Raw genomic sequence first — 57,671 nt, 5'->3', positions numbered from 1 at the left:
AACCTCCAATTTTGCCGTCTAATATAGGAAAAATTTTTGTTAGTGCTTTTGCGGCACCTGTTGTCGTAGGAACAATTGACTGGCTTGCACCTCTAGCTCTTCGTAAATCCTTGTGTGGCTGGTCGTGCAAACTTTGATCAGTAGTAAATGAGTGGATGGTTGTAATATATGCTTGTTCAATACCACACAGTGCATCAATTATTTTAATCATTGGCGCAGCATTGTTTGTTGTACAACTTGCATTTGAAATAATTGTTTCGCTACCGTCTAAAATATGTTCATTTACTCCTAAAACGACTGTTTTGATGTTGTCTACTTCAGAAGGAGCAGAAAGAATCACTTTTTTAGCACCAGCAATTATATGCTGGTTTAAAACTTCGTAGGATTTATGTTTTCCAGTTGACTCTATGACAAAGTCAATATTTAATTCTTTCCAATTTAGGTCAGAGATATTTTTTTCGTGAAAAAATAAAAAGTCTTGTTCATCAATAGAAAAGCCATTTTCGTTAGCAATTACCGTATGTGGTAAAACGCCATGTATACTGTCGTATTTGATAAGATGAGCCATTGTTTGGATATCGGCAATATCATTAATGGCAACTACTTCTATTTCTGGATGATTTAAAAGTAGACGGAATAAATTTCGGCCTATACGACCAAAACCATTGATGGCAATTCTTGTTTTCAATTGTAGTGTTTATTCGTTTATTTGTTTATTCGTTTATTTTTAATCCTTTACAAGTAACCGAATAAACAAATAACCCAATTGGCTTAATTATAAAATATGTTTTTGAGCTTTATAAGAAGAACGAACCAAAGGACCGCTTTCTACATGACGGAATCCTAATTCTAATCCAAATTGTTCGTATCGGGCAAATTGTTCCGGTGTGATGAATTCCTTAACGGGTAAATGTTTTTTACTTGGTTGTAAATATTGCCCAATAGTGACTACATCAACGTTTGCGGCACGTAAATCACGCATAGTTTGGAATACTTCTTCTTCTTCTTCACCAAGGCCTAACATTATTCCAGATTTGGTTCTGTTGATTCCTTTTTCTTTTAAGTATCGTAAAACTTCTAAACTACGATCGTATTTCGCTTGAATACGTACCTCTCGTGTTAGTCTGCGCACAGTTTCCATATTGTGAGAAACTACTTCTGGATTTGCTTCCACAATTCGATCAATATTTCTTTCGATTCCCTGAAAGTCCGGAATTAAAGTTTCAAGAGTTGTATTTGGGTTCATTCTGCGGATAGCTCTTACTGTTTCCATCCAGATGATAGAACCACCGTCTTTCAAATCGTCACGGTCAACACTGGTAATTACTGCATGTTTAATATTCATGATTTTAATAGAACGGGCTACTTTTTCTGGTTCATCCCAGTCTACTGTTTCCGGACGACCTGTTTTTACACCGCAAAAGCCACAAGAACGTGTACAAGTATTCCCTAAAATCATAAAGGTAGCGGTTCCTTCACCCCAGCATTCTCCCATGTTAGGGCAGCTTCCGGATGTACAAATGGTGTTTAAACTGTATTTGTCAACTAGTCCACGAAGTTCAGTATATTTTTTTCCTATTGGAAGTTTTACTTTTAGCCATTTTGGTTTAGTACCATTTGGTTCGGCGGTACCTTGGGTTCCAACTGCTGTGGAAGTATTTAAAGTAGTTTCCATAAATCAAATTTAAGGCTTCAAAGATACGTAATCTAGTTGTAAAATGTGCTGTTTATATGTTCAAGCTTATAGAGAGTTTTGTTATAAAATGCTTAAATATCTACAATATTTTATAGTTGTTATTGCAAAACAATAAAGCATTCGATTTTTGTCGAATGCTTTTGAGATTTTTGTCGAATATTACTTATTCTACCTGAACAACAATAGGTAAGTTGTAGGCTGTTCTAACAGGTTTTGCATTGTAGATTCCTGGAGACCATTTCATTTTAATCGAATTCAATACTCGAATGGCTTCTTTTTCTAAGGCAGCACCAGGTTTATGAGTCACTTTAATACTAGTCATGCTTCCATCTTTTTCAACTACAAATGAAACTAAAATACGAACCGTTTTGCTTTCATCCATAGTTGGGCTGTTAAAATGTGTTCCTACATAACGGTAGAATTTTTCGATTCCACCTGGAAATTGTGGTTTTTTGTCTAATACGGCATCGATCATGACTTCAGTGTTGGTTCCTTCGGCTGTACCCGTACTACTTTCAGTTCCAGTCCCTCCAATTACACCTCCTTTTATTTCAGAACTTGTTCCGCTAACAGTTAGTCCATCTGCTGGTTTATCTGTAGGTTCAGTTTTGTCTAAAGTATATTTTTATGTAGGTGTTGCCTCAATTGGTTTTACTACTGTTGGATTAATCAGTTGCTTTGTTTTTTCAATTGCATCCGTCACTTTTTGACTCTGAGCTGGAGGTGCCGCAGGTGGTGTTGCTTCTTTTTTTTGTTCTGGAGTATAAATATCCTTTAATTGAATTATTGTTTCGTCCCAATTTATTGTCGGTGGAGGTGAGACAACTTTACCATTAATGAGATGTAAGAGGTTGGGCAATACGATTAACGAAGTGCATAATACAATTCTCAGCGTAAGGGCTCGAAAAGAAGTTTTGGTTATTTCTTGGCGTAATTGAAACGCACCGTACTCTTTGTTTCGGTTTTCGAAAACTAGGTTAATCCAGTTGTTTTCATAGAGGCTTAGTTTAGACATAACTTATGGATTTAATGGTTAAGAAATTCAGTTAAATCGTATGCGAATGTGGTATTATTTTTACAACTATTAAATTATGAAATTAGTATGTAAAATCCTAAGGTATTTTGAAATAATTTTTATTCAGTTTAGTTAAGAATTAAAAATTTATCTTTTTAAGAAGGAAAATGTTTTATTTGTTGGTGTTTTTGCTTAAAAAAAGATTAAGCTATTTTATTTCATAATCAAGAATTTGATAACCAATATCTCCGTTTTCAGAAATGGCTTCGATGATTACTGTATTTTCTCCTTTACTATCTGTATTGTAAAAAGAGGCAGTTGCTTTCCCTGAATCATCGGTTTTTAGGATGGGTTGCCAATGTACTAATGTTCTCAAATCAGGAGTTTTCCAATCATCTGGTTGAATAGTATCATATTTAGGAGCATAAAATTCTTTAGCTGCAGCAAAAACAGGAATACTTGTTTTGGTTATTCCTTTTGGTTTGTAGGCACCAAATAGCACTATTCCTGCGTGGGTATAGATAGCAATTACATTTCCTCAAATAAGACCAGGTGGAGGAAAGGGCTAATTTCTGGGTGAACCTCGCAGTACAATTGTGCAAAACCATTAGCATATTCAATAATTTCAAAGCTTTTTACTTCACTTGGGGGGATATTTGGAATGTGTACATAATCATGATACATAACAGGAATTCCATCAATAAGTACCACTGTAGGCATATTGTTGACAATAGCTTCTAAAAATTGTTCTGAATTTCTTTGTATAGTCACTTTGTCGAGATAGTTAAATAGAAGTATACTGTATAATCCATACGACCATTTTTGTTCTTTTGATTGTATTTCCTTACCACTAATGATGGTTTCGGGTTTGCCATATCTTTCGGTGACTTTTTTTCGGTTGGGATTACTTTCATTAATAATGTTTACCTGATTTAAAAGAATACTACCAAACTGCATATCTAATTTTTCATTCCATTCCTTTTGCATTTTATTTCTTTGAATGAATGGAGCCACAATACTATCTACTTGTTCAATTGAAAGTTTATTTTCAAATGAAATCGTAGTCGGTTTTTTATAATCAATAACTACAGGATTATTGGTATTTTTGTTAGAACTTTTAGAGGTTTGAATAAGTACTTCCATTTCGCTACCATATTCATCATCTAAATTGAAGCTGAATTTTCCTAAACTATCTGTTACTTGTTTGTAAAAGCCTTTGCTTTTTCCAGAAGTCATCATGGTTAAGTCTAATCCTTGTTTTCCTTTTTTTCGGAAAAAAGACTATTTACTTTACCTGAAATAGTTAGTGATTTTTCGGGAGCAAAAGCAATGTTTTGGTAGTTTTTTGAATAGTTGTATTTGCTCCATCCCTGAGTGAGCATAAGTGCCTCCAAGTCAAAATGCTTATTGCTTTTGTTTTCAAAATAATAACCTGGATTTTCTATATTTCCTTTTAATTCAGAGTCAATTAAAAAATAGGAGAGAATGTTTTGACGTAAACTTTGCATCTTTCCTAATTCGTCTTTTCGAATCACTAGTACCGATGTGTTGGCTTTAATTGGTTCGTTGTTTTCATTTTTGGTTTGAATGCTAAGTGTAGTTTGATTTCGTTTATCATATTTCTCTTTGTCAGTGCTGAGGTCAATTTTTAATCGACTTTGTGGTTTTTCATTGAAATAGAGTCTTTCTGCGATAGGTTTTTTGCTTGAATCTAATAGGGTAAAAGCGACTATTCCTTCGGGTATGAAGTCAGTTGTTATGTAAGAACTATAATTTCCTTCTTTTAAAGTTATTCCTTTTTGATGTAATTCAATTCCTCTGAAAGAAATTTTTAAAAAGACACTATCGTTGATGATATGGTTAGACCCAATATTCAGGAGTATTTTGTTTCCTTGTTTGTTTAGAGATAAAATAGTTCCTGTAGTAGCTACTTTAGGCAATGGGTATTTTACCGAATTTGATTTGATTTTGGCAAAATACTTTTTGTTAGGATCAACTTTTGCCAAATAAAATATTCCCATTCCAAGAGGGTTGCTTTTGAATGAAGTAATAAGGTTGTCTTTTTCATCAATGATTTCGCCTTCAATTACTTTGCCTTTGCCATTTGCTTCCAGCGCTTTAAAGCCAATTTTTGAAGAGAGCCCCTCTACGAGTTCACCGCTTTCTGGAAAAAACTGTAAATCAAGATAATCTTTGTTTAATACAATATTTTTGCTGTAAGTTTTTTGGTTTTCGGTTTGAATTTTTATGTTAGCAAATTGACTTCCTTTGCTAATTTTGTACTCTAGAATGTATTTGTCTTTGTTTTTTTTTGATGAGCAAACTATCTTTTTTATCGTCAATAGTAAGAAATACAGCCAGTTTATTCTTTTGTAACGAATCAATTACTTGTGGATTGAATTGTATTTCCAAATGGTCATTCCCATTTTCTTCTTGAATTAATTTGATGTTTTGAATGGCATCTATTCCATTTAAATCATTGGGGAATACCTGAATATATTCTTCAAAAATGAAGTCAGTATCGAAATTTTCATTCCATCTAGTATAGGCTCTGATAAGGTAATTGCCTTTTGTGATTTTTTTATCCAAATCAAAATTCCCTTGTCCAATTCCGTTTTCTATTTTGATTGACTTTTTTTGAATTAGCTTTTTATCCGCATTAATTAATTCTACATATAACACATTACTTAATACAGAAGGGATGTTTTCAGAGGCATTAATAATAATACATTTGAACCAAACAGTGTCTCCATTAGTGTAAACTTTTCGGTCAAGTTGCAGGTATATTTTTTCGGCAAATGCGCTGTTATCTACTTTTATACTGTTTTCTTGTGCTTTGATTTTTGGAATAGCTAAAAACAGCATGCACAAAAACATATAAATTATTTTGTTATGGATTGTGATAGCGTTTTGCTTCATTACTATATGATTTTAAGGTATTTTTCGATTGAATTTTACTTCATTATTTTAACAACAAAAGAGTTTTTGTCAAAAAATGGCTAATATCAAATATAGTAAATAAAAATATTACGTAGGATTTTTTTGTTTTTTTGAAAAATAAAAGATAGTTAAGAAATAATGAGAAAAACAATTTCTTCTTTTTAAGTATCCAAGTTTACTTGAGCAAAAAAAATCCGATTAGTAGAAACATCGGATTTTATTATTTTGAAATTTATTTTGAGGATTATATGTGAATCACTTCACCGTAAGCAGCTGCTACAGCTTCCATAACGGCCTCACTCATTGTTGGGTGTGGGTGGATAGCTTTAAGGATTTCGTGACCTGTAGTTTCTAGTTTACGAGCCACAACTGCCTCAGCAATCATATCAGTTACACCAGCTCCAATCATGTGGCAACCTAACCACTCACCGTATTTAGCGTCGAAGATTACTTTCACAAATCCGTCAGCATTTCCAGATGCTTTGGCTTTTCCAGAAGCTACGAATGGGAATTTTCCAATTTTCAAATCGTATCCTTTTTCTCTTGCCGCTTTTTCTGTTAAACCTACAGAAGCAATTTCCGGAGTAGCATAAGTACAACCAGGAACATTTCCGTAATCGATAGGTTGAACGTGCATACCAGCAATTTTCTCCACACAGTTAATTCCTTCAGCCGAAGCTACGTGAGCTAAAGCCTGTCCTGGAGTTACATCACCAATAGCATAGTAACCTGGAATATTGGTAGCGTTGTACGCATCAACTAAGATTTTATCTCTGTCAGTAGCGATACCTACTTCTTCTAAACCGATATTTTCAATGTTAGTTTTGATACCAACAGCAGAAAGTAAAATATCCGCTTCTAAAACTTCTTCTCCTTTTGCTGTTTTAACGAATGCTTTAACTCCTTTTCCTGTTGTATCGATTCGCTCTACAGAAGAATTAGTCATCACAGTAATTCCTGATTTTTTCAATGCTTTTTCAAATTCTTTTGAGATGTCTTCATCTTCAACAGGAACTACATTTGGCATAAATTCAACTATTGTAACTTCAGTTCCCATAGAGTTGTAGAAGTGAGCAAATTCTACTCCGATTGCTCCTGAACCTACGATAATCATCTTTTTTGGTTGTTCAGGCAAAGTCATTGCTTGACGGTATCCGATAACTTTTACACCATCTTGTGGTAAGTTTGGTAACTCACGAGAGCGAGCTCCTGTTGCAATAATGATATGATCGGCACTATATTCAGTAACATTACCATCCTTAGCAGTAACGTCTAATTTTTTACCTGGTTTTAATTTTCCAAAACCTTCGATAACGTCAATTTTGTTTTTTTTCATTAGGAAAGTAATTCCTTTGCTCATTCCGTCAGCAACATTTCGGCTACGTTTGATAACCGCAGGGAAATCTTTGTCAAATTCAGAAACTGTCAATCCGTAATCGGAAGCGTGTTTTAGATAATCAAAAACCTGAGCAGATTTCAATAATGCTTTCGTTGGGATACATCCCCAGTTCAAACAAACTCCACCTAAGTTTTCTTTTTCAACTACGGCTACTTTAAAGCCTAATTGTGATGCTCTAATAGCAGTTACATATCCGCCAGGACCACTTCCTAAAACAATTACGTCGTATTTCATTTCTATCTATTTATTTGTTTTTTATTGGTGAAATGCATGAGCAAGCTCAAGTCATTTCTTTGTATTTATTTGTTTTTTAATGGTGAAATGCGATGAGCAAGCTCAAGTCATTTTTATGTTTTTTTTTATTCAGTTGTAAAAATGAAGTTTGCCAAAGCAGCTTTCACTTAAAATCAATTGAGATTGCGAATTTAAGGAATATTTCTGTTTTTGAAAGTCCCTATTGGATAAAGTTTTAACAGAATACTGTTTATTACCCTCTATTATTTGAAATCTAACAAAATGAAGTTTGTTTTTTAAATAAATTTATGGATTTAGAAAATTTATGGTTTTACTGGGTTTGGTTTACAAATAAAAAACGCTTCATCACTGATTTTGATTAAGAAAAAATGGAACTTATTATCCAATCATTTTTTGTTTTCTAACTAATAACCAAATCACAATTGGAGCCCCAAAAATAGAAGTTACCGCGTTGATTGGTAAGCTTATTTCTCCACCAGGAACCTGTGATATTGTATCGCAAACAAGCATAATCATTGCGCCAAAAAGCAAGGTACTCCAAAACAAAATGGTATGATTGCTGGTTTGAAAAACCAATTTTGCGATATGCGGTACTGCTAATCCGATAAAAGCAATTGGTCCTGCAAATGCTGTAATACTTCCAGCTAAAATACTGGTTGCCAAAATAATTATTAATCTCGATTTTTGATAATTTAGCCCCAGACTTCGAGCGTAATTTTCACCCAGAAGTAAAGCATTTAAAGCTTTAATACTAGCCAAACTTAATAGTAATCCTAAACTAACACAAATGGCGAGTATAATAATAGAATTCCACGAAAGATTTCCTAAATTTCCTAGTGACCAAAAGGTGAATTTTTGTAATTGTTCGGCAGTACTAAAAAAACTTAAAGTTCCCACAATGGCGGAGCTTAAACTACCAAACATTAGTCCCACAATTAAGATGGTCATGGTATCACGTAAACGAATGGAAACTACTATGACAGCCAATAAAACGGTTGTGCTTCCTAAAGTAGAAGCCAATACGATTCCATAAGGAGATAATACTATTTTTTGTAAAAAACCCGGGAGTAAACTAGCACCTAAAATTACAAAAGCCACACCTAAACTCGCCCCCGAACTTAAGCCTAGCACATAGGGACCTGCTAAGGGATTTCTAAAAAGTGTTTGCATTAATAAACCGCTGGTACTAAGTCCAAAACCCACTAAAACTACTGTAATTGCTTTTGGTAATCGGTAATTAATGATGATGTATTCCCAGCTAGATTTACTGGCTATTCCACCTGTCAAACTATGGTATATTTCCTTGAATGGAATATTGATAGAACCCAAACTAATATTGGTGAAAAATAAAAATAGCAGTCCTATTACAAGAAAGAAAAAAGTAAGACTATGTTGCTTTTGTTTTTTCAATTCGACTAATTTAGTTTTTGTACAAAAGTAAAATTATAATCCGGAAGTAATTCAGGATGAAAAATTTTGATATAATCTTTTAAAACTAAGTCAGGGCGGCTAGGGGCAAGTTCGTAATAAATAGTTCCGCCAGTGGCTCCTAATTTACTTTCAAAAGTATATACGTTTTTTTGAGTAAAAGCATTGAATTGGTTGTAATGAGGATTGCTATTACCTAATTCTTTTAAGTTTTTAAAAGAACCAGTTGCAATCCAAACTTGAGCCGTTTTTGCTTTTTCTAAAATTTTTTCGAAAGGCAATCCAAGGCTTCCGCTTCCTTCAGTATTGGCCCATAAATAATTGGATTTAGCATCTTTCATAAACTGTGCAACCCAGCTGTTTCCTTTGGCAACAAACCATTGATTTTGATATATGGAACCATATAAAACAGTAGCTTCGGCTTTTTGATTCGCTACTAATTTCAGTGCGTCGTTGTAGTTTTTTACAATGGCATCAAAAAGTTTTTTTCCTTCTTTTTCTTTCCCAAACAATGCTGCGTATAATTTTATCCATTCGGCTTTTCCTAGTGGTGATTGTTCCATCCAGTCAGCTTGAATCAGGACTTTTAATCCGCTTTTTTCTAAGTTGGCAATCATAGGGTTATTGTTGTCAATCCCAAAAGCTACAATTACTTCTGGTGCTAAATCAATCAGTTTTTCAATATCTAAACGTTCATTTTGACCTATATTTTTAACAATCCCCTCATCAATTAATTGTCTTGTTTTTTGGGATGAAATATAATCGGTATGAGGGAATCCTAATAATTTTCTTTCTTCATTCAACATTTCGATAAAAGGAATATTGGTGGTAGAAGTCACTACAATAGATTGTAATGGGATAGTAATTGAGGTGTATTTAGAAAGACTATCAGGTATTGTGGCATTTTTTTCTTTCAAAATATAGGTGAAATCTTTATTAGCATCTGGCCAAGGATTACTAATTTTTACGATAGAATAGCTCTTGTATTTATAAATAGAAAGATTAGTTGAATATTCAATTTCATTTTTTTGTGATGTATCAGAAGTTGTAGTTGAATGTTCGTTCTTTTTGCAAGAAACAAAGTTGACTAATACGATCAGAAATATGATTTTTTTGAAAAATAAATTCATTAATTAAATTTTAAATTTGGGCAAAGGTATAGGAAATTGTAAAAAAAAGAGTCCGTTTTTTAGGATGAATTCAATAGTTTATGTTATTAAATCTTCGGTTTTATTTTTGAAAATGAATTTTTCATCGAATTTTTGGATATATAAAAATATGTTTTTTCCTTAAAACATAAATTTGATTAATTACTAAATTAAGTTTTATCTTTGCTGCCGTATTGAGGTGGCTTTTTCAAATTAAGAAATAGCCTTAAAAGGGAATCAGGTGAAAGCGTTTAGAAACAGAAGTTAGATTTCAGGATGTAAAATCAGAAATCTTAAATCTTTATTCTAAAATCTTAAATCCCGAGCTGTACCCGCAACTGTATGCTATCAAGCTTGTTGTTTCTACAAAACCATTGTCCGCCACGGCGGATGAGAAGGTCAACAACAAGACGCAAGCCAGGAGACCTGCCTTTTTACATCGAGTATCAAACTTTCGGGAAAAAAGGTTTGGGTATGGGTAATTCTATGCTTTTCTCCCATTTATTAGTCATGTAACAGTGATTACTGTTATTAAATGTTTTTAAAATGAACAAAAAAATCGTTCGTATTAGTGCGTTATTCGTGTTAGTAAGTGCATGTGCTTTGGCACAAAAAAAGGAGTAATCCAATCGGCTGCAAATGAATTAGAAGAGGTCGTTATTTCAGATTCTAAGTTTGCTTTACCAAAAGAAAAATCAGGTAAGGTAATTGTGAAAATTACTGCTGATGATTTGAAAAAAAGACCAGGACAGTCAGTGGCTACTGTTTTGAGTACAGTGGCTGGTGTTGAAGTTAATGGTAACCAGAGTAGTGCAGGTAAGAATCAAAGCTATTACATAAGAGGAGGGCGTAATCGTCAAACTTTAATTTTGATTGATGGAATTCCTGTTACTGATGCTTCTGGAATTAATTTTGATTACGATTTACGTTTGATTCCTGTAGAGCAGGTTGAAAGTATTGAAATTATGAAAGGAGCTGCGAGTACATTGTATGGTACTGGAGCAGCTACTGGTGTGATTAATATTACTTTGAAAAAAGCGGCTAAAAAACCGATTGCTGGAAATGTGTATATGAATGTAGGTACTCAAACAACAGCTCAAGATAAAGATTATTCGGCTCAGGAATACAATCAAGGATTTTTGTTTAATGGAAAAACAGAAAAGTTCAATTATTTCGCTTCTTTAAATAGTAGCGAGATTACGGGTATTTCAGAGGCAAAAGCTCCTAATGGTGAGAGCTTTGAAGACGATAGTTTTTCAAGAGTTAATAGTTTGGTGAAATTTGGTTTTACCCCTACGAAAAAATTAAGTTTTGATTTTTTTGCTAATTATGATCGCCTTAAAAATGATTTTGATGATAATGCATTTGCAGATAACCCAAATAACTATGGAAAATCGGAGCAATACAGAGTTGGGTTTTCACCAAAATATAAATATGATAATGGAGAATTAGTAGTAAATACTGCTGCTAGTTTAATGGATAGAGGTTTGTTTCAGTATGGAGGTTTAACAAAGTATAAATCAAGAAATGTAAGTGTAGATGCATTTAACAAATATCAAATTTCAACTGATTTCTTTGTTGTAACTGGAACCCAATTTCAGTTTTTTGATATGTCAATTAATAGTTTATACACGAATATTCCAAATGAGCTGGCAACATATAATTTGATTGATCCTTATGTGACGGCGGTTTATAATTCCAATTTTGGTTTGAATATTAATGCTGGTGCAAGGTTGAATATTCATAGTAAATACGGTAATCATTTTGTGTATAATATTAATCCATCTTATCATTTTGAAAATTTACCGTTAAAAATAATTTCGTCATTCAGCACGGCATACATTGCACCAAGTTTGTATCAATTGTATGCTACTTATGGAGGGAATATGAATTTAGAGGCAGAAGAAAACAGTACTGTTGAAACAGGATTTGAACTAGCTTTTTTAAATAAGAAAATAGTTTTGAATTCAGTAGCTTTTTATAGACAAGAGAAATCTGCTATTGAGTATGGAACAGCTTATTTTAATGCGAATGGAAAATACAATTCTAAAGGTATTGAAACTAGTTTTACTTGGGTATTTAACAATAAGATAAATTTAAACGCTAATTATACATTTACCCAGACGGAAGATAAAATGGTAATTAATAGTTTTCCTGATATAACAGCTAATCTATACAATCCAAAACATAAGGTAAATGCAGCAATTGATTATCAGTTTGTACCGGGTGCTTTTGTTGGAGTTAGCTATCAGTACTTGGACAAAAGGCAAGGATTTATGGGATATCCACCAGTTGTTTCTGTTTTGGATTCCTATCAATTGTTGAATGCAACAGCTAAGTATGAATTAATCAAAAATAGAATGAATGTTTTTGCTTCGGTAACAAATATTACCAATGAAGATTTTGTTGAGGTAGTAGGTTACAATACGAGAGGAAGAAACTTTAAAGTAGGGTTGAATATCAATTTTTAACAATTGATTTATCAAAAAAATGCCGCTCTCAAAGCGGCATTTTTTTTACTTTAATTCCGATAAGTATTCTGAAATAGATGATGCAATTTTATCTTGAGAATTACTATCTGTTAAATATTTATAGTCATTTTCATTAGTTAGAAATCCTAATTCGACAATTACTGCTGGTGCATTACTGTTTTTAAGGATATAAAATGGTGCTGTTTTAACGGAACTTGATTTGAAAAAGTCATGTTTTAAAAGTTTTTGTCTTAGTTCGTTTGCTTTTTCAACTGATTTATCTGAGAATTTATTTTCCTGTGACGTATAAAGTTCTAATCCTGATTTCGTATTGTCTTTGTTTGCGTTTATATGAATGGATAAAACAAAATCAGGTTTAAGCGAATTAATATATTCCGTTCTTTCTTGGAGTGTTAGTGTCTTGTCTTCATTTCTCGTAAAATGAATGCGAACATCGTTGTTTGTAGATTTGATTTTCTTAGCAAGTGCTTCTACCAGTTGTTTTTCGCTAATTCCGTTTTTTATAGCTCCGGCGTCAGTACCACCATGGCTTACATCAATTACTACTTGTATTGGAGAAATTGTTGTTTTTTGGGGTTTGTCAAAGCCCAATAAAATTACTGCTGTAGTAATTAAAAATAATTGTGTGATTTTTTTCACGAGGTTGGTTTTTAATGGTTACTAGTAACTAACAACTTCAAAAACAGCAAATTATTGTATCTGTGTGAAATATTTTTTACTTTTTATAAGTCTGATTTCTCATCAAAATACATCAAATTCATTCCTCTTAATGTTTTAGAGTCGTTAAGATGAATAAAGTTGGTGGTAGTTTTTTCTGGTAATGTGTATTTAGCGGTTCCAGTGATCTTCCCAATTGCTGTACTTAATAAGGGCTCGTTAGGTTCACCTAATATTCCTAAAGTTTTTATTCTTTCTGTTACTAGGTGATCAGGCACTAATCCATCTAAATAATCACTAAAACCAACTGAATTTTGAGACTGCGCAACAATAGGTTGCATAGCGTAGCGGTGATTTTTATTTAATCCGGTTTTTGTCAAACTAGGAGAGTCGTAAAGTGTAACTGAGGCTACATTTTTTCCATAAGTATAATCTCCTATTTGTACAACGTTAATATAGGGGTCTAATCCGTTAATGATTAACTCGCTTGCCGATGCGGTGCTTCTGGTTGTTAACACATAAACTTTGGTGAGATTTAAACTATTTAAAGCGTTTCCATCAATTGTACTAACGAAAAGGTATTTTTTATTGAGAAAAGATTTTTTAGTATTATAGGCTAATTCATTGAAAATTTTTCCTGTAAATTGTCCTGTAATCATACTGGCTAATCGTATCGAACTATTTACAGAACCACCACTGTTGTATCGCAAATCTAAAACCAGTTCTGTAATTCCCTCTGAGTTGAAAAAACCAAAGGCATCATTTAGTTGGGAATCGTAACTTGGATAAAAACCATTGTACATTAAATAACCAATTTTGTGTGCTCCGCTAGTAATTACTTTTTTAATTAATATTGGATTTTCGGCTAAGGTTGTTTTGGTTAGGCTGAGATTTTTTCCATTTGGAGTAATTACAGGGTTGTTGTTAGAGTCGTATGTTAAATCAGCAAAATTTAAAGTGTAACTTTCGGCATTGCTAAAAAACAAATTGGCATAATTGTTTAGATTAAGACTTGTTCCGTTAATACCATAAATGACTTCACCACGCTTAATGTCTTTAACAGCTGCATCCGAATTAGGGATGATGTAGCGAATGTAGGCAATTACCTGATTGCTGTTTTGTGAAATACGACTAAAGCCAAATTCTACACCATTGCTTTTTGAAGTTCCTTGTAATTGTTGTTCCAAAGTAGTGTAATCGCTTACTATCCAGCTAAATTGGTCTACAACATCATATTGATTAGCAGCATCAGAATCGGGTGCTCTGTATAGTAATTTTTCAAATAAATTTTCAGGAGAAAATGGTTTTAAAAAATTTTCATATTCGGAATTATTAGTAAATCGGTTGTCTGCTAAATCTGGAACTTTTTCCTGCCACAGATACATTTCATTTAATCCTCTCCAAATAAATTTTTGGACATCTAAATCAGTGTTTTCTGGTAATGAGTCATCATTATCCTGACAGCTTTGTAAGGAACATAATGAAATAAAAAGAAATAATAGGCGTTTATATTTAAGTTTCATTTGGAATAACTTTTAGGCTATTTACGTAAAAATACTATCTTTAGTTTTGTTTTTAGGGCTTTCATTTCGAAATACTCTATAAAACTAGTTAAATGTATTGGGAGAATAAAATAAAAAGTCGTTTTTTGGCATGGAAATGGTTATACCTATTTAATAATTTAGAAACTATTAAAATAAAAATATAGATATGAAAAAAGTAATACTAACGATGTTAGTTGCATTTGCTTCAACTTCGTTTTACGGACAAGCCGTTTTTGATCAGTTTAATGGTAAAGATGAAGTTGTTTCGGTAGTAGTGAATAAAAAAATGTTTGAATTAATGAGTAAAGTTAAAGTTGATGCTTCTGATAAAGAGACGCAACAATATTTAAAGTTGATTCAAAATTTGAATGATTTAAGGGTTTTTTCAACTACGAACAAAGCAGCAGCTCAGAAAATGAAGGAAGTTGCAGATGGCTACATTAAGACTTCGGCAATGGAGGAGTTAAAAAAGGTAAATGAAAATGGTAAACAGATAACAATTGATGTTAAAAGAACAGGAAATTCAAATGTGATGAATGAGTTTGTAATGTTTATTCAGGATGATACAAATGGTATGAGTCGAACAGTTTTAATGTCTTTGACAGGTGTTTTTAATCTGGAAGATATTTCAATTTTGACTGATAAGATGCAAATTCCAGGCGGAACCGAATTGAAAAAGCTTACTCAAAAGTAAGCGATAGTATTTGTAAAAACAACAAACGCTGTTTCATTTTGAAACAGCGTTTGTTGTTTTATGTCCTCTTGAAGTGTTTATTTGCAATAGGTTTTTAGATTTTGAGAAGCGCTTTTACTGCCTAATTTCAAGGCTTTTGAAAAATCAGCACAGGCCTTTTTTTTCTCTCCAAGGTGAATATAGGTGAGTCCTCTAAGGTTGTATGTAAGATAATCTTCTTTGTTGTATTGAAGTGCATAATCGCAATCTTTTAACGAAGATTTGTAATCTTTGAGTTTGTAATAAATATTAGCTCTGGTTGTATAGGCATAAATATTGTCATTATGCATTTCTAGCGTTTTGTTCACATCTACTAATGCTCCCTGTAAATCGTTTATTTTGATTTTTTCCATACTTCTATTCAAATAGGCAGGAACAAAATCAGGTTGAATTTTTATAGCTTTATCGTAATCTTGAATGGCACCTTTGGTATTGCCTGCTTTTGATTTTTTCATTGCTTGGTCAAAATAATTTTCAGCAGCAGTTTGTGTCCAACCTACAAATGAGATTAGAAGTAATGAGTAGAGTAGGAGGCTTTTCATAATAAATTATATTTTTTATTTACAAATGATAACGTAATGTAATAAACAAAGTTGTGTTGGTTGTTAAATATTTTGGAAATAAAAAATATAACGGTATGTGTAATCTATCCAGTTATGGGGAAGTGCGCTAATTTAAATAAAAATCGAAGGAAAGAGTGTTCAAAATGAGTTGGTGGAAGTACCTTTATTGAAAAATTGAACAGCTGATTTTTTTAGTGACCACGGTGGGATTTGAACCCACACGCCCTTGCGAGCACCACCCCCTCAAGATGGCGAGTCTACCGTTTCTCCACGTGGCCTAAAAGTAAAAAAGGTTAAGTAAAATATACTTAACCTTTTGTGACCCGACTGGGGCTCGAACCCAGGACCCCATCATTAAAAGTGATGTGCTCTACCAACTGAGCTATCGAGTCAATGCATCATAAAACGTTTTTCAAGTGAATCACTTAATTTGTGACCCGACTGGGGCTCGAACCCAGGACCCCATCATTAAAAGTGATGTGCTCTACCAACTGAGCTATCGAGTCTTGCATCGTTCCCTGATTGCGGGTGCAAATATAAGGACTTTATTTTAAGTTTTCCAAGTATTTTTATTATAAATTTGTCTTTTTTTAATAATAAATTTTAATGCCTTAATTTATAGGGTTTTATTCTATGAAGAAAATTGTACTGTTAGGTTATATGGGTTGTGGTAAGTCTACAATTGCCAAAGAATTATCAAAAAAGATTGAAATGCCTTTTATTGATTTGGATGATTTTATCGAAAAAAAGGTGAATTCGCCTATTAAAACAATATTTGCCGAAAAAGGCGAAATCTATTTCAGGAAATTAGAACATGAATGTTTTGTGGAATTGTTGAATTTCTCAGAACCTATAATTATTGGTTTAGGAGGAGGAACACCATGTTATGCAAATAATCATGAATTACTCAAAAGAGAAGATATCGTTTCTATTTATTTGAAAGCTTCGATAGAAACTTTAGTAAATAGATTGTCTTCAAATAAGAGCAATAGACCCCTTATCGCCAACAAAAACGATGAGGAGATGAAAGAGTTTATTGCTACTCATTTATTTGAAAGAAGTTTTTATTATAATCAGGCGCAATATGCTGTGGCGGTTGATAAACAAACTATAGAACAAACGGTTCAAGAAATTTTATCCATTTTAGCTTAACCATGCATTACTATTACCGTCTAAATCAAATTCGACTTGTACATGTTCTAATAAGGAAGTAGAAAGGGAAATTCCTTTGAAATCGGCTTTTACTGGGTATTTTTTATGATTGCGATCGACTAAAACGGCTGTTTTGAATTTTTTTAAAGGCACATCCAAAAAGTGTTTTACCGCATAGATTAGGGTGGTGCCTGAATTCAATACATCATCAATAAGAATTAAACCTTTATTTGCGTATTCTTCTGCTGAAATAGAGGTTTGTATAGCCAATTGCGGATTTAGTTTATCAACATGAACTTCACATAAAATTATTTTAAGGTCAGAGATTGATTTTAGTTCGGAAGCAATTTTTTCAGCAAATACATATCCTTTGGATGCGATACCTGCCAAAACTACTTCTTCCTCATCTATAAATGTTTCGTAGATTTGGTAAGCAATACGTTTTGTTTTGTGTTTGATTTCTTGGTCGGTTAGAATGATATTTTTGCTCATAATTTGTTTTTTTGCTAATATAACTAAATTTAAATTCCAATAAGAAAATCCCCGATTTCAAAATTTTGGGGATAAAATATTAAAGTTGAAATTTGGAATTTTTTAAAAATTGGAATTTAAATCATCTTCTTCGTCTTCGTGAATTTCGTTTCCATAATCATCAATATCTCTACGATCTTTTTTAGTAGGACGACCTGTACCACTTTTTCGATAATGTTCTTTAGAAAGTTTTAATAATTCCAGATGTTGATATACTTCTGGTGAAGTATCATTTCTTCTGTAGATGTCTACTAATTTTGCACCAACACGATTTTCTGGGATATCTAAAACAGTTATGGTTTGAGTGATTTGGTCTTTTCTAAAAGTGATTTTGTCAGTAGGAAAAACTTCTTTCGAAGGTTTGGCTACGACACCATTTACAGTGATGTGATTTTTTTTACAGGCCTCCGTAACCATATTTCTGGTTTTGTAATATCGGACACACCATAAATATTTATCTATTCGCATAAAATTTCTAAAATCAGAGTTAAATAGTTTACAAAAATAAATCAATATTGTATCTTGCGCACTTAAAATTCAGCTATAATGAACAAATTTAAGTATTATTTTATTGTAATAATTACAAGCCTCTCTTTATTTTCGTGTTCTAAAGATGACAACTCTTTTACGCCTGAACCGCTTAAGGATTATGCCGATCAATATAAAACGGATTCTACTGCTATTAAAGAATATTTAGATACTTATTATTTGGATGATGCGGACAATGCTAATTTAGCGGATAATGATGTAGTATTTAAAAAAATAACGGATGCTGTAAATCAAAAATCAATCATGTCCTACTTAAATAGTCCAACTTTTCCAAAATTATTGAAAAAAGAAGTTGAATTGCATGATATTACTTATACTTTATATTATTTAGTTTTAAGAGAAGGTACAGGTGATTCACCTTGTAATGTTGATGGTGTACTTGCGGCTTATAAGGGGGATTACTTATATCGTACCACTGCTACTGCCACTACTTCGTCTGAATTGCTAACTAAAGAATTTGAAAAAGTTACTTATCCGCAGTCATTTTTAAATTTATATCAACTGGTTACAGGATGGAGTGAAGTATTTCCTGAATTTAAAATAGGCACATCAACTCCTAAATCAGATGGTACTGTAGAGCATTCAGGTTTTGGATCAGGAGTAATGTTCTTGCCTTCAGGATTGGGTTATTATGGTTCAGGTCAAGGAACAATTCCTAGTTATTCACCACTTATATTTAGTTTTAAATTATATGGTGTGAGTAGATCGGATTTAGATAATGATGGAGTTCCTTCCTATTTAGAGGATATTAATGGGGATGGATATGTTTATTCTTTAGCGTCTGGAGTAGTTAATCCAGATGATTCAGATAAAGATGGAATTCCTGATTTTTTAGATACAGATGATGACGGTGATGGTTACACTACTCGATACGAAATTACTAAACCTACAAATGAAGTAGGTATCGTTAATGGATTTAATTTTGGGTTAAGTAAATATTATCCTTATGACCCTGTAGACGACAATCCTTTTACCACTTACAATGAAAAGGAACCTAGAGGTATACCTGCTTTTGTTGGAAAAGACACCAATGGAAAAGACATGTTTGATTATACTTCTTCTGTTAGGTTAAGAGTTCATTTAGATAAAAATTACTCTAAGAAACAATAAAAAAAAGAGGCTGTTTTGAATAAAAACAGCCTCTTTTTTTATATTTAGTTGTAGGTTTACTCTTTAATCAACCAATTTTTGAAATCATTGAAAACTTGAGGAGAAACCCCATGTCCTATTGGGTATTCATTGTACATAGAATCAATTCCTAACCCACTTAAGAAAGGTTTTGTTCTTCGAGCCCATTCTACAGGAATTACTTGATCAACGGTTCCGTGAGCGGCAAAAACTTTCAAATTAGAGAAATCATTGTTTTTATAATTTTCTTCAAAAATAGGTTCGCTAATGTAGCCGCTTAAAGCAATTACTTTTTGCACTTTATCTGGGTGTGAAAGAGCGATAGCATTACTCAAAATAGCCCCTTGACTGAATCCTAACAAGGTGATTTTCTTTTCGTCAATAGGGTATTTTGCAATTAATTCTTCGATAAATTTAGCGATTAAATCTCTTGATTTTTTGGCCTGTTCATGGTCGGAGAATTTATTTTCATTGGCATCAAAATTGATGGCGTACCAAGCGTAGCTTCCGTATTGTAAATCATAAGGAGCACGGGCTGAGATTACGTAATATTCTTCAGGTAATTCGGAAGCAAAGGAGAATAAGTCGGCTTCATTGCTGCCGTAACCGTGTAACAGTAGTAATAATGGATTCTTGTCTAATTTTATTTTAGGTTCTCTGATGAGGTATTCTAAGGATAAATTCATGTTTTGAATTAAACGTTTTTAAATATTTTTTGAAATTGTTCTCCTAAAATTGGAATCGCTTTCGTTTGTCCTTGCAAAGCTCCTAAAAAACCGTATATCCAAAGGATAAAATAAAATAAATAAAAAGCGGAAGAAATGGTCCAGCTGTCGAAATATCCAATGAAATACCCAATTAGGAAAAACGATAAAAAGATTCCTAAAGCCTGACGTATATGGAAAGAAGCAAAAGGATTTTTCTTTTCAGCGTTCATAAACAGCGCAATTACAGCTCCTATGATGGTGAAATAACTAACTATTGCTATGTTTTTACCTTCTTTATCTAAAGTCATGATTCTATAATTAGTTAAGTATTAATTTTCCTTGGTTAACAATTCCGTATGCTTTTCCTTTAAGTTCCATGCCTAAAAATGCTGAGTTTTTAGATTTAGATAAAATAGAAGCTTTAGTGAAAACGCTTGTTCCTTCTGGATTGAATAAAGTGATATTTGCTTTTATACCTTCTTTGATTGATGAGTTTTCAATTCCAAAAAGACTTTTTGCAGCGGTTAGCTTTTCAATTATTTTTTCTAAAGGTAAAACCTGTGTCAAAGCACCAAAAGCAGTTTCTAAACCGATAGTTCCGTTTTTAGCCAAATCAAATTCCATTTTCTTGTGCTCGATGTCTATTGGATTATGGTCAGAAGTGATAACATCAATAGTGTTGTCTAAAACACCAGCCAATAAAGCTAGGCGATCTTCTTCAGTTCTTATGGGTGGAGCTACTTTATAGCGGGTATCAAAATTGTCTAATTTTTCATCTGTCATCGTTAAATGATGTACACTCACGCTACAACTTACATTTAATCCTTTGGCTTTCGCTTCTTTAATTAAAGCTACTGATTTTGCTGTGGAAACGGTTGGGATATGCATTTTTCCACTGGTATATTCCAGTAAAAATAAATTGCGGGCTATTTGTAATTCTTCGGCTAAATTGGGAATTCCTTTTAATCCTAAACGAGTCGAAACGATTCCTTCATTCACAACACCGTTTCCTTTAATTTTTTCTTCCTGTGCAAATGCAATGACTACGCCGTCAAAATCCTGAGTGTATTGCAAGGCTATTTTTAGCAAATTGGCATTTTCTAAACTACGATTGTAATCACCAAAAGCAATAGCTCCGGCTTGTTTCATATCATACAATTCAGCCATATCTTTTCCTTCAGCATTTTTAGTCAAAGCGCCAATTGGGAAAAGTTCAGTAGCTTGTCCGATAGCTTTGCTTTTTACAAAATTGATATGCGATTGATTGTCGATTATAGGGAAAGAATTAGGTTGCAAAGCAATGCCTGTAAATCCACTTTTTGCTGCAACTTCCAGACCGTTTACAATAGTTTCCCGATCTTCAAAACCCGGTTCACCTAAACAAACACTGCTGTCAAACCAGCCTTGTGAAACATGAAGATTGTCTAGTTTTACTTCTTCTGCTGTATCGGGATTGGCTAAGTTAGCACCCATTTTTTCAATGAATCCATCTGCTATTAAAATATCTACCGTTTGATTGTGAAAAGGACTTTGTGGGTCGATAATTTTGGCGTTTCGGATAATGAATTTCATAAGTAGAATATATTTTTATTTCAGGAATTTTATAATTGCCATTTCGCATAGCAGAAAGAGCAGTGCAAAGATAACAAACCATTTCCAAAGTTGATTATCCATTCTATCGCTTTGTATACTATGAAAAATACTTTCTATTGTATCTGAAGTGGAGTAATTAGATAGTAAATTGTCATCTAATTGGTTCAGGTTACTTTCGCTTCGGCTGTAATTAAAACTAATGTTTTCTATCCATTGTTTTTGGTTTATTATTTCAAAATTTCCGGCTTCCTTAGGCAAATCATTAAAAGTCAATTTGACCTTAGAATTCATAATTTGCTGAATTGGGATGAATTGTTCGTTTGCATTTTTTATTTCTAAAATACCATCTTTTGAAAGTGATGTGCTTACAATAAAAGGATTGCTTTTTCCAATTGTCAGTGCATTGATACCATTATTTTGATTTGATTGTGCCATTTTGTAAAAAGTAGGAACAATTAATGGCGATTGTTGAAAGTTAGAGTTTTCAGTATTTATAGGAGCCGAAAATACATAAACGGTCGAAACGGGATTTAATAATCCAGCTAGAAAAGCAGTTTGATTTTCATATAATAATGCCGCCGAGCTAGAACTTACAATACTAAAGGAAGCTTTTGTCATTGGGTATTGAAAATTAGAAATTGTATTTTCGAAAACCCCAGTGAACAAAGGATGATTAAAATTAATCTTGCTAATTAGTTTGTTCGCTATTTCAAGTGATTTGAATTGGATGTTTCCAAAATTTACCAAGAAAGTATTCAGTGATGCAACATTGCTTTTAGCCGAAGGAATAAGTACAAGATTGCCGCCTTTTTGAACAAAATCTTTTAAGGTTAATTGTAATGCTTGAGGGATTTCGTCTAATTCGTTTAAAACAATTACATCTTGTTTTTCAAGGTTGTTATAATCCAAACTGGCTAATTCCGAATTGCTATAATTAAATTCGTCATTCGTATAAATACGTTGTAAAAAGTTGCTTTTTTGGCTTTCGCCAATGCTGATAACAGAAGTCTTTTGAGTTTTTGAAATACTAAAATAAAAAGTATTGTCGTAAGCCAAACTGTTATCCGAGATGGAAACATAACCATGAAAAGCTTGTTTAGGGATACTAAAATGCAATGATTTTTTAGCTGTTTCTAGATTGCTTACGGTTTTTGCAATCAGTTTGTTTTGATTGTAAATCGCTATTGGAACCGATTTGATGTCTGTACCAAAACGGGATAAATTGACGTTGATGTTGTAGAAATCTTCGGTGGTTTCATCAATATAAACACTATCAATTGACACATTATTGAGTTGCTCTGCCTTTGGAATAATAAAATAACTTAGATCTTCCTTTGGAAAGTTTTGAAGTTGTTTAGCATTCAATCCTACAGCATCCGTAATGATTATGATATCTTTTTTGCTAGCAGATAGATGCGCATTGATTCGGGCTAAAATGGCATTTAGGTCAAAAGGAATTGCAGAGTATTTTAAATTTTGCAGCGTGCTTCTAATGGATTTAATATCGGTATTCCAATAACTTTCGGTATTGGTTAATAACGAGAAATTTTTGTTTTCGGGCGTTTCTTCCAGTAATTCTTGAACAGCTCTTTTTAGTAATTCACCTTTTTTTCCTTTGGCTTGCATGCTGAAAGAATTATCCAGAATAATGTACATTTCATTGGAACGATTATTTGCTTCTTTAGCATCAAAAAAAGGTTGGGCAAAAGCCATAATAACACAAAACAGTACTAACAAACGAGTGACAAGCAACAACCATTTTTTAAGTTTAGAACTTTTTCGGGTTTGAATAGAAATGGATTTTAAGAACCGAACATTAGTAAAATATTCCTTTTTAAACTTTCTGAATTGAAATAAATGAATCAAAATAGGTACAATCAATAAAAAGAGAAAGTATAAGTTTTCAGGATGTTTAAAATGCATTCTTGTTTTGCGTTATTATTGAGTATTCAAAAATAGTGAAAACTAAGTACTTTGGTTTTGGCATGCAAGTTTTTTTAACGACAGATTAACAGAGAATATTTTTTAATAGAATGAACGATAATTGATTTATATGTATTTTAGCTTTTATCTAAAAATAAAACAAAATGAATAAAAGTCTTCTCATTGTATTGGTATCCTTCTTTTATATCAATATTCAGGCACAGCAAAAGAAATTTAATTTGGTTATTGGGACCTATACAAAAGGCTGTGACAGTAAAGGAATTTATATGTATGATTTTAATGCCGAAACAGGGGATTTTCAACTTAGAAGTTCTACCGAAAGTATTGTCAATCCTAGTTTTATAACGCTTTCGCAAAAGAATGATTTTGTCTATTCAGTCAATGAAGATGGGGCAAATAGTACGGCCTCTGCATTTAAATATGATGCTAAAAATGGTAAATTAGTTTTTATCAACAAGCAAAATACTCAAAGTTCGGATCCTTGTTATATTATAAATGATGATGCCTTTGTAATTACAGCCAATTATACTGGGGGAAGTGTGGCGGTTTTTGGAAAAAATAAAAATGGAAGTTTGACTGAACTGAAACAATTGGTACAGCATTCTGGAAAAGGGATTAATCCAAGTCGTCAGGAAAAATCACATTTACATTCGGTTCAATTTACTCCAGACCATAAATTTGTTTTTGCTACCGATTTAGGAACCGACAAAATGTATGTGTACCAATATAATTCAAAAGCGGCAAAACCTTTACAATTAAAGGATAGTATCACTGTGAAAGAGGGTAGTGGTCCCAGACATTTTGCCTTTAGTAAAGATGCAAAAAAACTGTATTTGTTGCAGGAATTAGATGGAACGCTTTCGGTATTTAATTATGCCAAAGGGAAACTGAAATTAGTTCAGGAAACTACTGTTGTAGCCGATGGATTTAAAGAAACCTTTACAGCTGCGGATATTCATATTTCACCTGATGAGAAATTTTTGTATGCCACTAATCGAAAAGAAGCCAATACCATTACTTGTTTTAAAATTTTGAAAAATGGTCAATTAGAGTTGGCTTCAAGAATTAGTACCATGGGTGATGGACCTCGAAATTTTGCTATTGATCCAACGGGGAATTTTTTATTAGTGGGACATCAATATACTAATAATGTGGTCATATTTAAAAGAGACAAAACAACGGGAGCGCTTACAGATACTGGAAAGCGAATTGAGATGTGTTCGCCGGTTTGTTTAGTGTTTACAGCGCAATAAGTATAAATAAAAGCCTAAAAATGAAATTCTCATCTTTAGGCTTTTTAATTATTTCTTTTTCTTCTTTTTTAGCTTGTTGTTTCAGCATGTTTCTATTAACAGATCCATGTGTTTTTTTCTTGGTTTTTGAAGGGCCTCCAAGGTTTACTTTTTGGTTCTTTTTCGCCTTATCGTGAAAAGCAGCTCCACCTTCAATTTTTGGTTTTTTCATTAACATTTTAATGGGCTGTCTGTCTTTTTCAGGTCCGATTAATTTGGTAGAAATTTCAACTTCCTCGGGGAAATCCTCGATGTCTAATTCCATATCCATCAATACTTCGGCTTCAATTTTAGCTTCTTCTTCACGAGGAGAAATAAAACTGATGGCAGTACCATTTGCATCAGCACGACCTGTACGACCAATACGGTGCATGTACAATTCGGCAAATTCAGGCATTTCAAAATTGATGACGTGTGTGATATCCGAAATATCCAAACCTCTCGCCATAATATCGGTAGTAATCAATCCGCGAAGTTCACCTTCCTGAAAAGTAGCCATCGTATTCAAACGGTAATTTTGCGATTTATTAGAGTGAATCACACCAAATTGCCCTTCGAAATCTTCCTCAATGCGTTCGTGAAGCATGTCGGAAATCTTTTTATTATTAACAAATATCAAAACACGACTCATCTCTTCGTTGGTTTCTAATAAATGTTTGAGCAAGTTTACTTTGGTGTTGAAATTAGGAACATTATAGGTAATCTGTTTGATTTTTTCCAATGGTGTTCCTGATGCTGCAAGAGTTACTTCTTCAGGATAATCGAAGTAGTCATTCAAAATAGCATCAACTTCATCAGTCATTGTAGCCGAGAATAAGATGTTTTGACGTTTTTTAGGCATCATTGCAAACAAGGATGTCAGTTGAGTACGGAAACCTAAATTAAGCATTTCGTCAAATTCGTCAATAACCAGCTTTTGCATGTCTTCAAAACGAACCACATTATCCAGCGCTAAGTCCATTGTTCTACCAGGAGTTCCAACTAAAATATCGGAACCTTCGTAGACAGTCTTTTTTTGTGTATTGATATTAACGCCACCATAAATTCCAATAGTTCGAATAGACATATATTGAGTTAATTTTTCTATTTCTTCTACCACTTGAACTACAAGCTCACGAGTAGGAACTAATATGACAATTTTAGGGGTATGGGTAGTGCTAAACTTGTATTGTTTTAATAAAGGTAATAAGTAAGCAAAGGTTTTACCTGTACCTGTTTGTGCAATTCCCATCATGTCTCTTCCAGACATAATTACAGAAAAAGATTTCTCCTGAATAGGAGTAGGAGTTGTAAGACCTATTTCATCTATTGCTTTTTGTAATGATTTAGGAAGATTGAATTGCTCGAAAGTAGCCATAAAACGTAAATTTTGTGCAAATATAGTCTTTTTGAAAATAACGTTATTAGCGATTGAAGATATTAAGGAGATTTAAAACCGCAAATTCGCAAATTATTTATTCAAACTTAAGCTAATTTTATTAAAGATACAGTGAATATCATTTTTGAAAGCTTATATCTAAATAATTAATTTGCGACTCGAGCGATACTATACAGGCGAAGCAGTTTGCTGTAAATTAAAATAATGAGGGTTTTATTTGAATCTTAAATCCCAAGAAACCGTAAGTGAATAAATCCAAAAATAATTACCTGGGTCAAAACTAATTTCTTGATGTGCCACATCAAATTGTGCACCCCAAGCATTTTTATTTTTATTGGTTGTAAAAAAGTAACTTAGATTAAAACGCTGAGTTTGTAAATTTACTATTGCTGTATTGTTAGCATCATTAAATTGGTTTATTTCTGGCGAAACTCCCATACTGAATAATAAACCGATATAATTATCGGCATTACTGCGGTATTTTCTATAATTTAATGCTGCAGAAGTACTTGTTCCTCCTTCACCAGGAGTAAAATAAGGTCTTAACGACCAGTAACTATTTCCGGTGTACCAACCGATAGAACCTGTATAAATGTTAGTAGTTGTACTGTATTTTAATGTTCTAAAACCTGCAGATAGTTCTAAGCTATGTGGTAAGGATTTATACAATTCGGCTCCGTATCTCAAGACGGGAAAAATAAAACTATTAGCATAACCTACATTGATATAGGCATATAATCCTTTAGTAATTTTAGGATACATATCAACTTCAAGCTGTGCTGCGTTTTCTTGAAAACGACGGTTTACATTTACTCGGCTAATAATACTTCCGTATTTAGTTTGTTTTGTATAACTCAAAGAGTAATATTGCATTGGGTCAAAGGTTTTTGAATACAAGTCAACAGAAGCTCTTAAACCAATTGTATTGGTTCGTAAAGAACTATTTAAACCCTCCAGAAAATCAATTGCTTCTTTGTTATCTGGTTGTTTGGTAAGTACTTCTTGAGCAGTACTTTGGGCTTCCAATGGATTGTTAGTGTTTTTTAAAGCAGCAGCTTTTAATAAGGTGATTTCGGGGTCGTTTGGAAACTTTTTTAATGCTTTTTTTGCCATTTCTAATGCTTCATAAGGAGCGTCTGCCCATGATTCATTTTTGATAGCTGCAATCCAGTTTTCTTTGTTATCTGGTGCTTTTTGAATAACTTGATCAAATTCTTTTCTGGCTTTTTTATAATCGCCATCCCAAGCGTAAGTCGTGGCTAAGAAAGTACGAATTTCATGGTAATTAGGATATTTTGTCAAAATATTTACCAAGGTGTCTTGAGCTTGTTTCCTTTGTTGGTTAAAAGCTAATTTGCGAGCCGTTTCAAAAGAGCTATCAGGATCTCCATTGTAAGTGACTTCTTGAGCTTGAGCCGATAGAGCAAAAGCAAAAGAGAAAACTAAGGTTAATTTTATAATTGATTTTTTTATCATTATTTTATTTCCTTTTTAAGTTTTAGTATTTCAGAATTGTTAGGTTGTTTTTTTAGCATACTATCAATGGCTCTTTTTGCCATAGCGATATTATTTGTTCTCTGGTATGCTTTGGCTAATTTAATACCTAATTCTGGATTTTTGATTTCATTTTTCAATGCTTTTTTAGCAATTTCTATTCCTTTATTGTCTTGTTCAGACCACCAGTAAATATCCATTAATGCTAAGTAGCTATCATAATAGTAAGGGGTTCTTTTTACTACTTCTAATAATTCTTTTTCTGCAGTTTTATAATCTTTATCCCAAGCCAAAGTTCTTCCTTTTAAAGTTCTCACATCAGCATAGTTAGGTAATTCATTTAAAATGTAATCGCATAAAGTACGCGCTTCTTTTCGTTGATTGTTAAAGGCAAAGTCTCTAGCTTTCATGAAAATTTGGTCATTATTTAAACCTTGAATTTCTTTTTTAATAAAAGCTAATTCTTCTTTTGTGAATTCGTAGTTAGCCTTACTGTAAATCTGTAAATATTTTGGAATGATTTTGTTTTTTTGAGTCAAATAAGCGTTCAATTTTTTAGCCTCGAGCATATTCGCTTCAATAGTTTGCATCATTTCACTATCACTAATTTTTTTCGTTTCAAAGTTTTCGTCAATTTTAAATAATTCACCATTAGAATAAAGATAATCTTTGTAAATTAAATCATTGATAACTCCTTTGTTTTGCATGATTGGAATAGAATGAATGTTTCTAAAACGTTTTTCGGTATCTAATCCAGTACTCATCCAAGCTGTTTTTTCTATTTTATTCATTTTGTAATTGTTTGTTAAAAATGAAAGTAAACTAGGAGTTATATCCCAGTGTGAAGAAACAGATTTGAAAGATTCTGCTTTTTTAAGCATTGGGCTATAGATATATAAAGGCACGTGAAAACGACATAATTTGTCTTTTTGTTCAATAGGGATCAAACGGTGGTCGCCCGTGATTACAAAAATTGTGTTTTTGTAATCTGGTCTTTTAGCATAATTTTCCATGAAAGTTTGAATCGAATGATCCGTGTATAATAGCGAGGCATAAATATCCTTGTAAGTATCAATTTCGGATGCTGAAAGCGATAAATTTTTGTTGGTATTCTTGATATGCTCCACTTTTCTTAAATATTCTTCTTTTTCAGGAAAGTTAAACGGTTCATGATTAGTCAAAGTCATAATGATATCTAATCGTGGTCCTTTTTTAGTATCCATTTCAGAAAGTGTCTTTTTGAAGATTTCAGCATCAGGATATCCCCATGAAAAGCCTTCTTCGTTTTTTTCTGTCATTTTGTAACTTGCGCCAAACTTGTTAATGTCGACAATATTGTCAATATTGTTGTATTCTAAGAAATTAACACGATGGTCAAAACTTGATTCATCACCGCAATAAAAAGCGGTATTGTAACCGTTAGATTTTAAAATACTAATCAATGAGCTGTGAGCAGGCAAAGGATTCATTTCTAAGAAACCTTTATTTCCGTAAGGTAATGAACCTAAAATAGAAGGTAATGCTCCAAATGTACGACCGGCATTACTCACAAAATTCTCCCAATACAAAGATTTAGGTATCATTGAATCTAAGTAAGGCGTGAATCCTCTATTCGCATTTTTCCCTATAAATTCATCACCTAAACCTTCCACAATAATCATGACAATGTTAGGCTTTTCCTCTTCAATGTTAAAAAAAGGTGCCAAAACATCTGGTGTTTCTGAAGCGGGTTTTAATAATGGATATTCGTTTTTATAGGTTAATTTTGCGGCATCAAATTCACTTTGATCTTTTTGGAATCGAATGATGTCATTCGTGAAATAGGCAAGTTTATTTTGATATCCAATTTCTGAGATTTCAGGAAGAATGAATTTAATCAAAATGCAAACAACTGCAAATATTCCTGAAATCTGATAGCGTTTTTTGGATTGAAACGTTTTACTAAAATACTTTGTAATCCACCAGAATATGACTGGAAATAGAATAAATGGCACAAAATACAGAATTGAAAAACTCTCTGAAGCTGTAACGGTAATGTACATGTCATCTAAAGAGTATCCTAAAAAGTCGGCTCCTAAATTAACTAAAGTGGTTAGATGATATTTAGTTAAAGCAAATTGACCAATTACAATTAAAGTAAAAAGAATTTTGAATATCAAATTAGCCCATTTTTCACTTTTAAGATTTAAAATAAAATAGATTGGTAATCCAATTAAACTGATCACTAAAGTGGTCGTTAAATCATTAATTAGTTTGTAAACTAACGTTAAAAAAGTATTCGTAATTTCTATTCCTGTGAAGCTTTTTGCAACGATTTCGAATAGGCTAATTAACCAAAATACAGTTAACATTGATAGGCATAAGTAGCCATAACTAAATGATTTTTTTAGTTCTTGATTAGTGTCCATTGAATTTTTGTTTGGTGTTTTTTTATGTTTTAATTGCTACTCATTCCTTTGCGGGTCATTTCGCCCCACTTGATTTTTTTATTAAAATAGTAGTCAAAGTTGCCTTTTATAGCAGCATATAAAATAACCGGGTGATTGAGTATAGGTTCAGTAAAGGCTGTTTTTACAAGTTGCCATCCCATACCTTTTTTAGAGTATTGGTGATAAGTAAGCTCTTCCGTTATAATGGTTATAATTGAAAAAAGAACATTGAATAAGTAAGCAAAAACAAGAAACGAAATGGCATATTTCCAAACTACAAAATCGTAAACGATAAGGGCAATAAAGTAAAATAAGCCCAGTACTTCAATAATTGGAGCTATTCTTTCAAACAAAAACCAATAAGGGTAACTAATCATTCCTAAGGCTTTGTATTCCGGATTAAATCCAATTTTTTTATGTTTTTTTAATGTTTCTATTGTTCCGCAGCGTCCATCTGTTTCTTTGAGAGATAAATATTTTATGACTGTCAGGGGCTTCCGTCCAGCATAAAGGATCAGGGATATAAGCTACTCTGTATTTTACTTTTTTCTCTTCCATATGGCGTCTCATTCTTACAATGATTTCCATATCTTCTCCTACAGTTTTAGTATCATAGCCTCCCACTTCTAATGCTATTTTTTTATCAAATAGACCAAAAGCACCAGAAATAACCAGTAATCCATTGAGTTTGCTCCATGCCATTCGGCCTAAAAGAAAAGCTCTTAAATATTCTAAAATTTGGGCTTTTACGATACTGCTTTTAGGTAAATTAATATCCAGTAATTTTCCGTCTTTAATCTTACATGAATTAGCAATTCGAATTACTCCACCAGCTGCAATTACTTTCTCATCGGTAGATTCTAAAAATGGTTTGATCATTTTTTGCAATGAATCCTCTAGCAATAAACAATCAACATCTATACAAGCTACATATTTATTTGTACTGATGTTTAATCCAAAGTTCAAAGCATCGGCTTTTCCTCCATTTTCTTTATCAACTACAATTAATTTTTCGAAAGCAGGATTTGTAGATTTAAAAACACCTTGTCTAAGTGGTTTTGTTTGTAGTTGATTGTTGATTAAGTAATCTACTTTTACTAAGTCGTAAGCCGCAATCAGTTTTTCTAAGCTATCATCTTTGCTACCGTCATTAACAATAATTACATCATAATTTACATAATGATTTGAAAGCAACGAACGTACATTTTCTACAATATTTAAACTTTCATTGTATGCTGGAGCAATGATTGAAATAGATGGCGAAATAGAGGAAGACAATATCTCAGTATAGTTTACAAAACTATTTTTTTTCATATAATTTACTGTTTCAAAGGCAGAAATTATCGCCAAAATAATATAGGATGCTACTGCTGCAATTGCAAAACCAAAAAATATAAAATCAAGAGAATCGATGATGGAACTTGTGATGTTCATAATTAACTAGCTTTGGTAAGGTTAGTGTCAATTTGATATTCTTCTGCAATATTGTTAATGATAAAGGTATTGTCTTCATCAACTGTAATTAAATTCATGATTTTCATTACCGAAATTCGGATGTAGAAATTCTCATGATTTATGTGTTCTTTAACAAATTCAATGTCATCCGGCATAGACATTTCTTCCATCATTTTAAAGAATGCAATTTGTTCGTCAAGAGTTCTTTTAAAAATATCTGTTTTTAAGATTTCTACAGCCTCGAAAATCCCTAAAGGATTCACCAGGTTGATAGCCTCAATTCTAATTTCTTCATTAGGATGATCAAAAAGGGCTATGATTTCTTCATTTATTCCAAATTGATTATGAATTCGAACCAGTTTTAAAGTGAAGGATACGACTGAAGTGTTTTTTGATCGGAGCCATCCACTCATGTCAGGAACATGAAGGTTGTTGAATTTGTTCAAAATCTCTAATAGTTGAATTTGATCCCATTCTGAAAGGTCATTTTCAATAACATTCAAAAATTCAAGTCCATCAAAGCGAAATAACTGTACCAAATATTTTTGAATCTCAAAACGCACTTGTTTTTTGGGATGATTGACTAATTTGATAATTTCATCGTGTGTTTCTTTGATTTCAAATTGGGTTAATTCTCTAATTGCTTTGGCTACAACATCCCATTTTTTACTTTTTAATTTTGAAGTAGCAGATTCAATTAATCCTGTTTGGCGATATAATTTTTGTATTGCATCGGCAGTTTCTCCTGAAACATCATTTTTTAGTTTTAAAAAAGTGCTGATGATAATTTTTCTTTTCAATCGGTTTTGAGCACATTTTTTTAAATAAACAACTATCTTTTGTTGTTGTTCATTTTCCGTTTCATCGTCACTAGCATATAAGTATTCGATTAGATCCGATTCGTATTTTTTTTCATACGTGGATTCTATTCGCTTTTTTATTTTCAATCGGTCTCTTAAATTTTTCAAATAGACCAATAAAAAGAATATTATGACAGCAAAAAACATTGATATGTAAATACACATTTTGATAATAATGTGCATGCTACTTACGGAGTCCAGACTATTTTGGAAAAACTCTAACATGATAGTTGTAATTTTTAGGTTTATTGTAATAGTCTTTTAATACGAATAATTAATTCGTTTGGACTAAAAGGTTTGCTCATAAAGTCGGTTGCACCTAAATTGAAAGCATTCAAAACCATTTCTTCCTGACCTGCAGAAGAAAATACAACTATGGGAGTTTTTCTGTCGAGTTTGTTTCTAATGTGACTTATTACCTCTAATCCGCTTATGAAAGGCATCATAATATCGGTTAGAATCATATCAGGATCATTGTCTTCAATCAAATCAACGGCTTCTTTACCATTGTTTGCTATTAAGAGTTGATAACCTTCTTTCTCTAATTTAAATTGTAATAATTTAGAAAGAATAGAATTATCCTCGGCTAAAACAATTTTTTTTGTAAGATTCATTTCTTTGTAGGTTAGTTGTTTTTATTGTAGGACTTAATTTCAGCATAAAAGTAAGAAATAAAATTAAATAAAATCGATTAAGTGTATAAAAACATCGATAAAATGCATATTTTTTGCATTTTGTAATATAAAAACTACTTAAAAAGAGTGTTTGTTGTTTTAGTCTTACAAAAATGAAGTTGAAAAAGTTTTTTGATGGGATTTTGTAGTGTGAAATTTAAAGTTTTTCAAATACTCCAAGTCCAAAAAAGAGTAAAATCGTATTTTACAGGTTTTTGTTGTTAGGAAATTTAAGATTTGAATCTGGAGTTTAATACTTTTTTATTATTTAAATATCTCTCGTAACTTTGCGTTATATCTTAAATTAATAGTAAACAAAAATGAAAAATAGAATTGAAATTGATGGGACAAATGATGCTGTTTGGAATTCTGATGGAGCCCGAGCAAGTTGGAATATAGCTACATTATTGACTATTAAAAAAGATTTGAAAATAGGTGATAGTAGTTTAATTACTCTGCCAACTGATAATGCCGATAATATTGCAAAGAATGTTTTAGGCTGTTTAAAATTTTATATAATAAATTTCGAAGAAAATTTCACTTATACAGTCAATTCTAATACAATTGAATTAACCAGAATTGCAGATAGGGAATATTATAAGATTGATATTTAGAATCCTTCAAAAACACCAAGCCCAAAAAGTGCGAAATCATATTTCACCGGATCTTTTGAATCAAGTGCTCTAAGATTGCAATCTAATTCTAAAAGTGCTTTGCCGTCATTCTGTTTGCGTTTTAATAAATCCAGTTTTCGGGCCACATTTCCTGAGTGTACGTCCAATGGACAGGAAAGTTTTGAAGGGGAAATAGATTTCCAAATTCCTAAATCGACTCCTTTGTTGTCCTGACGGCACATCCAACGCAAGTACATGTTGATTCTTTTGGCTGCCGAATTATTCAAAGGATCAGAAATGTGTTTTTGAGTGCGGGCAAAATGTGGAACTTCAAAAAATACTTTTTTGAATTCCGAAATGCTTTTTTGCATCGAATCCGGTTCTTGGTTTTTTGCAAAAACAGACTCTAGTCCACCATGATTTTTATAAATATTTTGCAGTGATTGAACAAAACCAATAAAATCCTGACCATTGAAGGTTCGGTGTACAAAAGAATCTAAATTTTCTAATTGGGATTCTGAATGTGACATGATAAAATCATAAGGGGTATTACCCATTAGTTCCATCATACGATGACTGTTTTTAATAATCATTTTTCGATTTCCCCAAGCAATAGTAGCACTCAAAAAGCCAGCAATTTCAATATCTTCTTTTTGAGTAAACAAATGTGGGATTTGTACAGGATCACTCTCTATAAAGTCTAGAGTGTTGTATTGAATTACTTTTTCGTCAAGAAAATCTTTGAGTTCGGAAAAATTCATGAACCAATTTTAGTATTAATGATTACTAATCATTCCGTCAATCATCACCAGTTTTCTATCGGCCATATTGGCTAACTCTTCATTGTGCGTAACAATTACAAAAGTTTGTCCAAATTCGTCCCTAAGTTTAAAAAATAATTGATGTAGGTTTTCTGCCGAAAGGGTGTCTAAATTACCAGATGGTTCATCGGCAAAAATAACGGCAGGCTTGTTAATCAATGCTCTAGCAACGGCAACACGTTGTTGTTCTCCTCCTGAGAGTTCGTTGGGTTTGTGGTGAATTCGATGTGATAGGCCTAAATAAGTAAGTAGTTTTATGGCTTCTTCTTCGACTTCTTTTTTATTTCTCTTTGCAATATAAGCCGGAATACAAACGTTTTCTAGAGCTGTGAACTCAGGGAGTAATTGGTGAAATTGAAAAATAAACCCTAAATTCAAGTTTCTAAATTTGGATAAATTTTTGTCATTCATGGATAAAATGTCTTCGTCGTTTATGCGAAGTTCAATTTCGTTGTTGTTTTTTTCTCCTTTAGGAGTAGGGGAACTTGGGCGGTCTAGTGTACCCAGAATTTGTAAAAGAGTCGTTTTTCCGGCTCCCGAAGCGCCTACGATGGAAACAATTTCTCCTTTTTTAATATGTAAATCAACTCCTTTCAAAACGTGAAGTTGGTCGTAATATTTATGTAAGTTTTTGGCTTGTATCATTTTTGGCAATTTTTACAAAGAAACAAAGATTTTAATGATTATTAAATTGGTGCAGCTATATTTTTGCCTTAAAAAAGCATAAATTTGAGTTAATAAATAATTGGGGGATTTGCCTCCACAATTAAAAAATAATAGTACTTATGGAAAATGAAAATATAAAGGAACTAGCTACATTAGCAGGAGGTTGTTTTTGGTATACTGAAGCTGTTTTTTTAGAATTAAAAGGGGTGCATAAGGTGGTTTCAGGATATATAGGAGGTGCAACTGAAAACCCAACCTATAAAGAAGTTTGTGAAGGTAATACAGGACATGCGGAAGCTATTCAAATTGAGTTTAACCCTCAAGAAATTTCTTTTGGTGAGCTATTAGAATTACATTTTGCTACGCACGATCCTACCACTTTAAACCGTCAAGGGAATGATATAGGTACGCAATATCGTAGTGAGATTTTTTATCATACAGATGAGCAAAAAGCGATTTCTGAAGACTTTATACAGTTTTTAACTCAGGAAGCTGTATATCCTGATCCTATTGTAACTAAGGTTACACCAGCTACAGTTTTTTATGTTGCCGAAGATTATCATCAAAACTATTACAATCAAAACAAAACACAATCGTTTTGTTCCTTTGTTATTACTCCAAAAATAGATAAGGTTAGAACTTACTTTAAGGATAAATTAAAAAGTTAGTAAGGGAGTAAAAAGAAATGAGAGAAAAACAGCGAAAACTTTTATTAGGGATTCTTTTTGACTGTATTGGTATGCTATCTTTTTCTGTGCCTTTTTTAGGAGAGTTTTCAGATGTGGTATGGGCGCCCTTATCTGGTTTTTTGATGACTCGAATGTATAAAGGTTCGTTAGGAAGGTTTAGTGGGCTTATTTCTTTTGTTGAAGAGTTTTTTCCTTTCTCTGATTTTATTCCCACCTTTACATTAACTTGGATTTATAATTATTTGATAAAAAAGAATGTTTAAGCTTTGGGTTCTTTAAAAAAGAATCCTAAGCCCATTCTTTTTAGCATCTTTTTTTCAAATGCCCAGAAAAATTTAAATTGGCCAAATAGTAAACCTATAGCAACTAATAGGATTTGGTACAAAGGGAATATGATTAATAAACGGATGGGAGTATGCCAGAAACCAAAATCTTCTTTAAGAATTCCTAACCAATTACAAACGGGTTTGGAAATCCACGCGGAAGCTGATCCTGTAATGGCAAAAACGATAAAAATAATGGTGAGTTGAAAGTTAGACTCTATTTTCCAACGTTTTTTTAATTCCTTCATCTTTAATTTACAATGATTACAAATGTAGTAAAGATTATCTTAAAGGGACACGACCCAATAGGTTTTGGCGGTAATTATTTTGAAAAAAAATCATGTAATTGTAAATTAGATAATTTACTTCATAGCCATAATTAATATTAGGGTCGTAATCGATACTCATTTCATATAAATTGCGATTGTAACGTTGTGGTTGTAAAAAGCGGTTATTCCATTCGTTTATATAAAGTCTGTTTTTGGTTTCTAAATAACTTTGAGAATAAAACCCTCTTGGGTATGCCATAGAAGCCAGCCACATGTTAAAATCCGGATCAATAATGATTACTTCGTATTCCAGTTCTTCATTAGCTATTTTAATAGTGTCATTACTGCTGGAAGTTAGACTTGCTTTTTGAGGGATGGTGTTTTTTTGGCTTACACAACTTATAATTATTAGGCCTAAAAGAAATGGTATTATGTATCGCTTTTTTTTCATGATTCAGTACGTTTAGTAGTATTAAATTTACGAATAAAATCTTGTAACTTTGATTTGGATCATAAAACCTAATTTTGTTTTTTTGAAGCTGCTAAGTTGTTTAAATTAAATTTTATTTTCCAAAGAGTTTTCCCAGCATTGCGCCCAAGCCACCTTTTTTCGTTAATTCTTTAGCATCTTCTAAATCAATTTGTCCATCCGAATTTTGATCCAAGCCAAAATGAATTCCGTAAGTATCTATGGCGTCCATGATACTGGCGTGTTCGGGACTATTTCCGCCTGTTAATGATTCTAGAATTTCCGAAAGAGTAATACTCTTGTCATTTGGATCCCTTGCCTTACTCATTAAAGAGTGGAGTACTTTTGGAATTAAGTTAGTCGCGGTATTTGTGGCGGTATTTTGTTCTATTCCTAATTTCTCAGTTAATGAATTAGAAACTTCAGTAATTATTTTTTGAATTGTAAGATGGTTTTTGTCAATATCCTTTTCTTGTAACAAACCTACAATTTGAGTTAAATCTGCGTCATTTGCAATTTTTTCTAAGCTTGAAAAGATAGAATTGCAAGTTTCATTCAAAACAGCATCTTTTTGGTTGATAGGTATTGCTTCATTGTTTACAACAACTTCTTGACCAAATTCCTGAACGAGTTGTTTTAGTTGCGCTAACATGATTTATGTTTTTTGAAGGTTCTTACCAAATAGAATAAAAAAAGGACTCATTACCAATTGATAACGAGTCCTTTTGTGTTATAAAAACCTTAAATTATTAGCTCAAAATACTGATGATTTGAGAGGCTAATTCAGTTCCAATTCTATCTTGCGCCTCATCTGTAGCAGCTCCAATGTGTGGAGTCAAAGAGATTTTTGGGTGCATTAATAATTGAGTAGCTGGAGTTGGTTCGTTTTCGAACACGTCTAATCCAGCAAAAGCAACTTTACCGCTGTCTAATGCTTTTACTAAATCTACTTCGTTAATTACACCACCACGAGCACAGTTTACAATACCTACACCGTCTTTCATAGTAGCAAATTCTTTCTCAGTAACGATATATCCGTTTTGAGCAGGAACGTGTAAAGTAATGAAATCAGATTCAGCAAAAACAGATTCTAATGATTGTGTTTTAATTGTAGTTGTGATTGATTGTCCGTCAAAGAACTCTACTTTTACATCTACTTGTGGGATAAAACTATCCGCAGCAATCACTTTCATTCCTAAACCAAGAGCCATTTTAGCAGTAGCTTGACCAATACGACCAATACCTACGATACCTAAAGTTTTACCTCTTAATTCAATTCCATTAGCATAGGCCTTTTTCAATTCGTTGAATTTTGTATCACCTTCTAATGGCATGTTTCTGTTTGAATCATGTAAAAAACGAACACCAGTTAATAAGTGACCAAATACTAATTCAGCTACTGATTCTGATGACGAAGCAGGAGTGTTGATTACAGCAATACCTTTGCTTTTAGCGTATTCAACATCAATATTATCCATACCTACACCACCACGACCAATAATTTTAATGCCCGGACAAGCATCAATAATGTCCTTACGAACTTTAGTAGCACTACGAACTAAAATAACACTTACGTTGTTTTCGTTGATGTAGTTAGCTACTTGTTCTTGAGCAACTTTTGTAGTGATTACTTCAAAACCACCTTTTTCTAAAGCTAAGATTCCACTTTTTGAAATCCCATCGTTTGCTAATACTTTCATGTTTTTTTATTACATTATGAGGATACCTCCTCAAATTAATTGAAATGTTTTTAGAAGCTGTTTCCCGCTATCCGTTTCAATCTTGTGTCGGCGTAGATGCCTGCCGCCACAAGGATTTCCACTTCTATCGGGGCTAGAGCCTCCGCTAGCAGCTAAAGTTTAAACAAACAAAGAAATTTTTTTGTAAATATTTAAACCGCTTTCTCTAAAGCTTGCATTACATCTACTAAAACTTGTACGCTTTCAATAGGCATAGAGTTGTAAATAGATGCTCTGTAACCACCTACAGAACGGTGTCCTGGTAAACCTGAAATTCCAGCCTCTTTCCACATTTTGTCAAATGTTTCTGTGTGCTCTGGATTTGTTAATAAGAAAGTAACATTCATTGTAGAACGATCTTCCTTAACGGCTGCTCCTTTGAATAATGGATTTCTGTCAATCTCGTTATAAAGCAACTCAGCTTTAGCGTTGTTTAATTTTTCAACTGCTGCAATTCCGCCTTTTTCCTTGATCCATCTCAATGTCAATAGAGACAGCGTATACAGGGAATACAGGAGGAGTGTTGTACATACTGTCTGCTTTAATGTGTTTGGCATAATCTAACATGCTAGGGATAACACGACCGTTTTTACCAAGGATTTCTTCTTTGACAACTACTAATGTAGTTCCAGCAGGTCCCATGTTTTTTTGAGCACCAGCATAGATAATATCAAATTGAGAGAAATCTAATTGTCTAGAGAAAATATCCGAACTCATGTCACAAACTACTGGGACATTCGTTTTAGGGAATTCTTTCATTTGTGTACCAAAAATAGTGTTATTTGAAGTACAGTGGAAATAATCTGCATCAGCAGGAATTTCATATCCTTTTGGTACATAAGTATAATTGTCTTCTTTTGAAGAAGCAACAATTACTGTTTCTCCAAAAAATTTGGCTTCTTTTATAGCTGCAGTAGCCCATGTTCCTGAATCCAAGTAAGCTGCTTTTCCGCCTTCTTTCATCAAGTTGTATGGAACCATTAAGAATTCAAGGCTTGCTCCACCTCCAAGAAAAAGAGCTTGGTATCCTTTTCCTTCTAATCCTAGTAACTCAAGCACTAAGGCTCTTGCTTCGTCCATTACTGCAACGAAATCTTTGCTTCTGTGTGAAATCTCTAAAATTGATAATCCCGAATTATTGAAATCTAAAATAGCTTGTGCTGATTTTTCAAAAACTTCTTGTGGTAAGATAGATGGTCCTGCGCTGTAATTGTGTTTTTTCATGGTGTAGTATAAGTCCAAAAAATTAAAATGCAAATTTCGATAAAAATGGTCGAAAACACATTAAAATATCCGTAATAATTATTAAAAAAAGCGCTATGTTATTAACAAAAACGATATAGTGTCGACGTTATCTGCATAATCCCATAATTTAGGCTTTTGTGTTTGTCCAAAGGGAATACTGTTTTTAATTAAATTATTACTCACGATACATTGGATTTGTTCGGAGTCATTTTCTAGTTTGTTTTTTACATCTTCAAGGTCTTTGTAGTATTCATAAAAAACACTAGAAATAGGGGAGGAATAACTATTGTCCTCTTTTATAGTCAAGAAACCATTGTCTAATAATTGAAAATTACTCATCAAGAAAACAGCTTTGTTGTAATCGTAATTGTTAGCGTATTTTTCATATTGAATCACATTTTGGTATTCAAACATAGCTTCAAAAAAGGAATCAAAAACATAGCCTTCTGGTACAAAAAGTTTAGAAACATTGCGGCAACCCAGTCCAAAATACCTAAAAATATCCTCGCCTAATGCAATTAAATCTTCTTTGGTTTCTTTGCCGTTCAATACCGCGACAGAGTTTCTGTTTTTGCGAATAATAGCGGGTTTGTCTTTGAAATAATATTCAAAATATCGAGCCGTATTGTTACTTCCTGTAGCAATTACTGCGTCAAAATTTTCTAGTTTACCTTCTGCAAAAGTAATTTTGTTAGCTAATTCAGGAGCGATATGAATTAAATATTTGGCTAAAAATGGAAGTAAATGTTGATCGTTCGATGAAGTTTTTACAACCACATCATGACCTGTTATTAGGACACTTAGAAAATCATGAAAACCAACAAGAGGGATGTTTCCAGCAAGAATTAAGGCTACCTTTTTTTGTTTTACATTCTCAAGAGAATAGTTAGAAAGCCATTGGTTAATACTTTCTTCTGTTAAGGCTTGTGCCCAAGATTGTATTGCAAAATACACCTGTTCAGGAGTGTACCATCCGTTATGCGATTGTGAAAGATGAATTAAATCAACAAAAGAATCAAAAAAAACAGCATTCCCTTGAACGTCTTCTCTTTGTTTGTTTTCGGTTTCAGAAAATTGACTTAGAAATTTTCCTAAGGCTACAAAAATATTTTTTTTGATTTCTATTGTCATATTGTTTGCTTATGAAATGTTTTGATTGTAATTTTGCACAAAAATAAGTATAATATAGTCGAAAGACAAAAGTTATAACTGCTAGCTTGTTAAAACTGTATTGCTTTCGTACTTTAACCATAAAACTAAAACATAATGGCAATTATAATAACAGACGAATGTATCAATTGTGGTGCATGTGAACCAGAATGTCCAAATACTGCAATCTATGAAGGTGCTGATGATTGGAGATATAAAGATGGTACTAAATTAAGTGGAAAAGTAGTTCTTCCTGATGGAACGGAAGTAGATGCTGAAGAGGCTCAAACTCCAATTTCAGATGAGGTGTATTATATTGTTCCAGGAAAATGTACAGAGTGTAAAGGATTCCATGACGAGCCTCAATGTGCTGCAGTATGTCCTGTTGATTGCTGTATTCCAGATGAAAATCATGTAGAGGATGAAGAAACCTTGTTGAATAGACAAGCTTTCTTGCATAATGAATAGTGAATTATATTTTTAATTTCAATTTAGAAAAAATCCTGAGTATTATGCTCAGGATTTTTTTTGTTTTAGAATATTTTAGAAATTAAAACCTAATCGAGCATAGTAATAAGCTCCGCTAAAACCCATTTGGACCGCATCCCAGTAACCACCACCTTCTACATCAGCATCTTGTTGATCAGGGTAAACATTAAATAGGTTGTTAGCTCCAATGCTTAGTTTAGAATTTTTGTTTAATTTGAATCCTAAAGTTAAATCGGTTACTAGTTTTGAACTATAATAGTCAGTAGCTCCACCATAATCAATTAGCTTAACTTCGCTAAAACGGGTAAATGCTAATCCTGTGTTGAACCAATTTACATCGTAACTAAGGTTTAGTCCAAATTTATTTTTAGGTGCTGAAGCTAGTAAGAAGGCTTTTTCTCTTTCGCCAAAGAAAATTTCTTTGTCTAAAGTACCATTTTTAACATTTCCAATTTTCATATCGTTTATGTTTCCAACTAAAGTGGCACTAAAAGTTTGGTCTGCAAATTTCTTTTTCCAAGAAAGGACTACATCCAAACCATAGGTTTTGGTATTAACGCCATTAACGAAAAATTGCGCTTCATCGACACCCAAATTAAAGGAAGAAGCATCAAAATATCCAGTCAAAACAATTCTGTCTTTGACATTGATAAAATAGCCATCAACAGTAGCATTAAAATCACCAAAAGTTGATGTGAAACCAAATGAAGCATTTACGGCTTTTTCTTCATTAAGTTTTTCTATACCAAAGGCTTTAGTAACCGGGCTGTTATTTGGTGAAAGTAATATTTCGGAAGCACCGCTTGAACTAAAGTTGGTAAATCTTAGGTTATAATAAATTTGAGCTAATGATGGAGCTCTAAATCCTGTACTAATAGAGCCTCTAATGTTGAAATTGTCTGAAGCTTTGATACGGGTTGCTAGTTTTCCGTTGAATGTGCTTCCAAAATCACTATAATTTTCAAAACGCATCGCTCCGCTAATTAAAAAGGATTTATTTACATCAAGCTCTAGATCGGTATATAAAGATACATTAGAGCGACTTTTGTCTACCACATTTGCAGGACTATATCCTGGGAATCCTTGTGAGCCTCCGGGTCTTGCTTTAATTGAAATAGGGTCAATTGGTGCTGATTGCGTGCTTGGGTCAGATATAGGTCTGCCGTTGGTGTCATAAGTAGCATAAGAACCTTCTTCTCCGGCAAAAATATTAAAAGTTTCGGTTCTGAATTCCGAACCAAAAGCAACGTTTAAACCATCTAAAACCGAATCAAAGTTTTTCGAAAAATCTAAATTGGTAGTATTTTGACTTAGGCTATGACCACCAGCGTCAAATTCAGTTGGCGAAGCTTCTTCGAGTGATGCATTTATTGTTCCTTTGATGTAATAGTGGAATAAGTTTTTTCCAAAAGTATTACTGAAGTCTATTTTCCAGCCACTTTTGGTTTCTGTTTTGATGCCTGCCGCAAAAGAATTGTCAAGAATATTAGAAGTGATTCGTGGTGTATAACCTCCAGGATAAATAGATTCAACCACTCTTTCTCCATCATTTCTAGTGAACGCATAAGCATCAGTGTCACGATAATTTCGTCCTCCAAAAGCATAAATTTCGGTTTTATCTGAAACGGGTATTGACAGGTTTCCAAATAAGTTAAAACCTAAAATTGAAGCCTCACCAAATCCTTTTCTGAAATCAAAACCAGGGCGAAATGTTTTGTTTTTGTTTAAATATTCGGTTGTAAAATTGGCATAACCACCTTTTTCGCCAACAGCCACGCCATAATTTGCAGATACTTTTACAGAACCTCCATCAAAGGCTTGGTCTTTTCCGAATGTGTTTCCAAAACCGTTTTGATCTAATCTGTAACCGTCAGTATTTGCTGTTCCGGTAGGGAAGTCTCCTTTAGCATTAGTGTTGTAGGCGCCGTAAGAAACTGTTCCTGTGAATTCATCAATATTATCGTTTAGAACAATATTTACTACCCCGGCAATAGCATCTGAACCGTATTGTGCTGCGGCACCGTCTCTTAAAATTTCAATTCTTTTTATCGAAGCAGCAGGAATAGCATTTAAGTCGGTACCAGTATTACCTCTACCACGTGTCCCAAATAAATTGATCAAGGAAGATTGATGTCTTCTTTTTCCATTGATTAACACTAAAGTTTGGTCAGGTCCAAGACCTCTTAAAGTAGCGGGGTCTACATGGTCGGCTCCATCAGAGCCTGATTGTTTATTAGCGTTAAATGAAGGTGCTACATATTGTAGTAATTCATTGATTTCTAATTTTCCACTCTGGGTACTTACGTCCCTCATGTTGATGATGTCGATAGGAACAGCGGTGTTTACTACGGTTCTTTTGGTATTTCTCGAACCTACAATTACCACATCACTTAATATTTCGCCACCTTCAGAATTTAGGGTCACGTTTATTACGCTGTTTGTAGCTTGTTTTTCAGTGGTTTTGTATCCAATATAGCTAAATACTAAAGTTGCACCCTCTTTTACTTTGATGACATATTTTCCATCTAAATCGGTGGAAACGCCATTATTAGTTCCTTTTTCAATAATATTTACCCCAGGCAGATTGCTGCCAGTTTGGTCTTTGATAACCCCGGAAATGCTTTTTTGTGCTATGATCGAGCTAAAACTCAAAAGCAGAATTAATAGGTGGACGTTTTTCATACTAGTCTAATTTTAAGTTTTTTGATGTTGCAATATAATAAAATTTTAACATTTTTTATGATTTAGTTTTTGGAAAATGTTTAATTGTCTAAAAAATATTTAATGTATTTAAGAAAGGGATGCACTTTTTTAAATAAAATAAAGTAGTAATTTCATTTTTATCTTTCGTTAATAGCTTCTAATACATTTATTAAATCTTATATTTGCACACTTTTAAAAATAAATTTTTCAAAAAGCACTTTCTAATTGTGCTGTAAAAAATATAAATAACATGAAAGCAGGAATTGTAGGATTACCTAATGTTGGAAAATCAACACTTTTTAATTGTTTGTCAAATGCTAAGGCGCAGAGTGCAAACTTTCCTTTTTGTACTATCGAACCTAATATTGGTGTGGTAAATGTTCCAGACCCTAGAATTGCACGTTTAGAGGAATTAGTTAAACCAGAGCGTGTTCAAATGGCTACAGTAGATATTGTGGATATTGCGGGTTTAGTAAAAGGTGCAAGTAAAGGAGAAGGTTTAGGAAATCAATTTCTGGGTAATATCCGTGAGTGTAATGCGATTATTCATGTTTTACGCTGTTTTGATAACGATAATATTGTTCACGTAGATGGAAATGTAAATCCTATTCGTGACAAAGAAACTATTGATATCGAATTGCAGTTGAAAGATTTAGAAACGGTTGAAAAACGTTTGGAGAAAGTAAATCGTGCTGCAAAAACAGGTAATAAGGAAGCTCAGGCTGAAAAAGCACTTTTAGACCGTATTAAAGATGCATTATTGCAAGCAAAATCGGCAAGAACAGTAGTTCCACAATCAAATGATGAAGAAGCTTTGATGGAAGATTTCCAATTGATTACTACAAAACCAGTTTTGTATGTTTGTAATGTAGACGAAGCTTCGGCTGTAACAGGAAACAAATATGTGGATCAAGTTCGTGAATTGGTAAAAGATGAAAACGCAGAAGTTATTGTACTTTCTGTAGGTGCAGAGGCAGATATTACTGAATTAGAAAGTTATGAAGAGCGTCAGGTTTTCTTGGAAGATTTAGGTCTTACTGAACCAGGTTCGGCAGTATTGATTCGTGCGGCTTATAAATTATTAAATTTACAGACTTATTTTACAGCAGGTGTTAAAGAAGTTCGTGCCTGGACAATTAATATCGGTGATACAGCGCCAAAAGCGGCAGGGGTAATTCACTCTGATTTTGAAAAAGGATTTATCCGTGCAGAAGTAATTGCGTATGAAGATTTTTCGAGCTATGGTTCTGAATATAAAGTGAAGGAAGCTGGGAAATTGCGCGTGGAAGGAAAAGAATACATTGTAAAAGATGGTGATGTAATGCACTTCAGGTTTAATGTATAGTTTTTTAGAATAAAGAGACAGAAAAAAGAAAATAAATAAAACCGTTGAAGCAATTCAGCGGTTTTTTTATTTATTAATTTAAGATTTATATGTAATTTCATTTTAAATTTTTTAATACTTACAAAGTGAAAAGATGTTTATTGGTTTTAGGATTACTCATTTTGATTTCTTGTAAAAAAGTTGAAAATGAGCCTTTTGGATTTAATTTTTATTTCGAAAAGACTCAGCCTGTAAATGATTCTGAATTGTTAAAAATTCCAAATAAATTTCAAGGATTGTTTATGAATTCTGATTCTATTTATGTTAATGTTCAGGAAAATATTATTTTAAAGGAGTATTATAATAAATTTCGATTTCACAAAAAGGATTTTGATTCTATAAAGATAAATTTTGATAAAGTAGGGAATAAATATATTTCTAAATTTAACAATGAAGTGTTTGATTAATAGGTTGCTTAGGGATTCAGTTGAATTTTTAAACAAACAAATAGATACTTTTTTTGTTTTTTCGAATAATCAAAAAGCCAAACGATTTGACGGATAATTAGTACTTAATTTCAAGGATTCTATTTATTGGACCATAAAATCAATTCGTTTAGAGAAAAATATCCTTAAAATAAAATACATTTATTCCGAAGAAGATTTGAAACTAATGGATTCGCTGACAAAAGTAAAATCAATAATGATTGATTCCTCTTCTTTCATTCTCAAACCTTCTAGAAATGAATTGAAACGAATTTTAAATTTAAAAAGATTGGGTGAAGAGTTGATGTATAAAAAAGTGAGAAATAATTAATTTTATAAAATAAGGAAAGCATGAAAATAATCGCTTTTGGCGGAAGCCCCAGTAAAAACTCTATCAATAAAAAATTAGCCACTTATGCGGCTGGATTGTTTCAAAATGCAGAAGTGGAAATTTTAGATTTAAATGATTATCAGATGCCACTTTTTACTGTTGATATCGAAGCCGAAATTGGACAGCATGAGTTAGCGAACGCTTTTTTATCAAAAATTAAATCTGCAGATTTTTTAGTGGTTTCTTTGGCTGAAAATAATGGAAACTATTCAGCGGCTTTCAAAAATATTTACGATTGGTGTTCCCGAATTGTTCCAAAAGTTTTTCAGGGAAAACCAATGTTGTTAATGGCTACTTCTCCCGGAGGCCGAGGCGGTGCTACCGTTTTAGAAATTGCTAAAAATGCTTTTCCACGTTATGGTGCGGATATAAAAGCTACTTTTTCTTTACCGAGTTTCAATGATAATTTTGATGTCGAAAAAGGAAAGATTTCTAATGCCGAATTGGATGGTGAATTGAAGAAAACGATTGGTGAAATTCAGGAAAAGTAATCGATTATTTCGTTTTAACGATAAAATTAAATTTTTCTGTCTTGGTATTGGACTTTTCTTAATTCTAAAATCTGTTTTTCGCTTTCTCTTTTTCCCACTGTCAATATCATTTTTGATAACTTTGGTCGGAAGCCCTTTTAAAATAGGGTGAGATATGCTATATTAGCAAAAAATCCACAAAATTTAATGTCAGATCAAAGTAAATATACCGAAGATAATATTCGGTCACTCGACTGGAAAGAGCATATTCGTATGCGTCCCGGTATGTATATCGGGAAATTGGGTGATGGTTCTTCACCTGATGATGGTATCTATATTTTATTGAAAGAAGTACTCGATAACTGTATCGATGAGTTTGTCATGGGCTCCGGTAAAACGATCGAGGTGACTATCAGGGACAAAACAGTAGCCGTTCGCGATTACGGCCGTGGAATTCCGTTAGGTAAAGTGGTCGATGTGGTTTCTAAAATGAATACGGGAGGAAAGTATGATTCTTTAGCCTTCAAGAAATCCGTTGGTTTGAATGGGGTAGGTACGAAGGCGGTGAATGCTTTATCGACCTTCTTTAGGGTAGAATCGGTTCGTGAAGACAAACAAAAAGCAGCCGAATTCTCTGCCGGAAATTTGGTTCTGGAAGAAGATATCATAGAAACAACAAAGCGAAAAGGAACCAAAGTAACCTTTACGCCAGACGAAGCTATTTTTAAAAACTACAAATTCAGAAATGAGTATGTAGTTAAAATGCTTAAAAATTATTGTTACCTGAATACTGGATTGACCATCATTTATAATGGTGAGAAATTCTTTTCAGATTATGGATTAAAAGATTTATTAAACGAAAATATTGCCGAAGAAGATAAGGTTTACGACATCATTCACTTAAAAGGAGATGATATCGAAATCTCTATGACACATAGTAAGTCGCAATACAGCGAGGAATACCATTCTTTTGTAAACGGTCAGAATACCACTCAGGGAGGTACGCACTTAGTTGCCTTCAGAGAAGCCATTGTAAAAACCGTAAGAGAGTTTTACAACAAAGGTTTTGAACCTTCGGATATTCGTAAATCCATTGTGGGAGCGGTGAGTATTAAGGTGATGGAGCCTGTATTCGAATCGCAAACCAAAACCAAATTAGGTTCAACAGAAGTAGGTTCGGAACCGGGAATGCCATCGGTAAGAACTTTTGTAAATGATTTTGTTAAAAATAATCTTGACAATTATTTGCACAAAAATCCAGAAACGGCCGATTTGTTGTTACGCAAAATTTTACAAGCCGAAAGAGAGCGTAAGGAGCTTTCGGGTATTCGAAAATTAGCCAAAGACAGAGCTAAAAAAGCGAGTTTGCACAACAAGAAATTACGTGATTGTCGTGTGCATTTGCCGGATATTAAAAATCCAAGATATTTAGAAAGTACGCTATTTATTACCGAGGGGGATTCGGCTTCGGGTTCGATAACCAAGTCGCGTGATGTGAATACACAAGCCGTATTTAGTTTGCGAGGTAAGCCTTTGAACTCCTACGGAATGAGTAAAAAAATTGTGTACGAGAATGAGGAATTCAACTTGTTACAAGCGGCTTTGGATATCGAGGACGATATGGAAAATCTGCGTTACAACAACATCGTAATCGCTACCGATGCTGATGTCGATGGTATGCACATTCGCTTATTGTTGATTACGTTCTTTCTGCAATTTTTTCCAGAGTTAATCAAAGAAGGGCATTTGTATATTTTGCAAACGCCTTTATTCAGGGTTCGAAATAAAAAAGAAACGATTTATTGCTATTCTGAAGAAGAAAGGGTAGCCGCAATCGAAAAATTAAAACCAAAGCCGGAAATCACCCGATTCAAAGGTTTGGGAGAGATTTCTCCAAATGAGTTCCAGCATTTCATTGGCGATGACATTCGATTAGATCCTATTATGATGGATAAAAATACTTCGGTAGAACAATTGTTGTCTTTTTATATGGGTAAAAATACCCCAGACCGACAAGAGTTTATTATCAAGAATTTGAAGGTGGAAGTGGATACAATGGAAGAGGCTTAGTTTTTAAAAGCCAGATTTTAATTGAGCAAAACCAAGAGTTGGACAAATTTTTATAATAGAAAAACTGAAATAAATTCAGCATAAATGAAAGACGAAGAAGACGATAACATTATTCCGGACAACGAAGAAAATAACGAAGAACAGGATGCAATTGAGGAGAATCAAGATGGCGATGAGTCAGAGGAACCTATTGAAGTAGCCGCTTCTTCTTTTGAAGGAAGTCATTTTTACGAGAATCAGGACGAAGGAGATGGTAGTGATACCATTACCAAGGTTACTGGTATGTACAAAGACTGGTTTTTGGATTATGCTTCTTATGTAATTTTGGAGCGTGCCGTTCCGGCTATCGAGGACGGATTCAAACCAGTACAGCGTCGTATTATGCACTCTTTGAAAGAGTTGGATGATGGTCGTTATAACAAAGTGGCCAATGTTGTAGGGCACACCATGCAGTATCACCCACACGGAGATGCGAGTATTGCGGATGCCATGGTACAAATTGGTCAAAAAGATTTATTGATAGATTGTCAAGGAAACTGGGGTAATATTTTAACTGGTGACGGCGCAGCGGCTTCGCGTTATATTGAAGCCCGTTTGTCTAAGTTTGCTCTGGAAGTTTTGTATTCGCCTAAGATTACCGAATGGGGCGTTTCCTATGATGGTAGAAAAGCCGAACCAATCAATCTTCCGGTAAAATTTCCATTATTATTAGCTCAGGGAGCAGAGGGAATTGCAGTAGGACTTTCGACGAAAGTATTACCTCATAACTTCAATGAGCTGATTGATGCTTCTATAAAAATTTTAAAAGGAAAGCCATTTACGCTGTATCCTGATTTTATGACAGCGGGTATTGCCGATGTGTCGAACTACAATGACGGTATGCGCGGCGGACGTGTGCGTGTGCGTGCCAAAATTGCCCAGCTGGACAAAAATACTTTAGTTATTACCCAAATTCCGTTTTCGACGAATACATCAAGTTTGATTGATAGTATTTTGAAAGCTAATGAAAAGGGGAAAATTAAAATCAAGAAAATTGAAGACAATACTGCAGCTGAGGTTGAGATATTGATTCATTTATATCCGGGAGTTTCTCCTGATAAAACGATTGATGCCTTGTTTGCCTTTACTGCCTGCGAAACATCAGTGGCGCCATTAGGTTGCGTTATTGAAGATAACAAGCCTTTGTTTATAGGGGTTTCACAGATGTTGAAAATTTCTACGAATAGAACAGTGGATTTATTGCGTCAGGAGTTGGAAATTCAATTGGAAGAATTAAAAAACAAATGGCATTTTTCGACCTTGGAAAAAATCTTCATTCGTGAAGAAATGTATATTGATTTCAAATTGTACTCTGATAAAGAATCTTTATTCAAATACATGTACGATCGTTTTGAGCCTTTCAAAAAATCATTTGTTAGAGAAATAAATGATGAGGATTTACAGCGATTGACTCAAATTCCGATGATTCGTATTACGCGTTTCGATTCTGATAAGGCCGATGATTTCATAGCCAAATTAGAAGAGGAAATGAAGGAGGTAGAATACAATTTGGAACACATTATTGATTTTGCTATTGCTTATTTTACCAAACTAAAAGAGAAATATGGTAAAGGAAGAGAGCGTCAAACGGAGCTGCGTATTTTTGATGATATCGAAGCCACGAAAGTAGTGTTGCGTAATACAAAATTGTTTGTAGACAGAGCGGAAGGTTTCGTAGGTACCAGTTTGAAAAAAGACGAATACGTTACCGATTGTTCGGATATTGATGATGTGATTGTTTTCCTTCGAGACGGAAGTATGATGGTAACTAAAGTAGATGCCAAAACTTTCGTAGGGAAAGACATTATTCACGTGGCCGTTTTTGACAAGAGTGATAAACGCACCATTTACAATATGGTATATCGAGATGGTAAATCAGGTCCTTCTTATATTAAGCGATTTAATGTTTCTGGGGTAACCAGAGATAAATTGTATGATTTGACCAATGGAACTAAAGGTTCTCAAGTCTTGTATTTTACTTGCAATCCAAATGGGGAGGCTGAAGTGATTTCGATTCTTTTACGCCAAATAAGCAATATTAAGAAATTGAAATTCGATTTGGATTTTGCCAAATTAGCTATTAAAGGACGTGCTTCTAAAGGGAATTTGGTAACCAAATATCCAATTAAGAAAATCGAAATTAAAGAAAAAGGAATCTCAACTTTGTTGCCGAGAAAGATTTGGTATGATGATACCGTTCAGCGATTGAATGTAGATGGTAGAGGTGAATTATTGGGTGAATTTAGGCCTAGTGATAAAATCCTAATCATTCAGCAATCAGGAAAGTTGAAGGTGATTATTCCGGAATTATCAACGCACTTTGAGGAAGATATGATTGTGTTGGAAAAATGGATTCCTAAAAAACCTATTTCGGCCATTTATTATGATGGGGAAAAAGAACGCTATTATTTGAAACGTTTTTTGGTGGAAAATGAAGGCAAAGAGGATATATTTATTACAGAACATCCTAACTCTCAATTAGAATTAGTTTCTACAGATTATAGACCAATGGTAGAGTTGGTTTTCTCTAAAGTAAAAGGGGTACAAAAAGAAAGTATCACAGTTGATGTTGAAAATTTCATAGCGATAAAAGGATTTAAAGCCCTAGGAAATCAATTAACAACCGATAAGTTAAAACAGGTCAATGCGTTAGAGCCATTACCTTATGAAGCTCCTGAAGAAATCATAGCCGAGGAATTAGAGGTTAAAGGCGAATTAAATGCCGATGATACTCAAGTACAATTGGACGAAGACGGTCAGATAGGTTTAGTATTAGAATAAAAAAACTTCCGCTACGGCGGAAGTTTTTTTTTAGGTATTTACCGAAAGAGTTGGTACAATTTCATCTCTTTATTTTCTTTCAATTTTTTAATGATTTTTAGAAAAGCAATTGCGGTAATGTAGGCATCCCCCACAGCGGTATGTCGGTCTTTTTTTGAAATATCAAACTTATCAGCCAAATCATCAAGGGTATAATGATCCTTGTGTTGAATCAAGTTGGATTTTATTAGCGTTCTTTTGTACAAAGAAGCGGTATCCAAGGTTTTGTTTTTAAGTGTATCCATTCCATTTCTTTTCAAAGCATTATTGATCATCGTAATGTCAAATAAGGCATGATGAGCGATAATAATAGAATCACCTACATAATCCAAAAATAACTTCAAAACCTGAATTTCAGTTTTATGGTCTAATACATCACTACGGATGATACCATGTATTTGTACACTCGTTTTGTCAAAATGTTCTTGATCCATATAGTGTTCAAAAACATTTTGCAAATTGATAACGCCATTTTCTAATGTTATTGCACCAATGCAAAGAATACGATCGTTTTCATAATCAAAGCCAGTAGTTTCAGTATCTAAAACCACAAATCGCTCGGATTCTATAGGCCGATTTAAGGATTCGTCTATGAGTTTTTTCAAAATACCTAATATTTCAAGTATTTCTATGATTTTTTCTTTGAGTGTCATTATATTGTGATTTTTCCAGGATTAAAACGTATCGATATAACCTCCTGTAATTCTTTAATTGTCTTAAAAGTGGCTTTTAGTTTTACTTTTTCTAATTTGGTTAGCGCTTCTAATTCGATAAATTGTCCAGAATCATGGTGCAATAAACCTTGTTTAGTTCGGAATTTAAGTAAGGCTTTGTAGGAGTAGGCGCAAGACAAATACAATTCTTTGTTTTGTGGTTCCAATTCAGCTAGTTTTTCAAAACGTTCAGGAGTATTACTTATTCCTTTTATTCGATGGGATAATATTAAAACCCTTGCAGCATCGGCTAGTGGCATTAATGCACGGCGTTTTATGTCAAAGAAATCTTTGTGTGCGCCATCTTGCTCAACCAAAAATTGTCTAAAAATCCCGTAGGCGAAGGGCTTTGTAGTGCGCCACTAACCAAGTGAACATAGAAAATAGGATTCGCTTCAATATCACCAAAAATATAATCTGCGAGTTCATTTGCCAGTTCTCTATCGCCATAAGATAAGCTATAATCAAAAAAGATGAACGACAGTAATACTTCATCTTTTCCAGGATTGCTAATCCAATCGTGTACTAATTCTTTCCATTGGTTTAAACTCAAGCACCATTTTGGGTTAGAAGCCATCATTTCGGCAGGACAATAATCATAACCAATTTCGAAAAGTCCTTTGTTGACCTCGGCCGCTAAGTCCAAGAAATACTTGCGTGTTTTTTCTCGAATTACTTCAGGAACATCTTCGTATATCAAGGCATTATCTTGATCGGTGTGTAATAATTGTTCGCTACGTCCTTGACTTCCTAACGCTAACCACGAAAAACGAGCAGGAGGAGGCGTTTTCATTTTGTCTAAAGACAATTCGATTACGCGTTTGATACAGGCATCGTTTAATTCAGTGATAATTTTAGACGTAAGTGTAATAGGAATATTTTGATCTAAATAGCCTTGTAGTAATTGCATGATTTTAGCACGAATAGGCTTGATTGCTTTCGCTTTTTTAACCCTTTTTAATGCTTTAATTAAAACCGCTGGATTGTTTCCTAAGGCTACCATGACATCATGTTTGGATAAAATACCTACCACTTTCGTATTAGTAGTTCCGTCTTTTGTCAAACAAAGATGACTGATATTACTTTTCATCATGGCCATTTGTGCTTGAGTAATGGTCATTTTTTTTGAATACGTAATTACAGGCGAATTCATAATTACATCGGCGGTAGTATTGATGGAATAGTCTCCCGTAACAATTTTATTTCGTAAATCTTTGTCGGTAATAATTCCTACAGGGAGCATGTCTTCCACCACAAGCATTGCCCCAATATTCTTTTTAGTCATCGTTAGAGCAATTTCTTTAGCAGTTGCTGCTCGGGAACAAGTGACAATTTTTTTTGAATATTTAATAGGTTGAAGGTCTAATATTTTATTATCCTTATCAATAATGTCACCACTAGCAGTTTCATCCTCTAGAAAGTCACCGTATAGTTTTTTACTATGACTTTTAGAATAGGGATTTTGTGTGTTGGAAGCAAAACTGTCAATAATAAATGAACCAACATTTGAATTTTTAATAGCATAGGGTTTAAAAATGTCAATAGGAATAGCATATAAGATACATTCTTCGTGTGCAATTGCTTCCATTTTGTAATTTTCATGCGCAATCAAAGGGCGTAGACCAAAAATATCGCCTTCGTCACACATGTCTAGAATATCATTTTTGCCTTTTTTACGTAATTCAATAGCCCCTTTATGTACTACATAAAAAGAATCATGCGTTTCTTCATTTTCTTCAAATATGACAGCTCCTTTTTCTTTGTAAATGATAGACACTTTTTCAGATAATAGCTGAATATCATGCTTGTCTAAAAAATTAAAAGGGGGAAAGTTTTTTAAAAAGTCGGCTACTCTTTGTGAAATGGTATTTTTCATTAAAAAATATTTTTATGGCTAATTTTTTGGGTTTGTTTGGCTAAAGAAATACGAAATGCATTTCTTGGTATCAAATACTAATGTATTAATTTTTATCTTTTAAAACGAAAGAAGCTCCAAAATGGAGCTTCAAATTCGTAGTTGATGGGTATTACTTTTTTTGGTTGCTTTCATATTGAGAGCTTCTACCATAAGTGAAAATGAAATTGCAAAATACAAATAGCCTTTTGGAATAGGTGTTACATGACTACCAAAAATTAAGGCATTGGACAAATGTGCACTTTCGGTAACTAACATTAAACCAATTAGAATTAAAAAAGCCAATCCTAAAATTTGAATTGAAGGATGTCTATTAACAAAACTTCCAACAGGTACAGCAAATTGCATCATAATTAATACCGAAATAATCACCGCTGTAATCATGATGTACAAGGCACCTGCTACGCCATTAGTCATTCCTACCGCAGTTAAGATACTATCAAAAGAGAAAACAATATCAATCAATATGATTTGGACAATTACACTGCTGAATGTTTTTGCTGCTGCCTTTTTAATTTCTTGCTCTTCTTCCCCTTTATGGTCTACCTTTTCTCTGATTTCGTTCGTACTTTTATAAATAAGGAATAAGCCTCCTAATAATAAAATGATGCTTTGACCCGAAACCTGTGCTGTCATCCAGCTAAAATCAATGCTAAACCAAGGTTCTTTCATTGCAATTAAATAGGAAATTCCTAATAACAGAAAAATACGCATGAACATAGCTAGGAACATACCAATTTTAGTCGCTTTTTTACGGCTTTCTTCCGGTAATTTTCCTGTAGCAATTGAGATGAAAATGATATTATCAATTCCGAGTACGATTTCTAGAAAGGTTAATGTGATAAGAGCAATCCATGCATCTGGATTTAAAAATACTTCCATTTTGTATAGGTTAGGGGTTATGAGTTATGTGTTGTGAGTTTAAGGAATTATAATTCTCCAATTTTTGTAACGGTTCCTCGTTGTTTTTGATCGGAGCCTATGATTCCGAATTCAAAGGTATAGGTATTTCCGGAAGTCGTCAAAATTTTCATGCCAATGGCTTTTTCTTCTGCCATATTTTTAGGATGTTTTTTTTCAAAACATACTCGCAATCGCTAATCCAGCGGATAGAAGCGGTATCTGTTTTTCCTTCAAAAGTTTCAATTTCTATGCTGTCATTACGCTCAAAAACGGTTACTTTTTTTTCTCCGTTTACTTCGTATTCAAAACGGAATTTTCCTGTTTTAAAAGCTGCACAATTGTGTTCTGCCTGATAACAAGATACTAAAAGTAGAAGTAGAGGAAGTAGTATTATTTTTTTCATTCTCTTTATTGGGTTAGATCCTCCTCTCTCAGATGGGGTAGGAAGTGTGTATTTATTGAATTTTAATATCGTATTTGTCTAAAAGTCCTGGGATTCCCTGCATTGAAAATTTAGCTTTTCGCATCGGGTTGAATTCAGGGTCTATTTTGTAATTGTAAGCGGTTAAGAAATTTACTTCTTTTAATTGGGTATCATTAAATACCGCATTTTCCAGATTGCAATTGTCAAAAACCGAATTGGAAAGATTCGTGCCAATGAAACTCACTTCTTTCATCGAACAGGAATTGAATTTGGTTTTAGGCATTTTTTTATTCGAAAAAGAAGCATAATCCAAAATGCAATCGGTGAAATGAACCGCAAACATAAAATCGGTACAGCTGTTAAATTGAATTCCCAGCAGTTTACAATTAGAAAAATGTACGGTTTTTAAGCTCGTTCCTTTTAAGTTGGTCATCGAAAGATTGCAATCGATGAATTCGCAATCCATGAAAGTATTGTTTGAAAAATCACTGTTGGAGAAATCACAGTTTTTAAAAACACAGTCTTCAAATTCACGATGACTGACTTTTTTATTGATGAAAATGACCTTATCAAAGGTTTTCTGAATGTGAATGAGTTCTTCCATTAATCGTTAAATAAGGCTTTCATTATATATTTCAATCCTATAAAAATCAAATACATCGAAGCCAAACATGCCACAATTCCAATTCCTAAAACCAGATAATGCCAAACGTTTTTTTGGTTCATAAAGGCATTATAAATCAATGATGGTCCAATGAACATTAGCGGCAAAGCGCCTGTTAAGTATTTTACTCCTTTGGATAATAATTCTTTATTTGTTGACATTTTAAGTTAGAAGTTAGAAGTTAGAAGTTAGAAGTCACGCATAACGCATAACACCTAACTCATAACTTATTACTATTATAATAATCCACTGCCTTACGCACGCTACCGTGTTCTTTCAATAACTGAGCGGCTTCTTCGTAGCTTACAGGAATTTCGCCCATAATCATTTTAGTGCCGCGGTCAACGAGTTTGGCGTTGCTTAATTGCATATCGACCATTTTGTTGCCTTTTACTTTTCCTAACTGAATCATTGTTGCCGTTGAAATCATATTCAAAACCAACTTTTGAGCGGTACCGGCTTTCATTCTCGAACTTCCAGTTACGAATTCTGGTCCTACGATAACTTCGATAGGGAATTGCGCTGTTTGCGAAAGCGGGCTACCAGCATTGCAGGAAATACTTCCTGTGATAATATTATTTTGGTTACAGGCTTCCAAACCACCAATGACATAAGGCGTTGTTCCCGAAGCTGCAATTCCTATCACCACATCGTTTTCGTTGATGTTGAATTCCTGCAAATCAATCCAGGCTTGGGTAGCATTGTCCTCGGCGTTTTCTACCGCTTTACGAATGGCTTTGTCACCACCGGCAATAATTCCCACCACCAAATCAAAAGGCACTCCAAAAGTAGGAGGACACTCTGAAGCATCTACCACACCCAAACGTCCCGAAGTTCCTGCGCCAATGTAAAACAAACGACCGCCTTGTTTCATTTTGGCAACGATTTGGCTGACCAAAGTTTCAATTTGCGGCAAGGCTTTTTCCACAGCTAGCGGAACAGTTTTGTCTTCGTTATTGATATTGCTTAATAATTCCGTAACGGACATTTTCTCTAAATGCTCGTATTTTGAGGATTGCTCGGTTGTTTTTATGAAAGTCATTCTTTTGAGTTTCTGAGTTGCAAAGTGCCAAAGGTACTACCTTTTCAGCAAGAATGATAGGGGAATTTTGTGGTATTTTTATTTTTTGAAAGATAGTGTTTGTTCGTCATTGCGAGCGCAGTGAAGCAATCTCACTAAGTAATTCTATAAAGTAGCAGTTCTTTTAGGGTACGGATTTA

Annotated in this window: 54 protein-coding genes, 3 tRNA genes, 3 pseudogenes and 1 riboswitch (1 of these 61 running past the window's edge); of the genes and pseudogenes, 14 read left to right on the top strand and 46 right to left on the bottom strand. The window is 33.4% G+C overall.

Annotated elements, in window-relative coordinates; genetic code table 11:
* The 11 genes from gap to P5P90_RS04630 form a co-directional block, all read right to left on the bottom strand.
* A protein-coding gene (gap, locus tag P5P90_RS04680; RefSeq protein WP_278036047.1) for a type I glyceraldehyde-3-phosphate dehydrogenase crosses the window boundary here: on the bottom strand, positions 1-688 show its 5' portion. Its footprint begins 311 nt before the window's first position; 688 of the gene's 999 nt are visible here — the first part of the coding sequence; the start codon lies at positions 686-688; its stop codon lies off the left edge, out of view.
* A gap of 87 nt (positions 689-775) precedes the next feature.
* A complete protein-coding gene (gene lipA, locus P5P90_RS04675; RefSeq protein WP_278036046.1) occupies positions 776-1,675 on the bottom strand; it encodes a lipoyl synthase in 900 nt (299 codons plus the stop codon).
* A gap of 184 nt (positions 1,676-1,859) precedes the next feature.
* Entirely contained in the window at positions 1,860-2,171 is a 312-nt protein-coding gene (locus P5P90_RS04670) for an energy transducer TonB (RefSeq protein WP_278036045.1), read from the bottom strand.
* A 150-nt stretch (positions 2,172-2,321) separates the two neighbouring features.
* The gene (locus tag P5P90_RS04665; RefSeq protein ID WP_278036044.1) at positions 2,322-2,711 is read right to left on the bottom strand and encodes a hypothetical protein; all 390 of its coding nucleotides are present in this window, start codon (positions 2,709-2,711) and stop codon (positions 2,322-2,324) included.
* Positions 2,712-2,919: 208 nt separating this feature from the next.
* Positions 2,920-3,213 (bottom strand): hypothetical protein, encoded by a 294-nt coding sequence (locus P5P90_RS04660; RefSeq protein WP_278036043.1) that lies wholly within the window; start codon positions 3,211-3,213, stop codon positions 2,920-2,922.
* Between the two features lie 26 nt (positions 3,214-3,239).
* Positions 3,240-3,947, bottom strand: a complete 708-nt coding sequence (locus tag P5P90_RS04655; protein WP_278036042.1) for a hypothetical protein — start codon at positions 3,945-3,947, stop codon at positions 3,240-3,242.
* Positions 3,948-3,958: 11 nt separating this feature from the next.
* Positions 3,959-5,053: a hypothetical protein gene (locus P5P90_RS04650; RefSeq protein ID WP_278036041.1), complete on the bottom strand. Its 1,095-nt coding sequence runs from the start codon at positions 5,051-5,053 to the stop codon at positions 3,959-3,961.
* On the bottom strand, positions 4,983-5,630 hold the full coding sequence (locus tag P5P90_RS04645) for an MG2 domain-containing protein (RefSeq protein ID WP_278036040.1): 648 nt from the start codon (positions 5,628-5,630) through the stop codon (positions 4,983-4,985). The genes P5P90_RS04650 and P5P90_RS04645 overlap by 71 nt, the downstream gene beginning before the upstream one ends.
* Positions 5,631-5,895: 265 nt before the next feature.
* Positions 5,896-7,284 (bottom strand): dihydrolipoyl dehydrogenase, encoded by a 1,389-nt coding sequence (gene lpdA, locus P5P90_RS04640; protein ID WP_278036039.1) that lies wholly within the window; start codon positions 7,282-7,284, stop codon positions 5,896-5,898.
* Positions 7,285-7,683: 399 nt separating this feature from the next.
* Complete coding sequence (locus P5P90_RS04635; RefSeq protein ID WP_278036038.1) at positions 7,684-8,715, bottom strand: iron ABC transporter permease; 1,032 nt, start codon at positions 8,713-8,715, stop codon at positions 7,684-7,686.
* Positions 8,716-8,720: 5 nt separating this feature from the next.
* Positions 8,721-9,863 carry an ABC transporter substrate-binding protein gene (locus tag P5P90_RS04630; protein WP_278036037.1) on the bottom strand — a complete coding sequence of 381 codons (1,143 nt, stop codon included), beginning with the start codon at positions 9,861-9,863 and terminating at the stop codon, positions 8,721-8,723.
* Between the two features lie 198 nt (positions 9,864-10,061).
* Positions 10,062-10,329: riboswitch (cobalamin riboswitch) on the top strand.
* 148 nt (positions 10,330-10,477) lie between these two features.
* On the opposite strand from P5P90_RS04630, the gene P5P90_RS04625 reads away from it, so the two are divergent.
* Entirely contained in the window at positions 10,478-12,352 is a 1,875-nt protein-coding gene (locus P5P90_RS04625) for a TonB-dependent receptor plug domain-containing protein (protein ID WP_278036036.1), read from the top strand.
* Positions 12,353-12,397: 45 nt separating this feature from the next.
* Here P5P90_RS04625 and P5P90_RS04620 read toward each other — a convergent pair whose 3' ends face one another.
* Positions 12,398-13,012, bottom strand: coding sequence for an N-acetylmuramoyl-L-alanine amidase (locus tag P5P90_RS04620; RefSeq protein WP_278036035.1), 615 nt, complete (start codon positions 13,010-13,012; stop codon positions 12,398-12,400).
* A gap of 83 nt (positions 13,013-13,095) precedes the next feature.
* The gene (locus P5P90_RS04615; protein WP_278036034.1) at positions 13,096-14,553 is read right to left on the bottom strand and encodes a S41 family peptidase; all 1,458 of its coding nucleotides are present in this window, start codon (positions 14,551-14,553) and stop codon (positions 13,096-13,098) included.
* Between the two features lie 187 nt (positions 14,554-14,740).
* On the opposite strand from P5P90_RS04615, the gene P5P90_RS04610 reads away from it, so the two are divergent.
* Complete coding sequence (locus P5P90_RS04610; protein ID WP_278036033.1) at positions 14,741-15,268, top strand: DUF4252 domain-containing protein; 528 nt, start codon at positions 14,741-14,743, stop codon at positions 15,266-15,268.
* Between the two features lie 77 nt (positions 15,269-15,345).
* Here the strand turns inward: P5P90_RS04610 and P5P90_RS04605 are convergent, their stop codons facing one another.
* The 4 genes from P5P90_RS04605 to P5P90_RS04590 all read right to left on the bottom strand — a co-directional run bounded on the left by P5P90_RS04605 (position 15,346) and on the right by P5P90_RS04590 (position 16,376).
* The gene (locus tag P5P90_RS04605) at positions 15,346-15,849 is read right to left on the bottom strand and encodes a tetratricopeptide repeat protein (RefSeq protein ID WP_278036032.1); all 504 of its coding nucleotides are present in this window, start codon (positions 15,847-15,849) and stop codon (positions 15,346-15,348) included.
* A 216-nt stretch (positions 15,850-16,065) separates the two neighbouring features.
* A tRNA-Leu gene (locus P5P90_RS04600) sits at positions 16,066-16,148 on the bottom strand.
* Between the two features lie 41 nt (positions 16,149-16,189).
* Positions 16,190-16,262: transfer RNA gene (locus P5P90_RS04595), tRNA-Lys, on the bottom strand.
* Between the two features lie 41 nt (positions 16,263-16,303).
* A tRNA-Lys gene (locus P5P90_RS04590) sits at positions 16,304-16,376 on the bottom strand.
* 127 nt (positions 16,377-16,503) lie between these two features.
* Here P5P90_RS04590 and P5P90_RS04585 point away from each other — a divergent pair.
* A complete protein-coding gene (locus P5P90_RS04585) occupies positions 16,504-17,022 on the top strand; it encodes a shikimate kinase (protein ID WP_278036031.1) in 519 nt (172 codons plus the stop codon).
* Here the strand turns inward: P5P90_RS04585 and P5P90_RS04580 are convergent.
* Together P5P90_RS04580 and P5P90_RS04575 are read right to left on the bottom strand one after the other, a co-directional pair.
* Positions 17,014-17,514 carry a phosphoribosyltransferase family protein gene (locus P5P90_RS04580; protein WP_278036030.1) on the bottom strand — a complete coding sequence of 167 codons (501 nt, stop codon included), beginning with the start codon at positions 17,512-17,514 and terminating at the stop codon, positions 17,014-17,016. The genes P5P90_RS04585 and P5P90_RS04580 overlap by 9 nt on opposite strands.
* A 102-nt stretch (positions 17,515-17,616) precedes the next feature.
* Complete coding sequence (locus P5P90_RS04575) at positions 17,617-18,021, bottom strand: RNA-binding S4 domain-containing protein (protein ID WP_278036029.1); 405 nt, start codon at positions 18,019-18,021, stop codon at positions 17,617-17,619.
* A 78-nt stretch (positions 18,022-18,099) separates the two neighbouring features.
* On the opposite strand from P5P90_RS04575, the gene bamM reads away from it, so the two are divergent.
* The gene (bamM, locus tag P5P90_RS04570) at positions 18,100-19,212 is read left to right on the top strand and encodes a BamM family beta-barrel-assembly machinery protein (RefSeq protein WP_278036028.1); all 1,113 of its coding nucleotides are present in this window, start codon (positions 18,100-18,102) and stop codon (positions 19,210-19,212) included.
* A 56-nt stretch (positions 19,213-19,268) separates the two neighbouring features.
* On the opposite strand, the gene P5P90_RS04565 is transcribed toward bamM, so the two are convergent.
* From P5P90_RS04565 to P5P90_RS04550, 4 genes are read right to left on the bottom strand one after another with little or no spacing between them, the layout of a single operon-like run.
* Positions 19,269-19,916, bottom strand: coding sequence for an alpha/beta hydrolase (locus tag P5P90_RS04565; RefSeq protein WP_278036027.1), 648 nt, complete (start codon positions 19,914-19,916; stop codon positions 19,269-19,271).
* 8 nt (positions 19,917-19,924) lie between these two features.
* On the bottom strand, positions 19,925-20,245 hold the full coding sequence (locus tag P5P90_RS04560) for a DUF4870 domain-containing protein (RefSeq protein WP_278036026.1): 321 nt from the start codon (positions 20,243-20,245) through the stop codon (positions 19,925-19,927).
* Between the two features lie 10 nt (positions 20,246-20,255).
* Complete coding sequence (locus P5P90_RS04555; protein ID WP_278036025.1) at positions 20,256-21,509, bottom strand: dihydroorotase; 1,254 nt, start codon at positions 21,507-21,509, stop codon at positions 20,256-20,258.
* Positions 21,510-21,524: 15 nt separating this feature from the next.
* On the bottom strand, positions 21,525-23,453 hold the full coding sequence (locus P5P90_RS04550) for a vWA domain-containing protein (protein ID WP_278036024.1): 1,929 nt from the start codon (positions 23,451-23,453) through the stop codon (positions 21,525-21,527).
* Between the two features lie 164 nt (positions 23,454-23,617).
* Between P5P90_RS04550 and P5P90_RS04545 the strand changes: the two genes are divergently transcribed.
* Positions 23,618-24,727 carry a lactonase family protein gene (locus P5P90_RS04545; protein WP_278036023.1) on the top strand — a complete coding sequence of 370 codons (1,110 nt, stop codon included), beginning with the start codon at positions 23,618-23,620 and terminating at the stop codon, positions 24,725-24,727.
* On the opposite strand, the gene P5P90_RS04540 is transcribed toward P5P90_RS04545, so the two are convergent.
* The 7 genes from P5P90_RS04540 to P5P90_RS04510 form a co-directional block, all read right to left on the bottom strand.
* Entirely contained in the window at positions 24,714-26,123 is a 1,410-nt protein-coding gene (locus P5P90_RS04540) for a DEAD/DEAH box helicase (protein ID WP_278036022.1), read from the bottom strand. The two genes, P5P90_RS04545 and P5P90_RS04540, sit on opposite strands and share 14 nt — an antisense overlap.
* Positions 26,124-26,357: 234 nt before the next feature.
* Positions 26,358-27,620, bottom strand: a complete 1,263-nt coding sequence (locus P5P90_RS04535) for a YaiO family outer membrane beta-barrel protein (RefSeq protein ID WP_278036021.1) — start codon at positions 27,618-27,620, stop codon at positions 26,358-26,360.
* A complete protein-coding gene (locus tag P5P90_RS04530) occupies positions 27,620-30,046 on the bottom strand; it encodes a sulfatase-like hydrolase/transferase (protein WP_278036020.1) in 2,427 nt (808 codons plus the stop codon). Before P5P90_RS04530 ends, P5P90_RS04535 begins: the two co-directional genes overlap by 1 nt.
* 29 nt (positions 30,047-30,075) lie before the next feature.
* The gene (locus P5P90_RS04525; protein WP_278036019.1) at positions 30,076-30,444 is read right to left on the bottom strand and encodes a hypothetical protein; all 369 of its coding nucleotides are present in this window, start codon (positions 30,442-30,444) and stop codon (positions 30,076-30,078) included.
* 37 nt (positions 30,445-30,481) lie between these two features.
* Positions 30,482-31,501 carry a glycosyltransferase family 2 protein gene (locus P5P90_RS04520; protein WP_278036018.1) on the bottom strand — a complete coding sequence of 340 codons (1,020 nt, stop codon included), beginning with the start codon at positions 31,499-31,501 and terminating at the stop codon, positions 30,482-30,484.
* 2 nt (positions 31,502-31,503) lie between these two features.
* Positions 31,504-32,607, bottom strand: a complete 1,104-nt coding sequence (locus P5P90_RS04515; RefSeq protein ID WP_278036017.1) for a hypothetical protein — start codon at positions 32,605-32,607, stop codon at positions 31,504-31,506.
* A gap of 20 nt (positions 32,608-32,627) precedes the next feature.
* Positions 32,628-32,996: a response regulator transcription factor gene (locus tag P5P90_RS04510; RefSeq protein ID WP_278036016.1), complete on the bottom strand. Its 369-nt coding sequence runs from the start codon at positions 32,994-32,996 to the stop codon at positions 32,628-32,630.
* Positions 32,997-33,376: 380 nt separating this feature from the next.
* Between P5P90_RS04510 and P5P90_RS04505 the strand changes: the two genes are divergently transcribed.
* Complete coding sequence (locus P5P90_RS04505; RefSeq protein ID WP_278036015.1) at positions 33,377-33,670, top strand: hypothetical protein; 294 nt, start codon at positions 33,377-33,379, stop codon at positions 33,668-33,670.
* Here the strand turns inward: P5P90_RS04505 and P5P90_RS04500 are convergent.
* Positions 33,667-34,431: a TIGR02757 family protein gene (locus P5P90_RS04500; protein WP_278036014.1), complete on the bottom strand. Its 765-nt coding sequence runs from the start codon at positions 34,429-34,431 to the stop codon at positions 33,667-33,669. The two genes, P5P90_RS04505 and P5P90_RS04500, sit on opposite strands and share 4 nt — an antisense overlap.
* A gap of 15 nt (positions 34,432-34,446) precedes the next feature.
* On the bottom strand, positions 34,447-35,136 hold the full coding sequence (locus tag P5P90_RS04495) for an ABC transporter ATP-binding protein (protein ID WP_278036013.1): 690 nt from the start codon (positions 35,134-35,136) through the stop codon (positions 34,447-34,449).
* 140 nt (positions 35,137-35,276) lie between these two features.
* Between P5P90_RS04495 and msrA the strand changes: the two genes are divergently transcribed.
* Together msrA and P5P90_RS04485 are read left to right on the top strand one after the other, a co-directional pair.
* Positions 35,277-35,825, top strand: coding sequence for a peptide-methionine (S)-S-oxide reductase MsrA (gene msrA / locus P5P90_RS04490; RefSeq protein ID WP_278036012.1), 549 nt, complete (start codon positions 35,277-35,279; stop codon positions 35,823-35,825).
* Positions 35,826-35,842: 17 nt separating this feature from the next.
* A complete protein-coding gene (locus tag P5P90_RS04485; protein ID WP_278036011.1) occupies positions 35,843-36,109 on the top strand; it encodes a hypothetical protein in 267 nt (88 codons plus the stop codon).
* Here the strand turns inward: P5P90_RS04485 and P5P90_RS04480 are convergent.
* The 6 genes and pseudogenes from P5P90_RS04480 to P5P90_RS04455 all read right to left on the bottom strand — a co-directional run bounded on the left by P5P90_RS04480 (position 36,106) and on the right by P5P90_RS04455 (position 41,022).
* Complete coding sequence (locus P5P90_RS04480; RefSeq protein ID WP_278036010.1) at positions 36,106-36,417, bottom strand: DUF6787 family protein; 312 nt, start codon at positions 36,415-36,417, stop codon at positions 36,106-36,108. The genes P5P90_RS04485 and P5P90_RS04480 overlap by 4 nt on opposite strands.
* A gap of 34 nt (positions 36,418-36,451) precedes the next feature.
* On the bottom strand, positions 36,452-36,889 hold the full coding sequence (locus P5P90_RS04475) for a DUF6146 family protein (protein ID WP_278036009.1): 438 nt from the start codon (positions 36,887-36,889) through the stop codon (positions 36,452-36,454).
* 112 nt (positions 36,890-37,001) lie between these two features.
* Positions 37,002-37,559, bottom strand: a complete 558-nt coding sequence (locus P5P90_RS04470; protein ID WP_278036008.1) for a hypothetical protein — start codon at positions 37,557-37,559, stop codon at positions 37,002-37,004.
* 97 nt (positions 37,560-37,656) lie between these two features.
* Positions 37,657-38,607: a D-2-hydroxyacid dehydrogenase gene (locus P5P90_RS04465; RefSeq protein WP_278036007.1), complete on the bottom strand. Its 951-nt coding sequence runs from the start codon at positions 38,605-38,607 to the stop codon at positions 37,657-37,659.
* 191 nt (positions 38,608-38,798) lie between these two features.
* Positions 38,799-39,870, bottom strand: a pseudogene (gene serC, locus P5P90_RS04460) (3-phosphoserine/phosphohydroxythreonine transaminase).
* Between the two features lie 93 nt (positions 39,871-39,963).
* Positions 39,964-41,022: an acyl-CoA reductase gene (locus P5P90_RS04455; RefSeq protein ID WP_278036006.1), complete on the bottom strand. Its 1,059-nt coding sequence runs from the start codon at positions 41,020-41,022 to the stop codon at positions 39,964-39,966.
* A gap of 135 nt (positions 41,023-41,157) precedes the next feature.
* Here P5P90_RS04455 and P5P90_RS04450 point away from each other — a divergent pair, with 135 nt between their 5' ends.
* Entirely contained in the window at positions 41,158-41,508 is a 351-nt protein-coding gene (locus P5P90_RS04450) for a 4Fe-4S dicluster domain-containing protein (RefSeq protein ID WP_278036005.1), read from the top strand.
* Positions 41,509-41,583: 75 nt separating this feature from the next.
* Here P5P90_RS04450 and P5P90_RS04445 read toward each other — a convergent pair whose 3' ends face one another.
* Complete coding sequence (locus P5P90_RS04445) at positions 41,584-44,211, bottom strand: TonB-dependent receptor (RefSeq protein WP_278036004.1); 2,628 nt, start codon at positions 44,209-44,211, stop codon at positions 41,584-41,586.
* 271 nt (positions 44,212-44,482) lie between these two features.
* Here P5P90_RS04445 and ychF point away from each other — a divergent pair, with 271 nt between their 5' ends.
* The 5 genes from ychF to P5P90_RS04420 all read left to right on the top strand — a co-directional run bounded on the left by ychF (position 44,483) and on the right by P5P90_RS04420 (position 51,792).
* A complete protein-coding gene (gene ychF, locus P5P90_RS04440) occupies positions 44,483-45,577 on the top strand; it encodes a redox-regulated ATPase YchF (protein ID WP_278036003.1) in 1,095 nt (364 codons plus the stop codon).
* A gap of 125 nt (positions 45,578-45,702) precedes the next feature.
* Positions 45,703-46,023: a hypothetical protein gene (locus P5P90_RS04435; protein ID WP_278036002.1), complete on the top strand. Its 321-nt coding sequence runs from the start codon at positions 45,703-45,705 to the stop codon at positions 46,021-46,023.
* A gap of 369 nt (positions 46,024-46,392) precedes the next feature.
* Positions 46,393-46,923 (top strand): NADPH-dependent FMN reductase, encoded by a 531-nt coding sequence (locus P5P90_RS04430; protein WP_278036001.1) that lies wholly within the window; start codon positions 46,393-46,395, stop codon positions 46,921-46,923.
* Between the two features lie 186 nt (positions 46,924-47,109).
* The gene (locus P5P90_RS04425) at positions 47,110-48,972 is read left to right on the top strand and encodes a DNA topoisomerase IV subunit B (RefSeq protein WP_278036000.1); all 1,863 of its coding nucleotides are present in this window, start codon (positions 47,110-47,112) and stop codon (positions 48,970-48,972) included.
* An 84-nt stretch (positions 48,973-49,056) separates the two neighbouring features.
* Entirely contained in the window at positions 49,057-51,792 is a 2,736-nt protein-coding gene (locus tag P5P90_RS04420) for a DNA gyrase/topoisomerase IV subunit A (protein WP_278035999.1), read from the top strand.
* 38 nt (positions 51,793-51,830) lie between these two features.
* On the opposite strand, the gene P5P90_RS04415 is transcribed toward P5P90_RS04420, so the two are convergent.
* From P5P90_RS04415 to murQ, 7 genes and pseudogenes are all read right to left on the bottom strand, one after another.
* Entirely contained in the window at positions 51,831-52,484 is a 654-nt protein-coding gene (locus P5P90_RS04415; protein ID WP_278035998.1) for a 3'-5' exonuclease, read from the bottom strand.
* Positions 52,484-54,420: pseudogene (locus tag P5P90_RS04410) on the bottom strand (DUF294 nucleotidyltransferase-like domain-containing protein). The gene P5P90_RS04415 and the pseudogene P5P90_RS04410 overlap by 1 nt, the downstream one beginning before the upstream one ends.
* A 129-nt stretch (positions 54,421-54,549) precedes the next feature.
* Positions 54,550-55,341 carry a TerC family protein gene (locus tag P5P90_RS04405; protein ID WP_278035997.1) on the bottom strand — a complete coding sequence of 264 codons (792 nt, stop codon included), beginning with the start codon at positions 55,339-55,341 and terminating at the stop codon, positions 54,550-54,552.
* A gap of 47 nt (positions 55,342-55,388) precedes the next feature.
* Positions 55,389-55,765, bottom strand: a pseudogene (locus tag P5P90_RS04400) (DNA topoisomerase IV).
* Positions 55,766-55,817: 52 nt separating this feature from the next.
* A complete protein-coding gene (locus tag P5P90_RS04395) occupies positions 55,818-56,390 on the bottom strand; it encodes a pentapeptide repeat-containing protein (RefSeq protein WP_278035996.1) in 573 nt (190 codons plus the stop codon).
* A complete protein-coding gene (locus P5P90_RS04390) occupies positions 56,390-56,611 on the bottom strand; it encodes a DUF6095 family protein (RefSeq protein ID WP_278035995.1) in 222 nt (73 codons plus the stop codon). The genes P5P90_RS04395 and P5P90_RS04390 overlap by 1 nt, the downstream gene beginning before the upstream one ends.
* A 59-nt stretch (positions 56,612-56,670) precedes the next feature.
* Positions 56,671-57,492 (bottom strand): N-acetylmuramic acid 6-phosphate etherase, encoded by an 822-nt coding sequence (murQ, locus tag P5P90_RS04385; RefSeq protein WP_278035994.1) that lies wholly within the window; start codon positions 57,490-57,492, stop codon positions 56,671-56,673.
* Between the last annotated feature and the right edge of the window lie 179 nt (positions 57,493-57,671).

It is taken from the genome of Flavobacterium nitratireducens (assembly GCF_029625335.1).
In the GTDB taxonomy this organism is placed as follows: Bacteria; Bacteroidota; Bacteroidia; order Flavobacteriales; family Flavobacteriaceae; genus Flavobacterium; species Flavobacterium nitratireducens.
This window is presented reverse-complemented; position numbering and strand designations above follow the sequence as displayed.

What these genes read in the sequence shown, in the direction of transcription:
- lipA (WP_278036046.1), bottom strand. Translation starts at nt 1,675, where the DNA reads ATGGAAACTACTTTAAATACTTCCACAGCAGTTGGAACCCAAGGTACC.
- P5P90_RS04670 (WP_278036045.1), bottom strand. Translation starts at nt 2,171, where the DNA reads ATGATCGATGCCGTATTAGACAAAAAACCACAATTTCCAGGTGGAATC.
- P5P90_RS04665 (WP_278036044.1), bottom strand. Translation starts at nt 2,711, where the DNA reads ATGTCTAAACTAAGCCTCTATGAAAACAACTGGATTAACCTAGTTTTC.
- P5P90_RS04655 (WP_278036042.1), bottom strand. Translation starts at nt 3,947, where the DNA reads ATGACTTCTGGAAAAAGCAAAGGCTTTTACAAACAAGTAACAGATAGT.
- P5P90_RS04645 (WP_278036040.1), bottom strand. Translation starts at nt 5,630, where the DNA reads ATGAAGCAAAACGCTATCACAATCCATAACAAAATAATTTATATGTTT.
- lpdA (WP_278036039.1), bottom strand. Translation starts at nt 7,284, where the DNA reads ATGAAATACGACGTAATTGTTTTAGGAAGTGGTCCTGGCGGATATGTA.
- P5P90_RS04630 (WP_278036037.1), bottom strand. Translation starts at nt 9,863, where the DNA reads ATGAATTTATTTTTCAAAAAAATCATATTTCTGATCGTATTAGTCAAC.
- P5P90_RS04625 (WP_278036036.1), top strand. Translation starts at nt 10,478, where the DNA reads ATGTGCTTTGGCACAAAAAAAGGAGTAATCCAATCGGCTGCAAATGAA.
- P5P90_RS04615 (WP_278036034.1), bottom strand. Translation starts at nt 14,553, where the DNA reads ATGAAACTTAAATATAAACGCCTATTATTTCTTTTTATTTCATTATGT.
- P5P90_RS04610 (WP_278036033.1), top strand. Translation starts at nt 14,741, where the DNA reads ATGAAAAAAGTAATACTAACGATGTTAGTTGCATTTGCTTCAACTTCG.
- P5P90_RS04605 (WP_278036032.1), bottom strand. Translation starts at nt 15,849, where the DNA reads ATGAAAAGCCTCCTACTCTACTCATTACTTCTAATCTCATTTGTAGGT.
- P5P90_RS04585 (WP_278036031.1), top strand. Translation starts at nt 16,504, where the DNA reads ATGAAGAAAATTGTACTGTTAGGTTATATGGGTTGTGGTAAGTCTACA.
- P5P90_RS04580 (WP_278036030.1), bottom strand. Translation starts at nt 17,514, where the DNA reads ATGAGCAAAAATATCATTCTAACCGACCAAGAAATCAAACACAAAACA.
- P5P90_RS04575 (WP_278036029.1), bottom strand. Translation starts at nt 18,021, where the DNA reads ATGCGAATAGATAAATATTTATGGTGTGTCCGATATTACAAAACCAGA.
- bamM (WP_278036028.1), top strand. Translation starts at nt 18,100, where the DNA reads ATGAACAAATTTAAGTATTATTTTATTGTAATAATTACAAGCCTCTCT.
- P5P90_RS04565 (WP_278036027.1), bottom strand. Translation starts at nt 19,916, where the DNA reads ATGAATTTATCCTTAGAATACCTCATCAGAGAACCTAAAATAAAATTA.
- P5P90_RS04560 (WP_278036026.1), bottom strand. Translation starts at nt 20,245, where the DNA reads ATGACTTTAGATAAAGAAGGTAAAAACATAGCAATAGTTAGTTATTTC.
- P5P90_RS04555 (WP_278036025.1), bottom strand. Translation starts at nt 21,509, where the DNA reads ATGAAATTCATTATCCGAAACGCCAAAATTATCGACCCACAAAGTCCT.
- P5P90_RS04550 (WP_278036024.1), bottom strand. Translation starts at nt 23,453, where the DNA reads ATGCATTTTAAACATCCTGAAAACTTATACTTTCTCTTTTTATTGATT.
- P5P90_RS04545 (WP_278036023.1), top strand. Translation starts at nt 23,618, where the DNA reads ATGAATAAAAGTCTTCTCATTGTATTGGTATCCTTCTTTTATATCAAT.
- P5P90_RS04540 (WP_278036022.1), bottom strand. Translation starts at nt 26,123, where the DNA reads ATGGCTACTTTCGAGCAATTCAATCTTCCTAAATCATTACAAAAAGCA.
- P5P90_RS04535 (WP_278036021.1), bottom strand. Translation starts at nt 27,620, where the DNA reads ATGATAAAAAAATCAATTATAAAATTAACCTTAGTTTTCTCTTTTGCT.
- P5P90_RS04530 (WP_278036020.1), bottom strand. Translation starts at nt 30,046, where the DNA reads ATGGACACTAATCAAGAACTAAAAAAATCATTTAGTTATGGCTACTTA.
- P5P90_RS04525 (WP_278036019.1), bottom strand. Translation starts at nt 30,444, where the DNA reads ATGATTAGTTACCCTTATTGGTTTTTGTTTGAAAGAATAGCTCCAATT.
- P5P90_RS04520 (WP_278036018.1), bottom strand. Translation starts at nt 31,501, where the DNA reads ATGAACATCACAAGTTCCATCATCGATTCTCTTGATTTTATATTTTTT.
- P5P90_RS04515 (WP_278036017.1), bottom strand. Translation starts at nt 32,607, where the DNA reads ATGTTAGAGTTTTTCCAAAATAGTCTGGACTCCGTAAGTAGCATGCAC.
- P5P90_RS04510 (WP_278036016.1), bottom strand. Translation starts at nt 32,996, where the DNA reads ATGAATCTTACAAAAAAAATTGTTTTAGCCGAGGATAATTCTATTCTT.
- P5P90_RS04505 (WP_278036015.1), top strand. Translation starts at nt 33,377, where the DNA reads ATGAAAAATAGAATTGAAATTGATGGGACAAATGATGCTGTTTGGAAT.
- P5P90_RS04500 (WP_278036014.1), bottom strand. Translation starts at nt 34,431, where the DNA reads ATGAATTTTTCCGAACTCAAAGATTTTCTTGACGAAAAAGTAATTCAA.
- P5P90_RS04495 (WP_278036013.1), bottom strand. Translation starts at nt 35,136, where the DNA reads ATGATACAAGCCAAAAACTTACATAAATATTACGACCAACTTCACGTT.
- msrA (WP_278036012.1), top strand. Translation starts at nt 35,277, where the DNA reads ATGGAAAATGAAAATATAAAGGAACTAGCTACATTAGCAGGAGGTTGT.
- P5P90_RS04485 (WP_278036011.1), top strand. Translation starts at nt 35,843, where the DNA reads ATGAGAGAAAAACAGCGAAAACTTTTATTAGGGATTCTTTTTGACTGT.
- P5P90_RS04480 (WP_278036010.1), bottom strand. Translation starts at nt 36,417, where the DNA reads ATGAAGGAATTAAAAAAACGTTGGAAAATAGAGTCTAACTTTCAACTC.
- P5P90_RS04475 (WP_278036009.1), bottom strand. Translation starts at nt 36,889, where the DNA reads ATGAAAAAAAAGCGATACATAATACCATTTCTTTTAGGCCTAATAATT.
- P5P90_RS04470 (WP_278036008.1), bottom strand. Translation starts at nt 37,559, where the DNA reads ATGTTAGCGCAACTAAAACAACTCGTTCAGGAATTTGGTCAAGAAGTT.
- P5P90_RS04465 (WP_278036007.1), bottom strand. Translation starts at nt 38,607, where the DNA reads ATGAAAGTATTAGCAAACGATGGGATTTCAAAAAGTGGAATCTTAGCT.
- P5P90_RS04455 (WP_278036006.1), bottom strand. Translation starts at nt 41,022, where the DNA reads ATGACAATAGAAATCAAAAAAAATATTTTTGTAGCCTTAGGAAAATTT.
- P5P90_RS04450 (WP_278036005.1), top strand. Translation starts at nt 41,158, where the DNA reads ATGGCAATTATAATAACAGACGAATGTATCAATTGTGGTGCATGTGAA.
- P5P90_RS04445 (WP_278036004.1), bottom strand. Translation starts at nt 44,211, where the DNA reads ATGAAAAACGTCCACCTATTAATTCTGCTTTTGAGTTTTAGCTCGATC.
- ychF (WP_278036003.1), top strand. Translation starts at nt 44,483, where the DNA reads ATGAAAGCAGGAATTGTAGGATTACCTAATGTTGGAAAATCAACACTT.
- P5P90_RS04430 (WP_278036001.1), top strand. Translation starts at nt 46,393, where the DNA reads ATGAAAATAATCGCTTTTGGCGGAAGCCCCAGTAAAAACTCTATCAAT.
- P5P90_RS04425 (WP_278036000.1), top strand. Translation starts at nt 47,110, where the DNA reads ATGTCAGATCAAAGTAAATATACCGAAGATAATATTCGGTCACTCGAC.
- P5P90_RS04420 (WP_278035999.1), top strand. Translation starts at nt 49,057, where the DNA reads ATGAAAGACGAAGAAGACGATAACATTATTCCGGACAACGAAGAAAAT.
- P5P90_RS04415 (WP_278035998.1), bottom strand. Translation starts at nt 52,484, where the DNA reads ATGACACTCAAAGAAAAAATCATAGAAATACTTGAAATATTAGGTATT.
- P5P90_RS04405 (WP_278035997.1), bottom strand. Translation starts at nt 55,341, where the DNA reads ATGGAAGTATTTTTAAATCCAGATGCATGGATTGCTCTTATCACATTA.
- P5P90_RS04395 (WP_278035996.1), bottom strand. Translation starts at nt 56,390, where the DNA reads ATGGAAGAACTCATTCACATTCAGAAAACCTTTGATAAGGTCATTTTC.
- P5P90_RS04390 (WP_278035995.1), bottom strand. Translation starts at nt 56,611, where the DNA reads ATGTCAACAAATAAAGAATTATTATCCAAAGGAGTAAAATACTTAACA.
- murQ (WP_278035994.1), bottom strand. Translation starts at nt 57,492, where the DNA reads ATGACTTTCATAAAAACAACCGAGCAATCCTCAAAATACGAGCATTTA.